The sequence below is a fragment of the Vibrio sp. 10N.247.311.47 genome (genome assembly GCF_041467535.1).
In the GTDB taxonomy this organism is placed as follows: Bacteria; Pseudomonadota; Gammaproteobacteria; order Enterobacterales; family Vibrionaceae; genus Vibrio; species Vibrio crassostreae_C.
This window is the reverse complement of the sequence record NZ_JBFSUR010000013.1, coordinates 1-57671: the sequence shown is the minus strand read 5'-3', so window position 1 is coordinate 57671 and position 57671 is coordinate 1. Positions and strand designations below refer to the sequence as shown.

At 45.6% G+C, this 57671-nt stretch carries 53 protein-coding genes (1 of these 53 running past the window's edge); 37 read left to right on the top strand and 16 right to left on the bottom strand.

Features of this window, described 5'->3' with window-relative positions:
* Together ppc and argE are read right to left on the bottom strand one after the other, a co-directional pair.
* Window positions 1-2111 carry the 5' portion of a phosphoenolpyruvate carboxylase gene (ppc, locus tag AB6E51_RS10815; protein ID WP_170791819.1) on the bottom strand. 526 nt of this gene lie to the left of the window's left edge, so only the first 2111 of its 2637 coding nucleotides appear in the window; its start codon is at window positions 2109-2111; its stop codon lies beyond the left edge, outside the window.
* Window positions 2112-2362: 251 nt separating this feature from the next.
* Complete coding sequence (gene argE / locus AB6E51_RS10810; RefSeq protein WP_004729680.1) at window positions 2363-3499, bottom strand: acetylornithine deacetylase; 1137 nt, start codon at window positions 3497-3499, stop codon at window positions 2363-2365.
* 153 nt (window positions 3500-3652) lie between these two features.
* On the opposite strand from argE, the gene argC reads away from it, so the two are divergent.
* The 4 genes from argC (at window position 3653) to argH (ending at window position 9005) form a co-directional block, all read left to right on the top strand.
* Window positions 3653-4657 (top strand): N-acetyl-gamma-glutamyl-phosphate reductase, encoded by a 1005-nt coding sequence (gene argC, locus AB6E51_RS10805; protein WP_017061139.1) that lies wholly within the window; start codon window positions 3653-3655, stop codon window positions 4655-4657.
* Window positions 4658-4669: 12 nt separating this feature from the next.
* Window positions 4670-5458, top strand: a complete 789-nt coding sequence (argB, locus tag AB6E51_RS10800; protein ID WP_017061138.1) for an acetylglutamate kinase — start codon at window positions 4670-4672, stop codon at window positions 5456-5458.
* Between the two features lie 113 nt (window positions 5459-5571).
* Window positions 5572-6783 (top strand): argininosuccinate synthase, encoded by a 1212-nt coding sequence (locus tag AB6E51_RS10795; RefSeq protein ID WP_017061137.1) that lies wholly within the window; start codon window positions 5572-5574, stop codon window positions 6781-6783.
* A gap of 347 nt (window positions 6784-7130) precedes the next feature.
* Window positions 7131-9005: an argininosuccinate lyase gene (gene argH / locus AB6E51_RS10790; RefSeq protein ID WP_017061136.1), complete on the top strand. Its 1875-nt coding sequence runs from the start codon at window positions 7131-7133 to the stop codon at window positions 9003-9005.
* A 255-nt stretch (window positions 9006-9260) separates the two neighbouring features.
* Here argH and AB6E51_RS10785 read toward each other — a convergent pair whose 3' ends face one another.
* Entirely contained in the window at window positions 9261-9509 is a 249-nt protein-coding gene (locus tag AB6E51_RS10785; protein WP_029235423.1) for a DUF3624 domain-containing protein, read from the bottom strand.
* 87 nt (window positions 9510-9596) lie between these two features.
* Here AB6E51_RS10785 and AB6E51_RS10780 point away from each other — a divergent pair, with 87 nt between their 5' ends.
* Window positions 9597-9956, top strand: a complete 360-nt coding sequence (locus AB6E51_RS10780; protein WP_017071317.1) for a RidA family protein — start codon at window positions 9597-9599, stop codon at window positions 9954-9956.
* Between the two features lie 69 nt (window positions 9957-10025).
* Here the strand turns inward: AB6E51_RS10780 and AB6E51_RS10775 are convergent, their stop codons facing one another.
* The 3 genes from AB6E51_RS10775 to AB6E51_RS10765 all read right to left on the bottom strand — a co-directional run bounded on the left by AB6E51_RS10775 (window position 10026) and on the right by AB6E51_RS10765 (window position 14362).
* Window positions 10026-11714, bottom strand: a complete 1689-nt coding sequence (locus AB6E51_RS10775) for a hypothetical protein (RefSeq protein ID WP_372057599.1) — start codon at window positions 11712-11714, stop codon at window positions 10026-10028.
* A 245-nt stretch (window positions 11715-11959) separates the two neighbouring features.
* Window positions 11960-13426 (bottom strand): dihydrolipoyl dehydrogenase, encoded by a 1467-nt coding sequence (locus AB6E51_RS10770; protein WP_372057600.1) that lies wholly within the window; start codon window positions 13424-13426, stop codon window positions 11960-11962.
* A 207-nt stretch (window positions 13427-13633) separates the two neighbouring features.
* Window positions 13634-14362, bottom strand: coding sequence for a glutathione peroxidase (locus AB6E51_RS10765; protein WP_004737157.1), 729 nt, complete (start codon window positions 14360-14362; stop codon window positions 13634-13636).
* A 219-nt stretch (window positions 14363-14581) separates the two neighbouring features.
* Between AB6E51_RS10765 and oxyR the strand changes: the two genes are divergently transcribed.
* The gene (gene oxyR, locus AB6E51_RS10760) at window positions 14582-15475 is read left to right on the top strand and encodes a DNA-binding transcriptional regulator OxyR (RefSeq protein WP_372057601.1); all 894 of its coding nucleotides are present in this window, start codon (window positions 14582-14584) and stop codon (window positions 15473-15475) included.
* Window positions 15476-15586: 111 nt separating this feature from the next.
* Here the strand turns inward: oxyR and AB6E51_RS10755 are convergent, their stop codons facing one another.
* Window positions 15587-18148 (bottom strand): penicillin-binding protein 1A, encoded by a 2562-nt coding sequence (locus AB6E51_RS10755; protein ID WP_032546261.1) that lies wholly within the window; start codon window positions 18146-18148, stop codon window positions 15587-15589.
* Window positions 18149-18299: 151 nt separating this feature from the next.
* On the opposite strand from AB6E51_RS10755, the gene pilM reads away from it, so the two are divergent.
* The 18 genes from pilM to AB6E51_RS10665 all read left to right on the top strand — a co-directional run bounded on the left by pilM (window position 18300) and on the right by AB6E51_RS10665 (window position 39093).
* A complete protein-coding gene (gene pilM / locus AB6E51_RS10750; RefSeq protein ID WP_372057602.1) occupies window positions 18300-19325 on the top strand; it encodes a type IV pilus assembly protein PilM in 1026 nt (341 codons plus the stop codon).
* Window positions 19309-19908 (top strand): PilN domain-containing protein, encoded by a 600-nt coding sequence (locus AB6E51_RS10745; RefSeq protein ID WP_017061129.1) that lies wholly within the window; start codon window positions 19309-19311, stop codon window positions 19906-19908. Before pilM ends, AB6E51_RS10745 begins: the two co-directional genes overlap by 17 nt.
* Complete coding sequence (locus AB6E51_RS10740) at window positions 19901-20530, top strand: type 4a pilus biogenesis protein PilO (protein WP_017068838.1); 630 nt, start codon at window positions 19901-19903, stop codon at window positions 20528-20530. The genes AB6E51_RS10745 and AB6E51_RS10740 overlap by 8 nt, the downstream gene beginning before the upstream one ends.
* Window positions 20517-21035 carry a pilus assembly protein PilP gene (locus AB6E51_RS10735; RefSeq protein WP_372139889.1) on the top strand — a complete coding sequence of 173 codons (519 nt, stop codon included), beginning with the start codon at window positions 20517-20519 and terminating at the stop codon, window positions 21033-21035. The genes AB6E51_RS10740 and AB6E51_RS10735 overlap by 14 nt, the downstream gene beginning before the upstream one ends.
* Before the next feature lie 59 nt (window positions 21036-21094).
* Window positions 21095-22789, top strand: coding sequence for a type IV pilus secretin PilQ (locus AB6E51_RS10730; protein ID WP_372057611.1), 1695 nt, complete (start codon window positions 21095-21097; stop codon window positions 22787-22789).
* A gap of 176 nt (window positions 22790-22965) precedes the next feature.
* Complete coding sequence (gene aroK, locus AB6E51_RS10725) at window positions 22966-23484, top strand: shikimate kinase AroK (RefSeq protein WP_017061125.1); 519 nt, start codon at window positions 22966-22968, stop codon at window positions 23482-23484.
* 25 nt (window positions 23485-23509) lie between these two features.
* On the top strand, window positions 23510-24598 hold the full coding sequence (aroB, locus tag AB6E51_RS10720; RefSeq protein ID WP_017061124.1) for a 3-dehydroquinate synthase: 1089 nt from the start codon (window positions 23510-23512) through the stop codon (window positions 24596-24598).
* Between the two features lie 79 nt (window positions 24599-24677).
* Window positions 24678-26195 (top strand): AAA family ATPase, encoded by a 1518-nt coding sequence (locus AB6E51_RS10715; RefSeq protein WP_017068836.1) that lies wholly within the window; start codon window positions 24678-24680, stop codon window positions 26193-26195.
* Between the two features lie 69 nt (window positions 26196-26264).
* Entirely contained in the window at window positions 26265-27113 is an 849-nt protein-coding gene (locus AB6E51_RS10710; protein WP_372057603.1) for a Dam family site-specific DNA-(adenine-N6)-methyltransferase, read from the top strand.
* Between the two features lie 200 nt (window positions 27114-27313).
* The gene (rpe, locus tag AB6E51_RS10705; protein ID WP_010435263.1) at window positions 27314-27988 is read left to right on the top strand and encodes a ribulose-phosphate 3-epimerase; all 675 of its coding nucleotides are present in this window, start codon (window positions 27314-27316) and stop codon (window positions 27986-27988) included.
* 102 nt (window positions 27989-28090) lie between these two features.
* A complete protein-coding gene (locus AB6E51_RS10700) occupies window positions 28091-28777 on the top strand; it encodes a phosphoglycolate phosphatase (RefSeq protein ID WP_017061120.1) in 687 nt (228 codons plus the stop codon).
* 150 nt (window positions 28778-28927) lie between these two features.
* Window positions 28928-29944 (top strand): tryptophan--tRNA ligase, encoded by a 1017-nt coding sequence (gene trpS / locus AB6E51_RS10695; RefSeq protein WP_016796005.1) that lies wholly within the window; start codon window positions 28928-28930, stop codon window positions 29942-29944.
* 385 nt (window positions 29945-30329) lie between these two features.
* Entirely contained in the window at window positions 30330-32924 is a 2595-nt protein-coding gene (locus AB6E51_RS10690; protein WP_372057604.1) for an ExeM/NucH family extracellular endonuclease, read from the top strand.
* Window positions 32925-33124: 200 nt separating this feature from the next.
* Window positions 33125-33703 (top strand): aminodeoxychorismate/anthranilate synthase component II, encoded by a 579-nt coding sequence (locus AB6E51_RS10685; RefSeq protein ID WP_372057605.1) that lies wholly within the window; start codon window positions 33125-33127, stop codon window positions 33701-33703.
* A 465-nt stretch (window positions 33704-34168) separates the two neighbouring features.
* Window positions 34169-35380 carry an aspartate aminotransferase family protein gene (locus AB6E51_RS10680; protein ID WP_017066202.1) on the top strand — a complete coding sequence of 404 codons (1212 nt, stop codon included), beginning with the start codon at window positions 34169-34171 and terminating at the stop codon, window positions 35378-35380.
* A gap of 107 nt (window positions 35381-35487) precedes the next feature.
* Window positions 35488-36507, top strand: a complete 1020-nt coding sequence (gene astA / locus AB6E51_RS10675; protein WP_372057606.1) for an arginine N-succinyltransferase — start codon at window positions 35488-35490, stop codon at window positions 36505-36507.
* A gap of 39 nt (window positions 36508-36546) precedes the next feature.
* Window positions 36547-38004 (top strand): succinylglutamate-semialdehyde dehydrogenase, encoded by a 1458-nt coding sequence (astD, locus tag AB6E51_RS10670; protein ID WP_372057607.1) that lies wholly within the window; start codon window positions 36547-36549, stop codon window positions 38002-38004.
* 297 nt (window positions 38005-38301) lie between these two features.
* Window positions 38302-39093: a DUF1338 domain-containing protein gene (locus tag AB6E51_RS10665; RefSeq protein ID WP_010435216.1), complete on the top strand. Its 792-nt coding sequence runs from the start codon at window positions 38302-38304 to the stop codon at window positions 39091-39093.
* Between the two features lie 177 nt (window positions 39094-39270).
* Here AB6E51_RS10665 and crp read toward each other — a convergent pair whose 3' ends face one another.
* The 6 genes from crp to AB6E51_RS10635 form a co-directional block, all read right to left on the bottom strand.
* Window positions 39271-39903: a cAMP-activated global transcriptional regulator CRP gene (gene crp, locus AB6E51_RS10660; RefSeq protein ID WP_004729651.1), complete on the bottom strand. Its 633-nt coding sequence runs from the start codon at window positions 39901-39903 to the stop codon at window positions 39271-39273.
* A gap of 239 nt (window positions 39904-40142) precedes the next feature.
* On the bottom strand, window positions 40143-41012 hold the full coding sequence (locus tag AB6E51_RS10655) for a phosphoribulokinase (protein ID WP_010435210.1): 870 nt from the start codon (window positions 41010-41012) through the stop codon (window positions 40143-40145).
* A gap of 77 nt (window positions 41013-41089) precedes the next feature.
* A complete protein-coding gene (locus AB6E51_RS10650) occupies window positions 41090-41302 on the bottom strand; it encodes a YheU family protein (protein ID WP_010435208.1) in 213 nt (70 codons plus the stop codon).
* Window positions 41303-41397: 95 nt separating this feature from the next.
* On the bottom strand, window positions 41398-42390 hold the full coding sequence (locus AB6E51_RS10645) for a hydrolase (protein ID WP_019825349.1): 993 nt from the start codon (window positions 42388-42390) through the stop codon (window positions 41398-41400).
* Between the two features lie 273 nt (window positions 42391-42663).
* Entirely contained in the window at window positions 42664-43134 is a 471-nt protein-coding gene (locus AB6E51_RS10640) for a TIGR02444 family protein (protein WP_010435202.1), read from the bottom strand.
* Window positions 43131-45053 (bottom strand): ABC transporter ATP-binding protein, encoded by a 1923-nt coding sequence (locus tag AB6E51_RS10635; RefSeq protein ID WP_372057608.1) that lies wholly within the window; start codon window positions 45051-45053, stop codon window positions 43131-43133. Before AB6E51_RS10635 ends, AB6E51_RS10640 begins: the two co-directional genes overlap by 4 nt.
* Window positions 45054-45227: 174 nt before the next feature.
* On the opposite strand from AB6E51_RS10635, the gene kefG reads away from it, so the two are divergent.
* The 5 genes from kefG (at window position 45228) to AB6E51_RS10610 (ending at window position 49820) form a co-directional block, all read left to right on the top strand.
* Window positions 45228-45812, top strand: coding sequence for a glutathione-regulated potassium-efflux system ancillary protein KefG (gene kefG, locus AB6E51_RS10630; RefSeq protein WP_017061111.1), 585 nt, complete (start codon window positions 45228-45230; stop codon window positions 45810-45812).
* The gene (kefB, locus tag AB6E51_RS10625) at window positions 45799-47595 is read left to right on the top strand and encodes a glutathione-regulated potassium-efflux system protein KefB (RefSeq protein ID WP_065584304.1); all 1797 of its coding nucleotides are present in this window, start codon (window positions 45799-45801) and stop codon (window positions 47593-47595) included. The genes kefG and kefB overlap by 14 nt, the downstream gene beginning before the upstream one ends.
* Window positions 47596-47751: 156 nt before the next feature.
* Window positions 47752-47952 (top strand): YheV family putative zinc ribbon protein, encoded by a 201-nt coding sequence (locus AB6E51_RS10620; RefSeq protein WP_019825339.1) that lies wholly within the window; start codon window positions 47752-47754, stop codon window positions 47950-47952.
* A 94-nt stretch (window positions 47953-48046) separates the two neighbouring features.
* Window positions 48047-48637, top strand: a complete 591-nt coding sequence (gene slyD, locus AB6E51_RS10615) for a peptidylprolyl isomerase (protein ID WP_017063705.1) — start codon at window positions 48047-48049, stop codon at window positions 48635-48637.
* A gap of 217 nt (window positions 48638-48854) precedes the next feature.
* Window positions 48855-49820: an isoaspartyl peptidase/L-asparaginase family protein gene (locus tag AB6E51_RS10610; RefSeq protein ID WP_372057609.1), complete on the top strand. Its 966-nt coding sequence runs from the start codon at window positions 48855-48857 to the stop codon at window positions 49818-49820.
* A 180-nt stretch (window positions 49821-50000) separates the two neighbouring features.
* Here AB6E51_RS10610 and AB6E51_RS10605 read toward each other — a convergent pair whose 3' ends face one another.
* Together AB6E51_RS10605 and AB6E51_RS10600 are read right to left on the bottom strand one after the other, a co-directional pair.
* Window positions 50001-50228: a SlyX family protein gene (locus tag AB6E51_RS10605; RefSeq protein WP_009848930.1), complete on the bottom strand. Its 228-nt coding sequence runs from the start codon at window positions 50226-50228 to the stop codon at window positions 50001-50003.
* Between the two features lie 5 nt (window positions 50229-50233).
* Window positions 50234-51211, bottom strand: coding sequence for a WD40 repeat domain-containing protein (locus AB6E51_RS10600; protein ID WP_102320012.1), 978 nt, complete (start codon window positions 51209-51211; stop codon window positions 50234-50236).
* A gap of 131 nt (window positions 51212-51342) precedes the next feature.
* Here AB6E51_RS10600 and fkpA point away from each other — a divergent pair, with 131 nt between their 5' ends.
* The 8 genes from fkpA (at window position 51343) to fusA (ending at window position 57468) form a co-directional block, all read left to right on the top strand.
* Window positions 51343-52119 (top strand): FKBP-type peptidyl-prolyl cis-trans isomerase, encoded by a 777-nt coding sequence (fkpA, locus tag AB6E51_RS10595; RefSeq protein WP_017061105.1) that lies wholly within the window; start codon window positions 51343-51345, stop codon window positions 52117-52119.
* 205 nt (window positions 52120-52324) lie between these two features.
* The gene (locus tag AB6E51_RS10590; protein ID WP_004729851.1) at window positions 52325-53050 is read left to right on the top strand and encodes a transcriptional regulator; all 726 of its coding nucleotides are present in this window, start codon (window positions 52325-52327) and stop codon (window positions 53048-53050) included.
* Entirely contained in the window at window positions 53044-53433 is a 390-nt protein-coding gene (gene tusD, locus AB6E51_RS10585) for a sulfurtransferase complex subunit TusD (protein ID WP_017063709.1), read from the top strand. Before AB6E51_RS10590 ends, tusD begins: the two co-directional genes overlap by 7 nt.
* Window positions 53430-53786, top strand: a complete 357-nt coding sequence (gene tusC / locus AB6E51_RS10580; protein ID WP_017063710.1) for a sulfurtransferase complex subunit TusC — start codon at window positions 53430-53432, stop codon at window positions 53784-53786. Before tusD ends, tusC begins: the two co-directional genes overlap by 4 nt.
* A gap of 8 nt (window positions 53787-53794) precedes the next feature.
* Window positions 53795-54070 (top strand): sulfurtransferase complex subunit TusB, encoded by a 276-nt coding sequence (gene tusB / locus AB6E51_RS10575; RefSeq protein WP_372057610.1) that lies wholly within the window; start codon window positions 53795-53797, stop codon window positions 54068-54070.
* 182 nt (window positions 54071-54252) lie between these two features.
* Window positions 54253-54627, top strand: a complete 375-nt coding sequence (gene rpsL, locus AB6E51_RS10570) for a 30S ribosomal protein S12 (protein ID WP_004737194.1) — start codon at window positions 54253-54255, stop codon at window positions 54625-54627.
* 107 nt (window positions 54628-54734) lie between these two features.
* Window positions 54735-55205, top strand: coding sequence for a 30S ribosomal protein S7 (rpsG, locus tag AB6E51_RS10565; RefSeq protein ID WP_010435163.1), 471 nt, complete (start codon window positions 54735-54737; stop codon window positions 55203-55205).
* A 166-nt stretch (window positions 55206-55371) separates the two neighbouring features.
* Entirely contained in the window at window positions 55372-57468 is a 2097-nt protein-coding gene (gene fusA / locus AB6E51_RS10560; protein ID WP_017061101.1) for an elongation factor G, read from the top strand.
* Here the strand turns inward: fusA and AB6E51_RS10555 are convergent.
* The coding region (locus tag AB6E51_RS10555) for a hypothetical protein (protein WP_210439060.1) at window positions 57465-57671 on the bottom strand (207 nt) is incomplete at its 5' end. The two genes, fusA and AB6E51_RS10555, sit on opposite strands and share 4 nt — an antisense overlap.

The following is a 57671-nucleotide window of genomic DNA, read 5'->3' as shown; positions in this document are numbered from 1 at the left end:
GGGTTACGTTTCGCAGGGCGAGAGCCAAGAGGCAGTTTACCTAGCTCCAGTTCAGGTGTCGCTTGACGGAAGTAAGGTACGAATTTCTCTTCGCCACGAACCACGTTGCGGTAAGCCTCACAAGATACTTGAGATAGCACTTCCATTAGGTCGCGCCACTCTTGTTTTGGCTCAGGTGGCGGCAGAAGGTTCGCCTCTAGAATCGCGCTTGCGTAAAGGTTGAAGCTGTTTACAGCAACGTCTGGTAAGCCAAGTTTAAAGCGGATCATTTCGCCTTGCTCTGTTACACGTAAACCGCCTTTCAAGCTCTTAGGTGGCTGAGAAAGAAGAGCAGCGTGCGCCGGAGCACCACCACGACCAACCGTACCGCCACGACCGTGGAATAGAGTCAGTTCAATGCCTTCTTCATCACAAACCTTAACCAGTTTGTCCATTGCATCATATTGAGCCCAACCTGCAGACATTACGCCCGCATCTTTCGCTGAGTCAGAGTATCCGATCATCACCATTTGGTGATTCTGGATAAAGCCACGGTACAAGTCGATGCTCATTAGCTGTTTCATTACTGCTTCTGAGTTGTTCAAGTCGTCTAGCGTTTCGAACAGCGGACATACGTCCATGCGGTATGGGCAGCCACATTCTTGCAGTAGTAAGTGAACAGCCAGTACATCTGATGCAGTACGAGCCATAGAAATTACGTAAGCACCGAAGGCTTCACGAGGTTGAGCAGCAATAACCTTGCAGGTGTCTAAAACCTCTTTAACCTGTTCAGATGGCTCCCAATCGCGAGGAAGAAGCGGACGCTTAGAGCTTAATTCATTGGTTAAGAAAGCAATCTTGTCTTGCTCGTTCCATTGGTCGTAGTCGCCAATGCCTAGGTAGCGAGTCAGTTCAGACAGTACATCTGAGTGACGAGTACTTTCTTGACGAACATCGAGACGAACTAGGTGTACACCGAACGCTTTTAGGCGGCGCAGAGTATCAAGCAGAGAACCGTCTGCGATTACGCCCATGCCACATTCGTGCAGCGATTGGTAACATGCGTAAAGCGGTGTCCAAAGTTGCTCGATGTTCTGTAGTGTTTCTTTCTTCGGAACCTCTGTGTCATGCAATTTTGCATCCAGCACTTCTAGCGTGTTGTTCAGTAGAGTGCGTAGGTTCTTCAGGATTGCACGGTAAGCTTCGTGTTCATCACCTGCTAGCTCACGAACGGCATCATTACACTTAGTCATCGACAGTTCGGTAATCAGCTCGTTTACGTCGCCTAAGTAAAGATCGGCAGCTTTCCAACGAGATAGGCGCAGAACTTCCTTAGTGATGGTGTGCGTTACGAATGGGTTGCCATCGCGGTCACCGCCCATCCAAGATGAGAAGTGTACTGGGCGTGCATCGATCGGCAGGCCTTCACCAAGATAACCTTTTAGTCGGCCATCCATTTCACGTAGGAAGTCAGGAACGGCTTCCCATAGAGAGTTTTCTACAACCGCAAAGCCCCACTTAGCTTCATCAAGTGGCGTTGGGCGTTGTTGACGAATCACATCTGAGTGCCAACCTTGAGCGATCAGTTGCTCTAGGCGGCGTTCGGTTTTCACGCGCTCTTTGTGTGATAGGTCGCTTAATTCTAATTTAGACAGACACTCGTTGATCTTAACTAGCTTGTTGATCATGGTGCGACGAGTGATTTCTGTTGGGTGTGCAGTCAGAACGAGTTCAATGTTCAGGTCGCGAACGGCTTGAGCCGCGTCTAGCTTGCTGATGTCATTCTGGTTTAATTTGGAAAATAGAGATTGCAGCACGTCTGGTTCACAAACATGCTCCTCACAGTGGCGAGAGATGGTGTGGTACTGCTCTGCCATGTTGGTGAGGTTGAGAAATTGGTTAAATGCACGAGCAACAGGAGTGAGTTGTTCGTTCGGCAGGTTTTTGATTTCTTCAACTAGGCTGTCACGGTCAGCTTTGTTGCCTGCGCGGGCGGATTTGGAAAGTTTACGGATAGTCTCCACTTTCTCTAAGATAACGTCACCATGTGCATCTTGGATTGTGTTACCTAGCAAGCGTCCCAGCATGCTTACGTTACTCTTGAGAGCGGCGTATTTCTCGTTCATTGTCATCCTGCCTCGTAAAAAAATTACATCCATTGTTCCTTGTTAAGTACACAATCTAGCGAAAAGTGCTGTATCTAGTCAAATAAAGCATTCTAAGTTTGCAATTATTAGTTTTCGAAATGCGGGAGAAGTAAATTTCCCAAGACTTCGGAATAAAGTGAAATTTAATTACAAGATCAGGCTTTGGCTGGGATAACAGAATAAAAGCCACCTTTTAGGGCAGCTTTTATAAAAAAGTATCGCAAGGGTAGCAATAACTAGAAACAATATTTACGAATAGATTTACTCAGAACATCAATCGTTGGATCGATAAAATCGAAGCTTAGGAACTCATCTGGTTGGTGAGCTTGGTCGATAGAGCCCGGCCCCAGCACTAAGGTTGGGCAAAGTTCTTGAAGGAAAGGTGCCTCAGTGCAGTAGTTGACGGTTTGCGATTCAATCTCACAAACGGATTCCATGCCACCAATAAATGGATGGTCGTGTTGGCACTCATAACCTGGGATAGGTTCGTGCAGTGGCGTAATCTCGATTCTGCCCGGCCATTTTGCTTCCACTTCTTTAAGTGCGCTGCGCAGCATGTTATCCAAGCCATCTAGGCTGATACCTGGCAAAGGACGCACATCATAGTGCAGCTCACAGCAACCACAGATACGGTTGGCACTGTCGCCACCGTGGATATGGCCAAGGTTTAGAGTGGGGCTTGGAATTGCGAAACCCGGGTGGTGATACTCTTTGACTAGCTTGTCACGCAGTTGCATTAAAGCGAACAACACTTCATGCATGATCTCGATGGCGTTGACACCTAATGCAGGATCAGAAGAGTGACCTGATTTACCCGTTACTCGCACAGCGTTAGCAACATGGCCTTTATGGCCACGAATCGGCACAAGGCTGGTTGGCTCACCAATAATGCAGTAATCCGGTTTAAACGGTGCATTTTCAGTGAAATGACGCGCACCCAGCATGGTGGTCTCTTCGTCACAGGTTGCCAATACATATAGCGGCTTGGTCTGTTTGCTCCAATCCATCTTCTTTGCCGCTTCATAAACGAAAGCGAAAAAGCCTTTCATATCGGCTGTGCCTAATCCATAGAAGCGATTGTTGTGTTCTGTTAGTGCGTGAGGGTCGAAGTTCCAACGTCCTTCATCAAATGGCACTGTGTCGCTGTGTCCTGCGAGTAGCAAGCCACCTTCGCCCGATCCCATCTTAGCGACCATATTATGCTTGCCGGGTTCGACTTCCACGACTTCAACGCTAAAGCCTACGTCTTTAAACCATTGAGCCATTTTTTCGATCACTTTCTCGTTGCCATGATCCCAGCTTGGATCGGTCGAGCTAATAGAGTCTGTGGAAATTAGGCCTTTGTAGACCTCAAGAAAACTCGGTAATTGCATAATAACTTCACTTCTACTATTGACAGGAAAACCATAAGTCGGTAAAACACATATTAAATCATATTTAATGCATAAGAAATCAAATAAAGCTAAAAATTAAGTATGAATAGTCAAATTTGAAATGTAACTTACCTCAAAAATGGATGTGTTGAGATGTTGAAAACCACGATCATTGGCGCAAGCGGCTACACAGGAGCAGAACTGGCTCTAATGATAAACAGACACCCTGAGCTCACGCTATCAGGTTTATATGTCTCAGCCAATAGTGTAGACGCAGGTAAACCTATTGCGGCACTGCACGGTAAGTTAGCTGGCTTGATTGATATGCCAGTACAACCTTTAACAAATCCGGAAGAAGTAGCTAAACAATCTGATGTGATTTTCTTAGCAACGGCACACGAGGTTAGTCACGACCTAGCGCCAATTTTTCTAGAGAACGATTGCCAAGTCTTCGACCTATCGGGTGCATTCAGAGTTAAAGGCGAAAACTTCTATCAAGAGTTTTACGGTTTTGAACATCAACACGAACAATGGCTAGACAAAGCGGCTTACGGTTTAGCTGAGTGGAACGAACAAGAAATTAAAGAAGCTCAGCTTGTCGCTGTCGCGGGTTGTTACCCAACCGCATCACAACTGGCGATTAAGCCTTTGGTTGAAGCCAAGTTACTGGATGAAAACCAATGGCCAGTGATTAACGCAACCAGCGGTGTGACTGGTGCAGGCCGCAAGGCGACGATGGTCAACAGCTTCTGCGAAGTGAGCTTGCAAGCTTATGGTGTATTCAATCACCGTCATCAACCTGAAATGGCTGCACATTTAGGATGTGATGTGATTTTTACCCCGCACCTCGGCAACTTTAAGCGTGGCATTTTGGCAACCATTACCATGAAATTGGCTGAAGGCGTGACAGAACAACAGATACAAGATGCCTTCGAGCAAGCTTACCAAGGTAAACCTGCGGTGAGATTACTCGAAGAGACATTGCCAAGAATTCAAGATGTAGAGCAGACGCCTTTCTGCGACTTAGGTTGGAAGGTTCAAGGTCATCACATCATCGTTGTTTCAGCGATTGATAACTTATTAAAGGGTGCATCTAGCCAAGCGATGCAGTGTTTGAATTTACGTTATGGTTTTGCGCCATTAACTGCGTTAGTGTAAGGAAATCTAGATATGAGCCTTAATAATCAACCATTAATCATAAAGTTAGGTGGCGCTGCGCTATCTTGTGGTGAAACACTTAGCAAGTTATTTGGTGCTATCTCTGCTTACCAACAACAGGCACAACGACCAATCGTGATTGTTCACGGCGGCGGTTACCTTGTTGATGATTTGATGAATAAGTTGAACCTCGAAACCGTTAAGAAAGAAGGGCTACGTGTTACTCCTTATGATCAGATCCCAGTGATCGCTGGTGCATTAGCGGGCACGGCGAATAAATTACTTCAAGGTCAGGCGATTAAAGACGGTATCAATGCCGTTGGTTTAAGCCTAGCAGACGGTGGTTTATGCAAAGTGAGCGAACTGAACCCTGAACTGGGGGCGGTAGGAAAAGCGGAGCCGGGCGACTCAACCGTTCTGCAAGCGATTCTTAATGCGGGCGCACTGCCTATCATTAGCTCGATTGGTCTGACTGAGCAAGGCCAACTGATGAACGTCAATGCCGACCAAGCTGCGGTTGCCGTTGCAGGCGCACTTGATGCTGAACTGGTACTGCTTTCTGATGTAAGTGGTGTGTTGGATGGCAAAGGTCACCTCATTCCAAGCCTTAATCAACAACAAGCTGATGACCTTATTACAGGCAAAGTGATTACCGACGGCATGATCGTTAAGGTTCAAGCCGCACTAGAAGCCGCTAACGACCTTGGACGACCAATCGAAGTTGCCACTTGGCGATACCCAGAAAAGCTAACACAACTGTTTTCAGGTAAAAGCATAGGAACACAGTTTTTACCTCAGTAGGTTTCACAACGAGTCACTACTTAAAGAATTTAGACAAATTAAATAAACATATAATTATGAAGTCATTTCCAACGCTGACCGCCATGTGCAGTATGGAAACTAGGAGAAAGAAAATGAGCAAAGTTAACGTAAAGAAAGTTGTAGTAGCCTACTCTGGCGGTCTAGACACATCAGTAATCATTCCATGGTTGAAAGAGAACTATGACTGTGAAGTGGTTGCGTTTGTTGCGGATGTTGGTCAAGGCGACGAAGAGTTGATTGGTATCGAAGAGAAAGCAAAAGCTTCTGGTGCATCTGAGTGTTACATCGCAGACCTTAAAGAAGAGATGGTTGCTGACTACATCTACCCAACGCTGAAAACGGGCGCTTACTACGAAGGTAAATACCTACTAGGTACGTCGATGGCGCGTCCAATCATCGCGAAAGCACAGGTTGAAGTCGCACGTAAAGTAGGTGCAGACGCACTGTGTCACGGTTGTACAGGTAAAGGTAACGACCAAGTTCGTTTTGAAGGCGCATTTGCTGCACTAGCACCTGATCTACACGTAATTGCACCATGGCGTGAATGGGATCTAGTGAGTCGTGAAGAGTGTCTAGATTACCTGGCTGAGCGTAACATCCCTTGTACGGCTTCTCTTACTAAGATTTACTCGCGTGATGCAAACGCATGGCACATCTCAACAGAAGGCGGCGTTCTAGAAAACACATGGAATGCACCTAACGAAGATTGCTGGGCTTGGACTGTAGACCCTGAGCAAGCGCCAAACGAATCTGAAACAGTGACGCTTAAAGTTGAAAAAGGCGAAGTGGTTGCGGTTGATGGCGAAACAATGACGCCATACAACGCACTGGTTTACCTAAACGAGAAAGGTGCTAAGCACGGTGTTGGTCGTATCGATATCGTAGAGAACCGTCTTGTTGGCATGAAGTCTCGTGGTTGTTACGAAACTCCGGGTGGCACAATCATGATGGAAGCACTGCGTGCAGTAGAGCAACTGGTTCTTGATAAAGCGGCATTCGAATTCCGTGAAGAGCTCGGTGTTAAGGCTTCTCACCTTGTATACGATGGTCGTTGGTTCACTCCACTATGTAAGTCAATCCTTGCCGCGACAGAAGAGCTAGCACAAGACGTGAATGGTGAAGTGGTTATCAAGCTTTACAAAGGCCATGCAACGGTGACTCAGAAGCGTTCTGACAACAGCCTGTACTCAGAAGAGTTTGCAACCTTTGGTGAAGATGAAGTTTACGACCAAAGCCATGCTGAAGGCTTCATCCGCCTTTACTCGCTATCAAGCCGTATCCGTGCTTTGAATAGCCAAAAGTAATCCTAACAATGAGTTAGTGAGCTAGCCTTTGATGAAAGATTGAAGGTTAGTAAACAGACATTATTATGCAAAGCCCATTCACTATTGATTAGTGAGTGGGCTTTTTACTTTCTATTTGCCTAATAAATCAGCTTCGGTTTTTCCTATCGGATGGCATATAATTCGCGCTCCACGCTAAAAATAATCAATGGATTGAACTGTTGGTGAATAAATATGTGAAAATAATGAATTAATACTTTATTTTCATTTTGAATTGCCGTAAGTTTAAACCATCAGAAAAATACTGAATCTTAATCAGAATTATCATTTGCAAAAACAGTGAGCACTGTGCAATTAGGAGATACACAATGGCATTATGGGGCGGTAGATTTACCCAAGCAGCAGACACCCGGTTCAAAGATTTTAACGATTCTCTTCGTTTTGATTACCGATTGGCTGAGCAAGACATTGTGGGCTCAATTGCCTGGTCTAAAGCTCTACTGTCGGTCAACGTATTAACAGAAGAAGAGCAACAGAAGCTTGAGTTAGCGCTGAATGAGCTAAAACTTGAGGTGATGGAAGATCCTGAACAGATTCTACGTTCTGATGCAGAAGATATTCACAGCTGGGTTGAGCAGCAACTTATCGGCAAAGTCGGTGACTTGGGCAAAAAACTTCACACTGGCCGTTCTCGTAACGACCAAGTGGCGACAGACCTGAAACTATGGTGTCGTCAGCAAGGTAACCAACTGCTACTGGCATTGGATCGCCTACAAAGCCAAATGGTGAACGTTGCTTCTCAGCATCAAGAAACCGTGCTTCCTGGCTACACTCACTTACAACGTGCTCAGCCGGTAACTTTTGCTCACTGGTGCTTGGCTTACGTTGAAATGCTTGAGCGTGATTATTCACGTTTGAATGATGCGATTAAGCGTCTAGACACATGTCCGCTGGGTTCTGGTGCCCTTGCTGGAACAGCTTACCCGATGGACCGTGAAGAGTTAGCTCACAACTTAGGTTTCCGTCGTGCAACGCGCAACTCTCTAGATTCAGTTTCTGACCGCGACCATGTGATGGAGCTAATGTCGATTGCTTCTATCTCTATGCTTCACCTTTCGCGTCTTGCAGAAGATATGATTTTCTACAACTCAGGTGAATCAAACTTCATCGAGTTAGCGGATACCGTGACTTCAGGTTCATCTCTGATGCCACAAAAGAAAAACCCAGATGCGCTAGAGCTTATCCGTGGCAAAACTGGCCGTGTTTACGGTTCATTAGCGGCAATGATGATGACAGTAAAAGCTCTGCCTTTGGCGTACAACAAAGACATGCAAGAAGATAAAGAAGGTCTGTTCGACGCTTTAGATACTTGGAATGATTGTATGGAAATGGCAGCACTCTGTTTTGACGGCATTAAAGTGAACGGCGAACGTACACTTGAAGCCGCGAAACAAGGCTACGCGAACTCAACTGAATTGGCTGATTACCTAGTAGCGAAAGGGATTCCTTTCCGTGAAGCTCACCATATTGTTGGTGTGACGGTAGTGGCGGCGATTGCTAAAGGCTGTGCATTAGAAGAATTAACCATCGCAGAGATGAAAGAGTTCTCTGAGGTGATTGAGGAAGATGTGTATGACATCCTGACCATTGAATCGTGTCTTGAAAAACGTAGCGCGCTAGGCGGTGTATCTCCACAGCAAGTGGCTTACGCGGTTGACCAAGCTGAGAAACGTTTATCACAGCGTGATACGTCCATCGTCAAGGTTCGTCCTGCTCGTCTGACCGATATTGAAGCGTTGGAAGGTATGGTCGCTTACTGGGCGAACATGGGTGAAAACCTACCTCGTTCTCGTAATGAACTGGTGCGTGATATTGGCTCGTTTGCGGTCGCAGAGCATCATGGTGAGGTGACAGGTTGTGCATCACTCTATGTGTATGACTCTGGCCTAGCGGAAATCCGTTCACTGGGTGTCGAAGCTGGCTGGCAAGGTCAAGGGCAGGGTACCGCAATTGTGCAGCACTTGGTTGAGAAAGCGCGACAAATGGCCATCAAGAAGGTGTTTGTGCTGACTCGTACTCCAGAGTTCTTTATGAAGCATGATTTCTTACCAACATCGAAATCTCTGCTGCCTGAGAAGGTACTGAAAGATTGTGACCAGTGTCCTCGTCAACATGCGTGTGATGAAGTGGCATTGGAAGTGAACTTGGTAGAGCAGATAATTGCTAAGGTTAATGTTGCATAGGGCATTGATTTTATAGCTCCTAAAAAAAAGATCAAAAATCTGATCTTTTTTGGGAACAAACTAAGAAAAGCCCGGTCTATTAAAGTACCACTGCTTTTTCTTAGAATTTTCTAAGAAAGCCCTAGAATCGATTGGTTCTGGGGCTTTTTTCTATCTGCTGTTCGGGAAATGACAATAGCTCGAAAATTATGATGAATTATCGGATTGTTTAGCCCTGTCTCTAATCACTACTCTTTATCCAATAAAGACTTCCAGCTAACGTTTTTTGCCCTTTAACGGTAACACCACAAACTTCATGACCCAATGCAACGACAGCAAGCCACTGAACGCGAAAGCGGCCATCATCAACGCGATGGCATTGATGGTTTTTGGGTCTTCTCTGAAAAACAGCCACCATACTCCCCAACTCAAAATCGACAACACCATCAGCTGATTCATGCAACGCTGGCAGCGACCGAGTTTGTTACGGATTTTTTCACTTTTATTGCAATGAATGCATGTCATCTTGGGTTTGATTCGCGTTATGCTTGTTGCCCTGATAATAACACGTCACAAGATATTGGATCACGGTGACACAGAGAGAGAAAGTCGATGATTGAGCGCCAAGAAACCAAGCAACGTATGAGCCGTATTGTTAAACACAACGGTACTATCTACCTATGTGGCCAAGTTTGTGCTGATGCAACTAAAGACATCACTGAACAAACTCAAACCATGTTAGATAAAGTAGAAGCGCTACTTGAGCAAGCAGGCAGCGACAAAGAGCACATGCTGTCAGCAACGATTTACTTGAAAGACATGAAAGACTTCCAAGAAATGAATGCAGTGTGGGATGCATGGGTTCCAGAAGGTCACGCTCCAGCTCGCGCATGTGTGACTGGCGACATGGCTCGAGAGGCGCTACTTGTTGAGATCTCTGTGATTGCTGCTGAGAAAAACAGCTGTTGTTAAGTCATTCTTAGTTCAATGAAAAGCCTCGCTGTTATGCGAGGCTTTTTTATATGACTAATTCTGAAACAGTTAGCTAGATACTTTTTGCATTATGCTACGACCAACAACTTGACCCGACTTAGATTTCTTCGTACGGATTAACAAGCCTTGATCCCAGTCTGTCCCAGCAGGTTGGTATTCCCATTTGACGAAATACTCTTTATTGTCAGAGCACACGTCACCCTGAACATAGTCATCTTGATCACAGAAGCGCACGACCGTGTTCAACTCTGTAAGGGTTGCCTGAGATTGTCGACCTGTTTGGTTGAACCACCAATAATCGATGTTAGCTAAATCTTCATAGGTGTATGGTTCGTCATGGGTATTGTCTTGTGCGGTTCCATTTTGACATTCCGAACCGCTGATGGTGACATTGGATTCTGAGAAAGAGTAGCTTTCCTTCGCTACGGAGTTGTCTGCGCAAATCTGAGTGTTAACCCATTCACCTTCAAAGTTTACGTAGCGCTCACCTCCAGCCTCATCTACAGGATAATAGAATGCGACTAACTGAGTGTTTCGGCTATCGGTGCAACTTGATGGCGATAGATCACAGCTATCTCCATTTAACTCTGTTTTGTTAGTAATCTCTGTGTAGATGCCAGTAATCGGGTCGTAAGCTCCTGAGATAACTTCACGCTGCCATGCGGAGTCGATATCTCCATCATCTTTATCGTCTCGAACTCGTTCATTGAAGTGATTTAACTCACTAATAGTGCTTGCTTGGAATGGACCAAAATTGAACTCATCCCAAGGAAATGGTTCGTTGGTTTCTTGAACACCTTCAGGGTCTTGCAGTTGGTAAGCGAATGTCCCATTTTTAATGATCGAATAATTTTCGTCGGGGATTCCATCACAGCTTTTATCAACAAAGTTATGGCCTGCCGCGAGGCAGTTTAAATAATCTTCAGCTCTGCTTTCCGAAAGGGATGTGTCGTTTGAGCCAGCAAGCATAACTACGTTTTCTGAATCTAAAGTGAAGTCCATAGATGTCATGCCACGAGTTTTTTCAAAGAGCTCGATTGGCAGGGTTTTATCTGCATGTGCGTAGGTAAATGTTTGTGGGTCTAAGTCTGTAGCGATTTTATACTGAGTAACATCGATATAGCGTACGTGTTTATGACCACCTTGTGCGAACGGGTTGTTGGTATCAACGTCTCCACGCACCATTTCACCAAAAGAATCAGACATATGTGCGATAGCTTCAGCGTCAGTCACTATGTTCGTGGAAGCAACGCCAATCTCAGTTAAAAAAGTCTCAACACTGCTGATATTGTCGAGTCTAAGGTTGACTAACGCATCAGCAACTTGCTGATCGTCTCTGTCTTGTAGCTTTTCCGGGATAGTTAAAACGCCGCTTCCGGAACTACCAAATTGGTTATTAACAGACTGGAGTAGAACCGCTAAGTTTATCGCTCTGTTGTATTTACCAGCTGCTTCAAACGGTGTTACTACTTCTTGCACTGAAGCTGCTCCTACTTTTACACCATCAGGACCACCAATATAAAAGGTGACTGAATCGTTCGGGAGGGCGTTGAAATTCCCTTCTGAATCCGTTACTCCATTTAACCCTGAGCTTGTTGTGTATGATAACCCTTCAACAGCAGAATCAATAAATTGGTATGAGGTTATAGTTTCCTCGCTTGATCCTGAATTGGAGTCTGAGCCGCACCCAATTAAAGCCAAAGTAATGGTTGCTGCTAGCAAACTTTGTTTGAACATTACATCTTCCTTGTGAACATTTTAGTTGTAGTAAATTGCTGAAAATTCCCTTTATGGAATAAAGGTCACCTTTCGATGAGTTACTATTATAGAGGTATGCAAGGGGATGAATGGAAGTGTCGAAATGTATCTAAAAGTAACCAAGTGACTTTAATCATACTTGGTGTGGAAAACATTATGAAATATGTGGGTAAATAGAAAAATAGCTTACCAAAGGTAAGCTATTTATATTAAATATCAATAATTTAACAACCAGGGCCACAATCTAGGCAGTGTTTCACCATCTCTGGGCCTAGGTGCAGTTTCGCATTCAGGTCACGTAGGGCAGTTCGTACACCCTCTTCGATTACTGGGTGGTAGAACGGCATGTCTAGCATCTCAGAAACCGTCATCTTGTTCTGGTGTGCCCATGCTAACAAGTGAGCCAAGTGTTCTGCGTTTGGTCCCATCATCTCAGCACCAAGGAAGCGGCCTGTACCTTGCTCGCCGTATACGTGCAGAATACCTTTGTTGCGCAGCATCACTCGAGAACGACCTTGGTTTTCGAAAGACACTTCACCCGTTGCGAAACAGCCACATGTGCCCAAGCGTGTGGTGATCTCTTTGTAGGTTTCACCAACCATCGCGATTTGCGGGTCAGAGAATACTGCCGAGATTTTAGAGCGGCGTAGGCCTGCACGAATCTCTGGGAAGCGACCTGCATTGTCACCCGCAATACGAGCTTGGTCTGCTGCTTCATGCAGTAGAGGCAGTTGGTTACTCGCATCACCAGCGATAAATATTGATGGTAGTGATGTTTGTAGCGTGTAGTGGTCTGCGATTGGCACACCACGTTCATCAAGCTCTAGAGAGGTATTCTCTAAGCCAAGCTTGTCAGTGTTAGGGCGACGACCTGTTGCTGCTAGTACGTATTCAACGACGTTAGTTTCTAATTCACCTTGTTTATTGATGAACTGGATTTCGACACGTGGCTCACCCGATTCAGTGGTAATGCGCTTCATGCTTTCGATTTTCACGTCGGCATCGAGATAGAACTCTTCATTGAAAGCTTTATCTGCATAAGCCATGATCTCTGGATCAGTTACTGGGCCAACTTGACCACCCAAACCGAACAGTTTGGTCTTCACACCTAAGCGGTGCAGTGACTGACCAAGCTCAAGACCAATAACACCAGGGCCAAATACCGCAACCGATTCTGGTAAATCATCCCAGCTGAACACGTCGTCGTTAATGATCAGGCGATCGCCAAGCTCATTCCAAACGGCAGGGTATGCAGGGCGAGAGCCGGTTGCGATAACAATACGCTTTGCCGTGATCACCGTGTGGTCATCAACTTGGAGTGTGTTGTCGTCTAAGAATTTTGCGTAGCCAGAGATCTTATCTTGCTCTGGAATTTCATCGACGCCTTCTAAAACAAAACCAACAAAACGGTCACGTTCAAACTTCACTCGGTCCATGACTTCACGACCGTTAATTACGATATCGCCTTGTGGGTGAACGCCAAAAGCCGGAGCTTTCTCGATTTGGTGTACGCTTTCCGCAGCTGCAATAAGCAGTTTAGATGGCATACAACCAACACGAGCACAGGTTGTACCGTAAGGGCCGCCTTCAATCATCACGACACTGTCAGTGTGTGCTTTTGCAGCGCGGTATGATCCTAGACCTGCCGTACCGCCCCCGATAACTGCTACATCTACATTGACTTGTTTCATAATAATTTTCTCGCAATGGCTAAATTTAGTTTGAACGAACCCCTCCAACTCATGTGATGTTTTTAGTGAGTCAGGATAGCGGGTCAGTTTTGTGGTTCTGTTTTATTAGGTTTAGCTTGTGACTGTGGTTAATGCGAGCTACAAGCCTGATTCAACCCGATAGGGTTAGCTAACCCACAAGTGAGTGGGTTAGCCTTTTGGCAGTGATTAGCCTAGGAAAGCTTCTAGCTCTTCGCTACCACCGATGTGTTTACCACCGATGAATACTTGAGGAACCGTTGTGCGACCAGAGATTGCACGTAGGCTTACTGTTGTAGCGTCTTTACCTAGTACTACTTCTTCGTAGTTTAGACCTTTGTCGATTAGGTTCTGTTTCGCTTTCATACAGAAAGGACAGCCTGGCTTAGTGAATACTGTAATTGACTCTTGCTCTTTGTGCTCTGGAGCAATGTAGTTCAGCATAGTGTCTGCATCAGAAACCTTGAACGGGTCGCCTGGTACGTCTTCTTCGATGAACATTTTTTCTACCACGCCGTTCTTAACCAGCATGCTGTAGCGCCATGAGCGTTTGCCGAAGCCGATGTCGTTTTTCTCAACTAGCATACCCATGCCGTCTGTGAAATCACCGTTACCATCTGGGATGAATGTGATGTTTTCTGCTTCTTGGTCTGCTTTCCATGCGTTCATTACGAACGTATCGTTTACAGAAACACAAAGGATGTCATCAACACCGTTCTCTTTGAACACAGAATGTAGTTCGTTGTAACGAGGAAGGTGGCTTGACGAACAAGTTGGAGTAAACGCGCCTGGTAGGCTGAATACGATAACTGTTTTGTCTTTGAATAACTCTTCAGTCGTTACGTTAACCCATGCATCACCTTGGCGAGTCGGGAATGTTACTTGAGGGATTGATTGACCTTCTTTAGATGCAAACATATTGATTTCCTTAAATGATATTTTAATTTTGTTCTATTAGAGCTTAACGTTTTTCGTTGCTCTGTTTCGTTTTGTTGAGCCCATTATTAGATAAATTCTTTGATAGCTCTAATCGTTTGATGTTATGGTTTTGATAGGTAAATTCTATCAAGAGCATTTTCTTTTAAATGTTGCTATGAAAACCCTTGTTCTTATTAAACCTGAGGTAAGAGACTGATCATGAACATTCGTGACTTTGAATACTTGGTGGCGCTCGCAGAGCACAAACACTTCCGTAAAGCGGCAGAAGCGTGCTTTGTCAGTCAGCCAACACTAAGCGGTCAAATACGCAAACTAGAAGATGAAATCGGACTTCAGTTAACCGAGCGTAGTCCAAGGAAGGTGATATTTACAGAATCAGGGTTACAACTTGTTGAACAAGCTAAGCGTATTCTCAACGAAGTGAAGACTTTTAAGGATATGGCGAGTGGACACGGTGAAGCGATGACCGGACCAATGCATATTGGTTTCATTCCAACCGTGGGCCCTTATATCCTGCCTAAGATTGTTCCTCACCTGAAAGAGAGCTTTCCTGAGTTAGAGCTATACCTGCATGAGGCGCAAACTCATCAATTAGTGAGTCAATTGGAAGATGGCAAGCTTGACTGCTTGGTACTGGCTGCGGTTGATGAAACGGCGGTGTTCAAAGAAATTGATGTGTATGACGAGCCATTGAGTGTCGCGGTTCCGTGTGACCATGAGTGGGCTCAGCAGGACACGGTAGATATGCTTCAACTCAATGGACAGACAGTCTTAGCACTTGGTGACGGTCACTGTTTAAGAGACCAAGCCCTAGGGTTCTGTTTTGCTGCGGGAGCAAAAGATGATGAGCGCTTTAAAGCGACCAGCTTAGAGACGCTGCGTAACATGGTCGCGGCGGGGGCGGGCATTACCTTGCTACCTCAATTGTCTGTACCCAAGGAAAAGCAAAAAGATGGTGTGTGCTACGTGCCTGCGGTAAACCCAACACCTTCACGTCGTATTGTGGTTGCGTACCGTCCTGGCTCTCCATTGAAAGGGCGCTTTGAGCAACTGGCTGAGACGATTCGAACTCAACTGGAGAAGACGGCTTAGCGCTTGAATTTAGAGCCTAGTCTGGTCAGATATAGATATATAAAAAGGGTTGATATGAATTCATATCAACCCTTTTTGTTGGTTCATGTTACTAGGTTCTACAAACCCTAGTTAGAACAGTTCTTCTACTGCTTCACCTGATGAGGTTGAGTAGATGTCATCATTGAAACGCTCAGTGATGTACTCGGTTGGCTCTGTGCCTTTCTCGAAGTACTCGAACATTGATGAGCTATCGAACTTGTTGGTCAGTAAGCCAGTTTCACGGTCGATTCGAACACGGACGATGTTCTCCGGAATTTCTTTACGCTCAGCAGGAACACCCGCTAACGCCGTACCCATAAAATCAACCCATGCAGGTTCTGCTGTTTTCGCGCCAGCTTCTGCACCAGTAATCTGATTTTTACCAAGGTTCGAGTTCGCTTTAGTACGGCCTAGGTTGCGGTTGTGGTTATCAAAACCAACCCATACCGTAGCCACCATGCCAGGGCCGTAGCCGCTGTACCAAGTATCTTTAGAATCGTTGGTGGTACCCGTTTTTCCGCCAATGTCACGACGCTTCAACGGTTGTGCACGCCAACCAGTACCGTTCCAACCAGTGCCAGCGCTCCAATCACCGCCACCCCAGATGTTGCTGTACATCATTTCACGAACAAGGAATGCGTTCTGTTCAGAGATAACTTGAGGTGCGTATTGTACTTTGGCATCCACATCTTGCTCTGCAAACTCATCAGCCATTGGGTCTGAGGTCATTTGCTGTTGGCAATCGTCTTTACAAACCACTTTTGGTGTCGCTTCAAATTCAGTCTCACCAAATGGTGTCTCAATGCGACTGATGTAGAAAGGTTCAACGTAGTAGCCGCCATTAGCGAATACTGAGTAACCTTGAGCTACTTTCATTGGCGTTAAGCTACCCGCACCCAGAGCAATGGTCTCTGAACGAGGCACTTCGTCAATATCAAAACCAAATCGAGTTAGGTAGTTACGAGTATCATCTAGGCCTACTTCGCGCAGTACACGTACCGCCATTACGTTTTTAGACTGAGCTAAGCCAATACGTAAACGAGTTGGACCCACGTAAGTCGGTGGCGAGTTCTTTGGTCGCCATGCGGTACCTTGGCTCTTATCCCATTGGTTAATCGGTGCATCGTTGATCAGTGAGGCTAGCGTTAAGCCTTTCTCAATCGCTGCTGAGTAGATAAAGGGTTTGATACCAGAACCCACCTGACGAATAGATTGCGTTGCACGGTTGAACTTGTTGTGGACAAAGTTAAAGCCACCGACCATCGACAATACCGCGCCGTTGTTCGGGTTCATTGCAACAAATGCTGTGTTCGCATTCGGTACTTGGCTTAGTCGCCATACAATCGGTGTTTCTGATTCTGCAGTCGCTGACTCTTCTGTCGGCTCTTCAGAGACTTCATCGCCGGTAACGGCTTCATGGCGAACCCAGATTTGTTCACCAACCGCCAGAATTTCTTTCGCTTGAGAAGGCGCTGGTCCTTGGCGGTTATCCGTTAGGAATTTACGCGCCCAGTTCATGCCTTGCCATTCGATAGTGCCTTCACCTTGGTTCTTAACCCAAATTTGAGCACTTTTCGAATCAACCGCGGTAACAACAGCAGGGACTAGGTCACCATAGGTTGGTTGAGACTTAAGGTGTTTAACGATTTGTTCTTGATCCCACGCTGATTGCGCAGTCTGCCACAATACTTTTTCAGCACCACGGTAGCCGTGACGCTCATCGTAGCCAAGTAGGTTCTTAATTGCGGCTTGGTTCGCTGCTTTTTGCAGTTTCGAATCAACGGTCGTGTAGACCTTCATGCCTGATGTATAAGCTTCTTCACCATAGCGTTCCACCATCCAAGCACGTGCAACTTCAGCAACATATGGCGCGCTCAGTTCGATCTCTGCACCGTGGTATTTCGAGATAAGCTCTTCGCTACGAGCGTCATCGAACTCTGCTTGAGTGATGTATTTCTCGTCTAACATACGACGCAATACAACGTTACGACGGTTAGTCGCGCGCTCAACAGAGTAAATAGGGTTCATTGTCGAAGGTGCTTTTGGCATACCCGCAAGGGTCGCAATTTCACTCAGCGTGAGATCAGGAAGATCTTTACCGAAGTAAACACGTGCTGCCGCGCCAAAACCATACGAACGGTGACCAAGGAAGATCTTGTTGACGTAAAGCTCCATGATCTCTTCTTTACTAAGAAGTTGCTCAATGTGGATCGCAATGAAGATCTCTTTGATCTTACGCATAATCTTTTTCTCATTAGATAAGAAGAAGTTACGCGCAAGCTGCTGAGTAATGGTACTAGCACCTTGTTTGGCTGAACCCGACATTGCAACCACGAGTGCTGCACGTGTGATACCGATTGGGTCAATACCTGGGTGTTCATAGAAACGGCTATCTTCGGTGGCAATCAGAGCCTCAACTAAGTGGCGAGGAATCTCGTCATAAGTGACTGGATTACGACGCTTTTCACCAAATTGAGAGATCAGCTTACCGTCTTGACTGAAGACTTGCATCGGCGTTTGGAGTTCTACGTCGCGCAAAGTGGCAACATCAGGCAACTCTGGTTTTACGTAAAAATAAAACCCGAAAATTGTACTGACTCCAAGAATCATGCAAATCAATGTAAATATGAATAATCGCTTTATGAACTTCACCGGATAATCCCTGATTAGTTAAGGCTGATAAGCAGCAAACCCTTGTACTCTAGGCTAAAAACTTAGCTTTCGTTTATTAACGCTTATTTAACTAATAATCACAACCCCTAGATAATCAACGAAATGCTTGGCACTTCAGGAGCTAGGTCACATGGGTTCATCATTAATTACAGGTATAGATATAAATCATCACAGCATCAAAGCCGTGGTACTAAAACCCTTGGGGGAGTTGTATGCCCTAGTGGGATACAAAGAGCTGCCGATTTCGGACGACATTTTTACAGCTAACCATACTTTGGAGTATCAGAAAACTGTTAAGAAACTTAAAGAACTTAGGAAAGGACTGCCTTTTGGCTGTCGCAACGTCGCCATTTCGGTACCTGATAACACGGTGATCAGCAAAGTACTGCAAATAGAGAGTGAGTTAGAAGACAGAGAAAAAGAGTTTTCTATCTATCAAACCTTCGCCCATCAATCTCCCTTTCCTATCGAGGAGCTGAGTTTAGATTTTGTAAAGCTGGAAGACAAACGATTTGGTAAAGGTTCGACAAGCAGTTATCAGGTATACGCCACTCGTAAAGAAGTTGTGGATAGCCGAGCGGATGCATTAACCAAGGCTGGCTTCAAACCTGTGGTGGTGGATACACAGGCGCATGGGCTACTTAATATCTGGCAATTGGCCTCGCGCCTGTATCCCGATAAGAAAAACTGGTTGCTAGTGGATGTTGGAATCGACCAAACCTCGCTAGGGGTTATCCCGCAGAATTCGGCGCCTTTCTATAAAGACATCGCCTTTGGCACTCAAGATCTTCGCAGCTCAGATGACCCGAGTGATATCGAGAGCGTGTTCGGTACTATGGAAGAGACACATCAATTCATTGTTAACCTGATTGAGAAGCTCAAGCGTCAATTGCAGCTCTATTCATCGGGAAATGCGCAGCAACCTATCTCAGGGATTTGGTTGATGGGCGAGGGCGCCAGCATCCCTATGGTAACCGAAGAGCTAGAACGCCATTTTCAGTTGAGCTGCGAGTCATTGAATCCTTTGTCTCTGTTTGAGAATAAGGTCGCCAAGAGACGCCGACTGCCGATTGACTTGCAACACTTTGGTATCGCGGCGGGTATGGCGATGAGTGGGCTCAAGTGGCAGGGAGAGAAGCATGTTGCATCAAATTAACCTGCTGCCGTGGCGTGATGAGATTCGTGCTCAGCACAAGAAGCGTTTTATCCATCTGGTCATTCTTGGCGTCATCATTGCGCTTATAGGGCAATGGGCGGTTGGTCACTATTTTCACGATCAACAAGCCAAGCAGCAAGCTCGCCTCAATTACCTCAATCAGTACATTGCTGAGCTCGACCGACAAATTCAGTCGTTAAAAGTCGCAGAGCAAGAACACAAAGCCATTCTGACTCGACTTGATGTGGTTGAGTCGCTGCAGCTTGGCCGTAATAAGACCACCGACTTCATGAACTTGATGCCGGAGCTGATTCCAGAGGGGGTCTATGTCGACAAGATAAAGATGAATGGTCAGGAGATTGAAATGTCGGGCATCAGCGACAGCACTGCTCGTCTCGCCACCATGTTGGACAACCTCGAACGTTCAGATTCTTTGAAAGGGGTCGAGATGCACTCTATCGTTCATAACCGCAAGCGCTTCAATAAAGAGTTTCAGACCTTCAAGGTCTCTTTTGTGTTTAGCCCTGTGTCTTTAGAAAACACAACCGCGAGCAGAAAAGATAAGGGGGCGCATCATGGCTAACCTTCAAAATAGGATTAGTAGGCAAAACAGGATGAGCTTGCAAGATCTCGATGTTGATGAGATCACCGAATGGCCATTGCTGCCTCAGCTTCTCGTGATTCTGGTGTTGATAGTGTTAATCCAAGGTGTAGGCACTTGGCTTTATGTGTTGCCACTCGACGATGAACTGCAACAGATGAAGCAACAAGAACAAACCTTAAAGACGACCTTGCGAATAAAGGCCAACAAGGTTGCAGCCTTGCCTAAATTGCAGAGTCAGCTGGATGAACTAACCAGTCGCTACGATTACCTGTTAGAGCAGCTGCCTGTTCAAAAAGAGCTAGCAAGTATGTTGGCGTCTGTGAATGAACTCGGCTTGGATAATTCGCTGACCTTTACTCGAATCGATTGGGGACAAAAACAGAACAAGGAGTTTCTCTATCGATTGCCTCTCAATATAGAGCTGACAGGTGACTATCACGAGATTGGTGACTTCTCTGCTGCCATCGCCAAGCTGCCGCGTATTATTAGCTTTGATGATGTGAATTGGCAGCGAGTCAGTCAAGAAAGTAGCACGCTGCACTTTAGGGTTCGAGCTTATACCTACCAGTTTAAATCGGAGGTCAATGATGAAACCCAATAGCGCGCTTTACTCAATCGTGTTGCTGCTTGCACTGTCAGGCTGCAAAGCAAATCAGGATTCACTCCCAGACTTCGTGGCACAGGTTGAAACTAAGGCGAGAAAAGATGTCGAGCAACTTGTCCCAGCAACTGAATTCACGGCGGCGACTTATCAGCGCCGAGCCTTTCGTCCTCCCTTTGAACTTCCTAAAGAAGCCATTGTGCAAAACCAGCCTTTGGTTAAGAAAGACTGTTGGCAACCTAGCGCTCGCTCTCGTAACGGAAAGTTAGAGAAGTACCCGCTGAGTAAGCTTCGTTTAAGAGGTGTAATGGGCAGTGGTTCAAGTGTGTTTGGGCTAGTGCAAACACCGAAAGGCAACGTGGTAAACGTCAAGAAAGGCCAGTTTATCGGCCTAAACAATGGCCGAGTTACTAAGGTGACTAGCCAGTACGTTCAGATTAATGAAACTCTTCCAGGTGGCTTAGGTTGTTGGCATAAGCGCAACGTTAGGCTGGCTCTGAAGTAAACCAATGTCACATGATGTGGATATGAGATGTAAATATGATTAAAGGAATAAGTGAGTCAATGAACAAAGGGCTGAAAGGCTTGATGGTGTCTGTGATGTTGGTTTTTAGCGTATTTAGTTACGCAGAGAGCCTACCAAATAAATTAGAGAATATTGATTTTAGGGTTAATAAGGATAAAGACGCCGTCATTATCATTGAGCTAGCGACCAGCACCGCTGTGGTGGATGTTCAACGTGCTCAGGAAGGGTTAAGTATCGAGTTGATCAATACTCAGGTTGATGATGACAAGCTTTACCTACTAGATGTAAAAGACTTCGCTACCTTGGTTGAAGGTATTGAAGTCTATAAAGAGACACCAAGCACTCGGCTTCTAGCGACGATTAGCAATGACTATCAGTATGAATACAATCTAAAGGGACGTTTTATTGAGGTGGTGATCAGCAAACCAGTTATCGATGAAGTGACCAAAGAAAAAAGCGTTCTAGAGAAAGAGGGCAAGCTGATATCGATTAACTTCCAAGACATCCCAGTACGAAATGTCCTGCAGCTGATTGCTGACTATAACGATTTTAACTTAGTCGTATCTGATTCGGTCGCCGGAAACCTCACTTTACGTTTAGATGGCGTACCTTGGCAGCAAGTTCTCGACATTATCTTGCAAGTTAAAGGATTGGATAAGCGCGTGGATGGCAATGTCATCTTGGTTGCGCCGAAAGCTGAGTTGGATCTTCGAGAGCAACAAGCGTTAGAAAAATCGCGTTTAGAAGAGGAGCTTGGGGAGCTTAAGTCGGAAATCATCAAGATTAACTTTGCTAAGGCCACCGATATTGCCGACATGATTGGCGGTGAAGGTGCGGTCAGCATGTTGTCTGATCGCGGTTCGATTACCATTGATGAGCGCACTAACTCTTTATTGATTCGTGAGTTGGAGGAGAACATTGCCGTGATACGAGGCATCATTGAATCGTTAGACATTCCCGTGAAACAGGTGCAGATAGAGGCACGTATTGTCACGGTTACTGAGGGTAATCTTGATGAGCTTGGCGTGCGCTGGGGCGTTTCCTCAACCAACGGAAGCTTCACCGTTGGTGGCTCAATCGAAGGTAACCACCCATCAGCGATTACGCCGTATGACGACGATAGCGGCAGCAGCGTGATTGATGACTATCTCAACGTCAATTTAGGGGCAACATCGCCGAACGCCTCGAGTATTGCGTTTCAGGTGGCCAAACTGGGTTCAGATACCTTACTCGATCTTGAACTGTCGGCACTGCAACAAGAGTCAAAAGCTGAAATCATTTCTAGTCCACGCTTAATCACCACCAATAAAAAGCCGGCTTATATTGAGCAAGGTACTGAAATTCCTTACTTAGAGTCATCTTCAAGTGGCGCTACGTCGGTTGCATTTAAGAAAGCCGTGTTGAGTCTTAAGGTGACACCGCAGATCACGCCCGATAATCGTTTGGTATTGGATTTGAGCGTGACTCAAGATAGGCCAGGGCAAGTGGTAAAAACTGGAACCGGTGAAGCGGTCGCCATTGATACGCAAAGAATAGGTACGCAAGTGCTTGTTAATAATGGTGAAACTGTCGTGCTTGGCGGGATATTTCAGCACAGCGTGAGCAGTACAGTGGATAAAGTTCCTCTGTTGGGGGACCTGCCAGTTTTGGGCGCATTGTTCCGTCGCAGCTATGAAAATGTGGGTAAAAGTGAACTACTTATTTTTGTCACACCCAAAGTTGTGATTCAGTAATGAACAATTAGATTAAAAATAAAGTTGCATTAGTGGCACCTAACCTTGATAATTTCGGGTCTTATCACGAATTATCTGTGAGGAATCGGTGCCACGGGCCTTTTAATTTCAGTACTTGTACTGACCTACCTTGTGGCGATGTCATTGAATTAACGTTGTAAATTACTGCTAAAAACATGGCTGAGAAACGCAATATTTTTCTTGTTGGCCCAATGGGCGCCGGCAAAAGTACAATTGGTAGACACCTAGCTTCCCAACTTCATATGGAGTTTCTAGACTCTGACACTGTGATCGAAGAGCGCACTGGCGCAGACATCGCATGGGTTTTTGATGTTGAGGGCGAAGAAGGTTTCCGTAAGCGCGAAGAATCTGTAATCAATGATCTGACAGAAGAACAAGGTATTGTTCTTGCGACAGGTGGTGGTTCAGTGTTGAGCAAAGAAAACCGTAACCGTCTATCTGCACGAGGCATTGTTGTATACCTAGAGACAACAATTGAAAAGCAACTTGCTCGCACTAACCGCGACAAGAAACGCCCTCTACTTCAAACAGACAACCCGCGTGATGTGCTAGAAGATCTAGCTGTATCTCGCAACGCACTATACGAAGAAGTGGCGGACTACACAGTTCGTACTGACGACCAAAGTGCAAAAGTGGTAGCCAACCAGATCGTAAAAATGCTAGAAGAACGTTAAGTTCATTTTTTCGGAGAGCAAACCCATGGAACGGATTACGGTCAATCTAGCTGAGCGTAGCTACCCTATCTCTATTGGCGCCGGGTTATTTGAAGACCCGGCGTACCTTTCTTTTTTATCAGGTAAGCAGAAAGTTGTTGTTATCAGTAATGTGACAGTAGCGCCTCTTTATGCTGATAAAATTTTATCGCTATTGGATCAAGTCGGCTGTCAGACATCTCTTCTCGAGCTGCCAGACGGTGAACAGTACAAAACCCTTGAAACGTTCAATTCAGTGATGAGCTACATGCTTGAAGGAAATTACAGCCGCGATGTGGTGGTGATTGCTTTAGGAGGTGGTGTTATCGGTGACTTGGTCGGTTTTGCTGCCTCTTGTTACCAGCGCGGTATTGATTTCATTCAAATCCCGACGACCCTTCTTTCTCAAGTGGACTCTTCTGTTGGTGGTAAAACCGCAGTAAACCATCCTCTTGGTAAGAATATGATCGGCGCTTTTTACCAACCGAAATCTGTGATCATCGATACCAACTGTTTATCAACGCTTCCAGAGCGTGAGTTTGCAGCGGGCATTGCTGAGGTGATCAAATACGGCATCATTTACGATGAAGCCTTCTTTGATTGGTTGGAGCAGAATCTAGAGAAACTTTATCAACTTGATGAAGAAGCACTGATTACCGCGATTGCTCGTTGTTGTGCAATTAAGGCTGAAGTGGTGGCTCTAGATGAAAAAGAGTCAGGAATCAGAGCGTTATTGAACCTAGGTCATACATTTGGTCATGCGATTGAAGCAGAACTAGGCTATGGTAATTGGCTACATGGTGAAGCTGTGTCGTCAGGCACTGTAATGGCAGCTAAAACAGCTCAATTACAGGGACTGATCTCTCAGCAGCAACTTGAGCGAATTATTTCTATACTCAAGAATGCGAAACTACCAATCCATACGCCAGAAAGCATGTCTTTTGAAGACTTTATGAAGCACATGATGCGCGATAAAAAAGTGCTGTCTGGTCAGTTGCGTTTGGTATTACCAACAAGTATTGGTACTGCTGAAGTGGTTGCTGATGTGCCTCAAGACATCATTAAACAAGCGATCGATTTCTGCCGTACTCTTTAAATTTGGTTGTGAGGTTGCCTAGCTAAACTCTAGGCAACTGAAGCGTTTTACTGATCGATCTTATCAGTAGGGATCCCCAATGAGTTTGGCTCATGAATTAAGAGTATTAGAGTTAGAATCTCAAGTTGAGCTGCTAGAGCGCTTACAGCTTTTGACTAACTTTGGTTCAAACCTTGTGACGGTGGCGGGCAAAGCTGGCTCTGGCCGATCTTGGTTGGCTCAGCGTTATCTTGAAGCATGGTCGACAGAAAAAAATCAGTGTTTACTGCTTTGTCATCCAAGCCAAGACGATCAACAACGCCGTGCGCTCATTCTTAGCCAAATTGTTTCTGATCCCCTGTTTAATCAACATGATTCTTTATCGGATAGCCTAACAAGGTTACTGGATGGAGAACCGTGTAATGTGGTTATCGTCGTTGATGATGCCCAACGACTTTCTGAGCTATTGGTATCCGAATTATGGATGTTGGTACTGGAAGCTCAATCAAACCCTCAATGGACGATCAATATCGTTCTCTTCTCGGAACCTGGCCACTTAGATACGTTATTAACGCGTTTGAGCTACGGTCAACAACACAAACCTATCGATCTTGAGATCGATGACCTTTCGCAACCAGAAGCTGAACATTTCTTTGAATCACTGGTGATTCGATATGTTGATGATGAGTCTGAAACTTGCGTGCGACGTGCGTTTAATAAAGCGCAACCTCTGCCCGGTGAGTTAATGGCTTTAGGAGAATTGAAAGTGGAAAAAAGGATTATTATTCGCTCAATTATTGGCTCGCCCATCAATATCGCGATTGTGGTGGCCTTGCTGTTGATTTTAATTGGTGGTGGTTATTGGTGGATGTTCAGTCAACCAACCCCTGACGATAAAGCGCAATCTCTTATCGCTCCGATTGAACAGACAGCTATCCCAACTTTTGAAGTGGAAAGTGGTACCGAGCAAGCTGGAATCGACGGAATGGACGATTCTGAAGCCGAAGCTGACATGAGTTATCAAGGTGCTGATGACGACAGCTCATCTTTGCCACCGACTGTCGTTGAAGATACCGCGAGTGTTGGAGAAGTCGAACAAGATCAGCAGCGTGTCGTAATCACCTCTGATGTGGTTGATGCCTTGCTTGATGATAAACCTGAAAGTGCCGATACCAGTGCGATTGATGCTGCTGTTGAAGAAAACACAGGTGCCGCGGTGAGTTCGCAATCAGATGCAGACAAAGTGGAGTCACAACCTTCAGCCGATGAAGCAACAGACCTAACACAGTCCACGCCACCGACTAAGAAAATTACATTCTCATTTTCTCGCGAAGAGTTACAAGCTATCTCTCCGCGAGCTTATACTTTGCAGTTGAGTGCGATGACCTCATTGGACGACGTACAGTCTTTCATTGAAGAGTATGACCTTGAGAACAAGGTTCGTATTTACCCAACACTTCGCAACGACACCAAGTGGTTTATTATCACTTATCAAGATTACCCAACGATTCAAGTGGCGAGAGACGCGGTAAGTGCGTTATCAAAACCCCTTCAACAGTTGGAACCTTGGGCAAAATCGATGAATCAAGTGCATCGAGAGATAGAACGTGCGAAATAACCCTGAGCTTAGCCTCAAAATATGTTACATTCCGCAGCCTTATTTTTGAGTTGATAGATAGAGCAGTAAATGAAAAAGCAGCGTGCCTTTCTAAAATGGGCTGGTGGTAAATATGGCCTAGTTGAAGACATCCAACGTCACCTGCCACCTGCTCGTAAATTGGTAGAACCGTTTGTCGGTGCCGGCTCAGTATTTCTGAATACTGACTTTGAACAGTACCTGCTTGCAGATATCAATCCCGATCTTATCAACCTGTACAACCTGCTTAAAACCGATCCTGAAACTTATATCACGGAAGCGAAGCGCTGGTTCTGTCCTGAGAACAACCGTAAAGAAGCCTTCTTAGATATTCGCGCTGAGTTCAATGGTACAGATAACGTCATGTATCGTTCATTGGCTTTCTTGTATATGAACCGATTTGGCTTCAATGGCCTATGTCGTTACAACAAGAAGGGCGGTTTTAACGTTCCATTTGGTTCTTATAAAAAACCTTACTTCCCAGAAGCTGAGCTGGAATTTTTTGCCGAGAAAGCGAAAAAAGCCACCTTCGTCTGTGAGGGATACCATGAAACCTTTAGCCGCGCGCGCAAAGGCTGTGTGGTTTACTGCGATCCTCCATACGCACCACTGTCGAACACGGCAAACTTTACCTCTTACGCAGGTAATGGCTTTAGCTTAGATGACCAAGCTGCACTGGCGGATGTTGCTGAAAAAGCAGCGATGGAACGAGGCATCCCTGTCTTGATCTCAAACCATGACACCACCTTAACGCGCCGTTTATACCATGGTGCAGAACTGAACGTGGTCAAGGTTAAGCGCACCATTAGCCGTAATGGCGCAGGGCGCAATAAAGTCGATGAGTTACTGGCACTTTTTCATAAAGAGAAAAACCAGCAACACGTTTCAGAAGAATTGTAGCGGCCAACATAACCCTCGAACTCATTAAATTGAGTGACCAACGGGTACTTTCATAAACTAATCTTTCGAACTGCTAGGATCTGCTTAGTTGCTTAGGTAGAATTGCACACCAAATAGTCTTGGAATTGAGTCTTGTATTTGTATATGAGATGTCACAAGGCGGTGATATTCGCAATTTACTCACTCTTAAGAGGTTTGGTATGAAAGATTTTCTAATCGCTCCATCGATTTTGTCTGCAGATTTTGCTCGTCTTGGTGAAGACGTAGAAAAAGTACTCGCAGCTGGTGCTGATGTTGTGCACTTCGATGTGATGGACAACCACTACGTACCTAACCTGACTTTTGGCGCGCCTATCTGTAAAGCGCTGCGCGACTACGGTATTACGGCTCCTATCGATGTTCACCTTATGGTTAAGCCAGTAGACAGCATCGTGCCTGAGTTTGCTAAAGCCGGCGCATCAATGATTACCTTCCACGTTGAAGCTTCAGAGCACATCGATCGCACTCTACAGCTAATCAAAGAGCACGGCTGTAAAGCGGGTGTGGTTCTTAACCCTGCAACGCCGCTTTCTTGCTTAGATTACATCCTAGACAAAGTAGACATGATTCTACTGATGTCTGTGAACCCAGGCTTCGGCGGTCAATCTTTCATTCCTCACACGCTAGATAAACTACGTGCTGTTCGTAAGCTGATTGATGAGTCAGGCCGTGACATTCGCCTTGAGATTGATGGCGGCGTGAAGGTTGATAACATCCGTGAAATCGCAGAAGCGGGCGCAGATATGTTCGTTGCGGGTTCAGCTATCTTCAATCAACCAGATTACAAAGAAGTGATTGATGAGATGCGTGCAGAGCTTGCAAAAGTAAACGCATAATCGTAAAACTACAGATAGATTGAATATTAAGGGGCTAATTTGCCCCTTTTTTACGTCTTATAGCTCAACTCATAAGACGAACATAATAAATAGGAAAGTAAGATGTCATTAAGCTCAATAAAACTGATCGCCTTTGATTTGGATGGAACCTTGTTAGACAGCGTGCCTGATTTGGCCGTTGCTGCTGACCAAGCTTGTCAGGAGTTGGGTTTCCCTTCAGTGAGCGAAGAACAAGTTCGCGACTACGTAGGTAATGGTGCTGATGTTCTTATCGGACGTTCACTCAGCCGTAACTTGACGGTTGACCCAAGCCTAGAGCCAGAGCTACTGAAAAAAGCACGCATCCTGTTTGATGATTTCTATGAGCAGGGCGGTCACAAGCTAAGTCACCTTTACCCATCGGTTAAAGAGACGCTGGCTGAGCTGGATAAAGCCGGCTTCACTATGGCGCTGGTTACCAACAAGCCATCGAAGTTTGTACCAGACGTACTGGCGCAACACGGTATTGATAAGTACTTTGTTGATGTGTTGGGTGGCGACTCTTTCCCAGAGAAAAAACCGAACCCAGTCGCTCTGAACTGGTTGCTAGAAAAGCACAATGTAAAAGCGGAAGAGATGTTGATGGTTGGCGATTCAAGCAACGACATTAAAGCGGCTAAGAATGCAGGTTGTCACTCGTTTGGTCTGACTTACGGTTATAACCACGGCGAGCCGATTTCAGCATCAAACCCTGACTATGTCGCGGATAACGTCGCGCAATTACTAGATGTCGTTCTAGTTTCAGCATAAAGCGGACAAAAGTTAGCTAACCTACTAGCAAAATACTTATCAATGAGTACACTGGATGAGCCGTACAGAAGAGCTGTGCGGCTTTTCTATATTTAAGTTAAGAAGCTAAGCGTTCAATAAACTTAGCGAATAAGCAAAGGAATTAAAACCATGAGCAAGCCCATCGTATTGAGTGGTGTTCAACCATCTGGTGAACTAAGTATCGGTAACTACTTGGGTGCTCTACGTCAATGGCAACAGATGCAAGATGATTACGATTGCCAATACTGTGTTGTAGACCTTCACGCAATTACGGTTCGCCAAGATCCGAAAGCACTGCATGAAGCGACTCTAGACGCACTAGCAATCTGTCTTGCTGTCGGTGTTGATCCAAAGAAGAGCACGCTATTTGTTCAGTCACACGTACCAGAGCATGCTCAACTTGGTTGGCTTCTTAACTGTTACACACAAATGGGTGAACTGAGCCGTATGACTCAGTTTAAAGATAAGTCTGCACGTCACTCAAACGACGTAAACGTAGGCCTCTACGACTACCCAGTGTTGATGGCTGCAGACATCCTGCTTTACGGTGCTCATCAAGTGCCTGTAGGTAGCGACCAGAAACAACACTTAGAGTTAGCGCGTGATATCGCAACTCGCTTCAACAACATCTACGGTCCTGAAACGCCAATCTTCCAAGTACCAGAACCTTACATTCCAACAGTGAATGCACGTGTAATGAGCCTGCAAGATGCGACGAAGAAGATGTCTAAGTCAGACGACAACCGTAAGAACGTGATTACTTTGCTAGAAGAACCTAAGTCGATCATCAAGAAGATCAACAAAGCGCAAACCGATGCAGAAACACCACCACGCATTGCTCACGATTGGGAAAACAAAGCGGGTATCTCTAACCTAATGGGTCTGTACTCTGCAGCGACAGGTAAAACGTTCGAAGAGATCGAAGCGCAGTACCAAGGCGTTGAAATGTACGGTCCGTTCAAGAAAGACGTAGGCGCAGCATTGGTTGAGATGCTTGAGCCGATTCAAGCTGAATATCACCGTATCCGTGCTGACCGTGCCTACATGGACGCAGTAATGAAAGCCGGTGCTGAAAAAGCCTCTGAACGTGCTGCAGTGACACTGAAAAAAGCATACGAAGCAGTAGGTTTTGTTACTCGCCCATAGGGTGAACTAACACAACTCGCTTGAGAATTTGAGCCCAAAGTAGCTGTTGTTTACTTTGGGCTTTTTCATGCCCATTCCATTTGCCTTCCTCGAAACCCCCTTGTTTGAATTGATAATTTACCCAGTATTTAGCTAGCATATCCATCGCTGTAATGCTGTGCAGATGATCTTATTTGGTACCCTCAAGCTTTATAAAATTACACTCGTTTCTATATATGTTGGAAATATATAACGTGCCAAACAATTGATGATTCCAAAGTGATAAGTTCCTCATTTTCTTGCCAACTGACTTATTCCTTTCATAAATAAACCTGATAGTTACCACAAAATACATGACTGCCCATAGATGGCAGTGACTATAACTCGATGAACTCAGGTGAAACGGATGGCTCTTTTACACAAACCTTCATTGCTAGCAGTGGCAATTGGTAGCTTGTTAACTACAAGCGCACACGCTGATTTGTTTATTTCACAATATGTGGAAGGCGGCAGCTATAACAAAGCGGTTGAGATTGCCAATAGTGGCGATAGCAGCATTAGTTTAGATGGTTACTCATTGGCGAAATCTGCCAATGGCAACGGATCATGGGGTGCCACTTTACCTTTAGATGGACACGTTTTAGCACCCGGTGAAGTACTCGTGGTCGCACATTCTAGTGCGAGTGATGAGATTAAAGCTCAAGCTGACATCATTAATGCCTCTATCGCCAATCATAATGGTGACGACCCGCTGGCTATCTTGAATTCAGACGGCTCGGTACATGATGTTGTTGGTTTGATGGGCGATGTGGACTGGGGCAAAGATGTTACTTTGGTTCGTGCGACACAAACACCTTCTGCGACGTTTGATGCTTCACAATGGGTATCGCTACCAAAAGACAGTATTGAAGGGCTAGGTTCACTAGACAGCGTTGAGCTGCCAGAAGCCTTTACTTGTACAGAAGATGGCTCAGACCCGGTATTTACCACCATTCAAGAGATCCAAGGCGAAGGTGCAACATCACCGTTCATCGATGGCTACCCGTACATCACCGACGATGAATACTTCGTAAAAGGTGTAGTTAGCGCAGTGACTACTGGCCTAACCAAAGGCTTCTACCTGCAAGCACTTGAGGATGACTTCAATTCAAGTACCTCTGAAGGTCTATTTATTCACACTAACCAGTCAAGCTCAGATTTAGTTGCGGGTGATGTGGTGTGTGTGAAAGGTAAGGTTCAAGAATACTACAGCCACACTCAGCTTAAAGTTGAAAACAACCAATGGCTAAAGCAGGGCGAACAGCAATCCCCTGAAGCGACGGCGATTGAAGTGCTAGACAGTGACGAGAACTTCGCTGCAACGCTTGAACGCTACGAAGGCATGTTGGTGAAAACAACCGAAGCGCTTGATATGCGTGTGACGCGTACCTTTGGTTATGACTACGCAGGTCGTCGTAACAACATGGTACTGGCGCATGAGCGTATTAACATGCAGCCGAACCAGCTTTTCGCCGCGGGATCTGACGAAGCGAAGCAGCAAACTGAAGACAACGCAGACCGCCGTCTTTTCGTTGAAACCGATCAAAAAGCGGCTGATGGACAAGTCCCTTTCTACCCAGATTTTGGCCGCACTGATATCGACCAAGATGGTTCAACAGAAGATTACATCCGCATTGATGACACCATTGTTGGCCTAGAAGGCGTGCTGACTTACAGCTACGGTGAGTACCGTTTAATTGCGACTAACCAGATCTCGGCTGAAAACTATGTGCGTAACGATCCGCGTACCGACAAACCAGACATGGATGAAGGCGACCTACGTATTGCGACCTTCAACGTATTGAACTACTTCAACTCTCCATTTGGTGGCGACGCGAATCAGCACGGCAATAACCGTGGCGCGAACACCATCACTGAGTTTGAGATGCAGCAAGAGAAGATTGTGAACGCGATCCTTCGTCTAGACGCTGACATCATTGGTTTGATGGAAATTGAGAACAACGGCTTTGGTGAAGGTTCTGCCATTCAACAGCTTGTGAATCAGTTGAATGATCGCATTGAGCGTAAGAAAGACCGTTATACGTTTGTCGCAGTTGATTCAAATGAAGATGGTGTAACCGACGAGATGGACTCGATTGGTACTGACGTAATCACAACGGGTGTCATCTATCGCAAGAAGGTAGTGAAGCTTAAAGACAGCCGCGTTATCGCGATGCCAAGCCAGCAAGCACCAGAGGTGTTAGACGATTCAGGTAAGGTGATTGAAGATGGTAAGAACTACCAGCGTGACTCGTTAGCGCCAACCTTCAAGGTTAAAGGCACCAAAGAGAAACTCACCGTAGCGATCAACCACTTTAAATCGAAAGGCTCTAAGTGTTGGGAAGATGCTGCTCCGATTGAGCAGGGCGGCCAAGGCGGCGTTGATGCCGATAAGCAAGGTTCATGTGAGAACTTCCGTGTTGCTGCGGCGGTGGCACTGGGCGAAGCACTCGATGGCATTGAAGGTCATAAAGTGATTCTGGGTGATATGAATTCGTATGGCATGGAAGATCCAATGTTGGTGCTAACGGATTACTCTGAAGAGAAATACGGAAAGCAAATTAAAGCGGCGCGTAACACTTACATTGATGGTGTTGAACAGTTTGGTGATAGCGGTGCGGTGATTACTAAGAACTACGGTTACATTAATGCTGTAGCTCAAAAGCACCCAGACAGCTGGAGCTACTCATACAATGACGAAGTGGGCGCACTGGATCACCTGTTGATCAGCGACAGCCTGAAAGACATGGTGGTGGATGCAACGGACTGGCACATTAATGGTGGTGAATCGACGTTGTTTGACTACAACGAAGAGTACAAAGGCGATCTGCCTAAGTACCAAGATCACTTCCGTTCATCGGATCATGATCCTGCGGTTCTTGAGTTAAGAGTCGGCGGTTCATTCGGCTTGGGTGCATTGATGTCATTGTTTGGCCTGGCAATGTGGCGTCGTCGCAAGTAGCTAAACTGTAAGTAGATTGGCTTGCCATACAAGCAAGCCAATTCAGATAACTTAACGCTATCTGTAAACAATTAAGGTCAACCTAGGTTGGCCTTAATTATTGGCGAAATGCAGTTTCCACTTGCCTTTCGCTATGGGTATTGCACAATACCGCCCCTATATCTCCCAATCCTTTAGTATTTAGCAAACGATTTCGACTCATGTTACTTATCATCGATAACTACGACTCCTTTACTTATAACTTGTATCAGTATTTCTGTGAGTTAGGGGTAACTGTAAAAGTTGTACGCAACGATGAGATTGATATTGCGGGCATCGAAGCACTGAATCCTAGTCACCTTGTTATCTCGCCGGGTCCTTGTACACCGGATGATGCGGGAATCTCTCTGCAAGTTATAGAACACTTCGTTGGCAAGCTGCCGATCTTAGGTGTGTGTCTTGGTCATCAAGCCATTGCTCAAGTCTTTGGTGGTGAAGTGGTGAGAGCCAGACAAGTGATGCACGGTAAAACCTCGCCTATTCATCATAACGGGAAGAGTGTTTTTCAAGGTCTCAATAACCCTCTGACTGTGACTCGTTACCACTCTTTAGTGGTGAAAAACGGCACATTACCAGACTGTTTTGAGCTGACGTCTTGGACGGAATTTGAAGATGGTAGCATGGATGAGATCATGGGTTATCAACACAAAACCTTGCCGATTGATGCGGTGCAATTTCACCCTGAGTCGATTAAAACAGAGCAAGGACACCAGCTTCTCGCTAACTTCTTAGCGCGTTGAGTGTTTAAATTTGACTCTTTCTCCGCCTAAATAAGCCAGTTAAACCTGTTAGTCCATTCGTTAAGCGTTTAAATTCGGGCGCTACGCGTCTCTTACTCCTCTGACGCTGATCACTTTTTATAACATTTCTCCCTCTTAAGGCTAAGTTTTTAGCCTATGCAAAATTATTCGCCTTATTTCGTCTCGAACCCAATATACCGCAATGCCAGTAAGGCTTTGCCGTTGCAGGTTACACGTTTAGGTAAAAAAAGCTTCATAAAACAGATTAATTGATGCATAAATAGTCATAGGTAGTGACGTTTAGCTGGTTGTAAGGGATGGCTAAAGAATAATCTACTATTGAAAAGGTTAATTAAATGTAAATATAATGCTGCAGCGGGATTATGGCGAGACAAAATATCTTTGTCTCACTTATGAACCATTACGCTTATTTGCGAAGCTTGCGGTATCGAGAAGGAATGTACGATGACAGTGGAAAATAAAGTAGAACGTAGTCTGTTTAATGAGGTGATGGTGCCTTGTTATAACCCAATGGAAATGATCCCAGTAAAAGGGGAAGGCGCACGCGTTTGGGACCAACAAGGCCGAGAGTATATCGACTTTGCTGGTGGTATCGCTGTGAGCTGTTTGGGTCACTGTCACCCAGCAATGGTTAATGCTGTTACCGAGCAAGCAAACAAGATTTGGCACCTAAGTAATGTAATGACTAACGAACCTGCACTGCGTCTAGCGAAGAAGCTAACTGACGTATGTTTTGCAGAAAAAGTATTCTTTGCGAACTCTGGTGCAGAAGCGAACGAAGCAGCACTTAAGCTAGCTCGTCGTTGGGCTGCGGATGTTCACGGTCCTGAGAAATCTGAAATCATTGCATTCAAACAAGGTTTCCACGGTCGTACTTTCTTTACTGTAACCGTTGGTGGTCAAGAAGCTTACTCAGATGGCTTCGGTCCAAAACCTGGCGATGTAACTCACCTACCTTACAACGATATTGCCGCTCTAGAAGCGCATATCTCTGATCGCACTTGTGCCATCATGATGGAACCTCTGCAAGGCGAGGGCGGTATCATCTCTCCAACGGCTGAGTTCGTGAATACGGTTCGTGAACTGTGTGACAAGCACAATGCATTGTTGATTTTTGATGAAGTACAAACAGGTAATGGTCGTACTGGTAACTTCTATGCTTACCAAGGTCTGGGCGTGACGCCAGACATTCTAAGCACAGCGAAGTCTCTAGGTGGCGGTTTCCCTATCGGCGCAATGCTGACGACGTCTGAACTGGCTACACACCTTAAGGTTGGTACGCACGGTTCTACATACGGTGGTAACCCACTGGCGTGTGCGGTAGCTGAAGCAGTGGTTGACGTAGTTAGCCAACCTGAGACTCTAGAAGGCGTAAAAGAGCGTGAAGCGCTATTCCGTGATGGTCTAACTAAGATTAACGACAAATACCAAATTTTCAGTGAGATTCGTGGTAAAGGCCTATTGTTAGGTGCTGCACTGAATGACGAATGGCAAGGGCGTGCGCGTGACGTATTAGTAGCAGCAGGCGAGCAAGGCCTAATGGTACTGGTTGCGGGTGCAAACGTGGTTCGTTTTACGCCATCACTGGTTATCACTAAACAAGAAATTGAAGAAGGTTTATCAAAACTAGACAAAGCAATCGCTACGCTAGTTTAGCCTGAGCGGCGTCATAGGAATGATCGCCATTAGAGCGATCCCATGACGTTTTGCTAAAGGCCCAAGCTTCTGGTTTTGGGCCTATTTTGCATCTGGAGGGAATATTGATGCTAGTTGTTCGCCCAATTAAACTATCTGATTACGACGCGTTGCATACCTGCGCTGTTGAGTCAGGACATGGATTCACATCTCTTCCGGTTAACGAAGAACTGTTAACCAATCGTATTACTCACTCTGAATACAGCTTCGCGAAACAAGGCGTGACCGAGCCCGGTGATGAAGGCTACCTGATGGTTGGCTACGATACCGAAACCGGAGAAGTGGCGGGTACGACCGGCATAGAAGCCTCGATTGGCTGGGATGTACCGTTTTATTCTTACCACATCAGTAAAGTGGTTCACTCTTCACAGCGCCTTAAAGTGAATAACGTGGTTAAGCTGTTGACGTTTGGTAATAACTATACAGGCTGCAGCGAAATTTGTACGCTGTTCTTACGTCCTGATTACCGCAAAGGCTTAAACGGTCGACTGATGTCTAAGTGTCGTTTCCTACTGATGGCTGAGCACCCAGAGCGTTTCTCAAAAACGATCTTTGCTGAGATGCGTGGTGTATCAGATGCGGAAGGCAATTCTCCTTTCTGGCAATGGCTGCAAGAACATTTCTTCTCGATTGACTTCACGCTTGCCGATTACCTAACCGGTATTGGTAAGAAAGGCTTCATTGCTGACCTAATGCCTAAGCTACCTATCTACGTGAACCTACTGAGCAAAGAAGCTCAAGCGGTGATCGGAGAGGTACATGACAATACGCGCCCTGCACTTAAGTTGCTGGAACGTGAAGGTTTCACCAACCGTGGTTATGTCGACATCTTTGATGCAGGCCCAACGGTTGAGTGTGATCTAAGAAACATCGAATCTGTGCGTCACTCAATTCGAGCACAGGTTCAAATTGCAGAGCACTCTAGCTCTAAAGACTTCCTAATTGGTAATACCTCGTTTGAGAACTTCCGCGCAGTAGCCGCGAAAGGTGCGTATGACCAAGCAAGCGACACAGTGATTTTATCATCTGAAGTAGCAAGCGCTCTTGAAGTAAAAGAAGGCGAATTCGTTCGCATGTTGGCTCAATAAGAGCGGCGATTATCTGTCGAAGATTTTAAGGATAGAAGTATGACTCAGTGGATAGCAGGACAGTGGGTGGCAGGTCAAGGTGACGCCATGACATCAGTAAGCCCATACAACAATGAAGTAGTGTGGCAGGGTGATAGCGCGACACCAGCACAGGTTGAATCTGCAGTAGCAGCAGCTCGTGAAGCCTTCTTGGTTTGGAAAAAACTGAGCTTTGCAGAGCGTGAAGCGATCGTGTTGAACTTTGCTGAGAAAGTTAAAGAGAACAGCGAAGAAATCGCGCAAATCATCGCGAAAGAGACGGGTAAACCGATTTGGGAAACTCGCACTGAAGCGGGCGCAATGGCGGGCAAGATTGCTATTTCAATTCGTGCTTACCATGAGCGTACCGGTGAAGCTTCTCGTGAAGCGGCAGGCAACCAGATTGTACTGCGTCACCGTCCATTAGGCGTGATGGCAGTATTTGGTCCTTATAACTTCCCTGGTCACCTACCTAACGGTCATATTGTTCCTGCACTGCTATCGGGTAATACCGTGGTATTTAAGCCTTCAGAGCAGACACCTTGGACGGGTGAGTTTGCGATGAAATTATGGCAAGAAGCGGGTCTTCCTGCTGGCGTAATCAACTTAGTACAAGGCGCTAAAGAGACAGGTATCGCACTGGCCGATGCTAAAGGTCTTGATGGCGTGCTGTTCACAGGTAGCGCTAATACTGGGCATATCCTGCATCGTCAATTCGCTGGCCAACCGGGCAAGATGCTGGCACTAGAGATGGGTGGCAATAACCCTATGGTGATCACTGACCAATTTGGTGATGCTGACGCGACGGTTTATACCATTATCCAGTCGGCCTTCATCAGTGCGGGCCAACGTTGTACATGTGCACGTCGCTTGTATGTGCCTGTTGGCGAGAAGGGCGATCTGCTACTCGATAAACTGGTCGCAGCTACGCAAAAGATTCGTGTCGATCAGCCTTTCGCGGAACCAGCTCCTTTCATGGGCCCTCAGATCTCTGAAGCTGCGGCTAAGTTCATTCTGGACGCGCAAGCTAATCTGCAATCGTTAGGCGGTGTCAGCCTAGTAGAAGCAAAAGCGGGTCAAGCGGCGTTTGTTTCTCCGGGCATTATCGATGCAACTAACATTGCCGAACTGCCAGATGAAGAGTACTTCGGTCCATTACTGCAAGTGGTTCGTTACCAGTCACTAGAGCAAGCGGTTGAACTGGCTAATGACACACGTTTTGGTTTGTCTGCAGGCTTAGTTTCAACAGACGATTCAGAGTGGGAATACTTCGTTGACCATATCCGTGCGGGTATTGTTAACCGTAACCGCCAGCTAACAGGCGCAAGTGGTGATGCACCATTTGGTGGCCCGGGGGCTTCGGGCAATCTACGCCCAAGTGCTTACTACGCCGCGGACTACTGTGCTTACCCTATGGCTTCAATGGAAGGTGGTGAAACTCAACTTCCAGCAACGTTTAGCCCGGGTATTGAGCTTTAATTTCTGAACTACAGGTTTATGAACCATAGATTTATGAAGCACAGGTTTATGGACCGTGGTTTTATAAGCTTAATGCTTTTTTGACTTAGGCTTATAAGGTACTAGGCTCATTCGTTAACTTTGAAATAAGGAAGTGGTGTTATCGCTTCCTTTTTCCATCACGTCCGACACCTAGATTGGGCGGTAGATAATAATAGAACAAGTATGTCACAGGCTGATGGCTGCTGACTCTGTGTCCAGCCTCTCCCTCTCTAATCCAAATTACTAGCTTGCTAGAACCTCTGACAAGGAGTCACCATGACGCCCGATCTACTCTTTAAATCACTTTGGGACGATTACATTCACAGGCTTTGTCCATCGGCTGAGAAAGTACATCACTTGCTGAAAGAAGACGAAGCTCTGATTAATGATCACATTGCACTGCGTACTTTCAATGTTGCTCCGCTAGGTATTGAAACATTGGCTAAGCCTTTCCTTGAGCTAGGTTATAAAGCGTGTGGCGATTACTTGTTTGAGAGTAAGAAGCTAGTCGCGAAGCATTACGAGCACCCAGATCCAAATCAACCTAAAGTGTTCATTAGTGAGTTGAAGGTCGAAGAGTGTTCAAGTGACTTACAACAGATCGTTGCTAAATTGGTTGAGCAAGTCGACGTAAGCAAGCTTCAAGGCCATGAATTCTTGTTTGGTGGTCGTCTATGGGACTTGAGCTTCGCAGATTTCCAAGTGCTTGCAAAAGAGAGTGAATACGCGTCTTGGCTCGCAGCTCATGGTTACGGTGCCAACCACTTTACAGTGAGCGTTAATCAACTCGATGCTTTTGATGAAGTGCAGGCAGTGAATGATTATTTGAGCGAATCAGGCTTCACGATCAATGCATCTGGTGGCCAGGTTAAAGGCTCTCCAGAGGTCTTATTAGAGCAATCATCAACAATGGCAGATAAAGTCCCAGTTTCATTTGTTGAGGGCAATGAGATGATTCCTGGAGGCTTCTATGAGTTCGCTAAGCGTTATGCGATGGCTAATGGTGAGCTTTATACCGGTTTTGTGGCAGCATCGGCTGACAAGATCTTCGAAAGCACTAACGGTTAAAGAAAGATACGAGTACGGACTTTACCCTAAAGATGCAGATAGGCTTCGCTTCGAGAGTGTTTGCGCTTCGAAGCTGTAGGTGTTTCATTCGTATTTTCTTTGTAGATCTTTAGAAAACAAAAAAGCCACCAAATTTGCATTTGGTGGCTTTCAAATTTTAGGCTCAGTTAATCGAGATTAACGAGTGCCATATACCACGATAGTTTTACCGTGTGCAGAAATTAGGTTCTGCTCTTCTAGCATCTTCAAGATACGACCAACTGTCTCACGAGAACAACCAACGATCTGGCCAATCTCTTGGCGAGTGATCTTGATTTGCATGCCGTCAGGGTGAGTCATTGCATCTGGTTGTTTTGCTAGGTTTAGTAGCGTTTGTGCGATACGACCAGTTACGTCAAGGAACGCTAAGTCACCAACTTTTTGGCTAGTTACTTGTAGACGGTTTGCCATTTGCGCTGATAGACGCATTAGGATGTCTGGGTTCACTTGGATAAGTTGACGGAATTTCTTGAAAGAAATTTCAGCTACTTCACAAGGAGATTTTGCACGAACCCAAGCTGTACGCTCTTGGTCTTCTTCGAATAAGCCTAGCTCACCGATGAAGTCGCCTTGGTTTAGGTAAGAAAGAATCATTTCCTTACCTTCTTCGTCTTTGATAAGAACTGCCACAGAACCTTTAACAATGTAGTACAAGGTTTCTGCCTTTTCACCAGCATGAATCAAAGTACTTTTTGATGGGTACTTATGAATATGACAGTGTGAAAGGAACCACTCTAATGTTGGATCGGTTTGAGGTTTACCTAGAACCATAATATCTCACTTCCTCTGCAGGGTATGCTTGCCGCTTTCCGTATTTTAGCTAAGCCTGGATTGACTTGTAGGATAAGAGCACTCGTTGAGCGCTGCAAGCTATCTTGTGTTTCGTTTAAGAATAGTATCCTTTTTCAGGTACTATTTCTTGATTTTAATCGTGACCAAGCTACGATTTTTTACGCAAAATTGTGCACATGATCACGGTATGAAAAGTAATCAACCAGAATGGTGCTCTGTTAACCAATTTTTCCGGTTTCGATGAGTTGTTGTAGGATCGGCCTTACAATGAGCTCCATAGCAAAACTCATCTTCCCTCCTGGTACCACAAGCGTGTTGTGGCGAGACATAAATGAGCCATCAATCATAGCTAAAAGGTAAGGGAAATCGACGTTTTTGATGCCGCGCAAACGTATAACAACGAAGCTTTCGTCTAAACTTGGGATCCCTTTAGCGTTGAGAGGGTTTGATGTGTCTACCGTTGGAACACGCTGAAAGTTGATGTGAGTACGCGAAAACTGAGGAGTAATGTAGTTAAGGTAATCATCCATCGAGCGAACAATCGAGTCCATTACTGCTTCACGAGAATGACCACGATCGCGTGTGTCGCGAACGAATTTCTGGATCCATTCTAAGTTGACGATAGGTACCATGCCGATCAGCAAGTCGACGTGTTGAGAAACGTTAATGTCGCCATCAACCACACCGCCGTGCAGGCCTTCGTAAAACATCACATCGGAGTTTTCAGGGATCTCTTGCCATGGCGTGAAGGTGCCCGGCATTTGATTGTAAGGCACGGCTTCATCGAAGGTGTGTAGGTAGCTTCTTACTTTACCTGTACCTTCGTTACCGTATTTACGGAAGAACTCTTCTAGCGCACCAAAGTCGTTGGCTTGAGGACCAAAGTAGCTGATGTGCTTACCTTGCTCGCGCGCTTTACGGATCTCGACATCCATCTCTGGGCGAGTGAAGCGATGGAAACTATCCCCTTCAACCCAAGCGGCCTTCACGTCCATCATATTGAACATTTTACGGAAGGCTTCTGAGGTGGTGGTGGTGCCGGCTCCAGATGAACCCGTCACCGCAATAATTGGATGTTTAGCGGACATGACAACCCTTGTCTTTTGAGTAACTTACTTGTTAGCAATCGTTTACCACTATAACACGGCTCCTTTATGAGCGCAGCTTAGAAGCGTTTTGTGACTTGAATATCAACGGTTTCATGGAGCTCAGAAAACACAATGCTGACTTCTCCTGAAGCTAATTGATGTTTCACTTGATCAATCTTGTTTTGCAGTGAAACCTCTACGTCGCCGTAGTCTGTGCCTTCACGCAGCACGAACTCTTTGATGAGGTTTTCCAGTGTCTCTGGCGCAATGTCTTGCCATGGGATGATCATAAATACTTCTCTCTTTTATGTTCATAAATAGGTTTATTGATGTAGAAATGCGTGTGCTTAGTATTGTTTTACTTCTATTTACTAAGGCTCGGTCATTATGCCGAATCTTGGATACTTTCATAGTAGGCAGGCAAGGCTTCTTCTAACCAAAACCTTGGCTTGAGTGTACTGCCAGTAATAAACCCAACATGGCCGCCTTTTTGAAACAGTCGATAATCGATGTTATCGGGCAGAACAAATTTTGGGATCACATCATCGGTCATGAAAGGGTCGTCTTTGGCATGAATGATCTGAGTCGGTAGTTTGATCTTATTGAGCTTAGGCAGAGCAGAACATTGCGCATAATAATCTTGGGCATTTTTGAAGCCGTGCAGAGGCGCAGTGATTCGTTCATCAAACTCATACAGTTTGGTGATGTTCTTGATGGCTTCAGCGGTGATGCCAAGTTTTTCCTGCAGCAGGTTAACCTTTTTTAGCGCATTCGATTTTAGAGAGTTGAGCAGGTACTTCTTATAGAGCTTGGAGAAACCACGCTCAATACGACTAGAGCAACACGCTAGGTCAAAAGGAGCAGATACGATGGTCGCCGCCGACAGCAATGGGTCGTCTGCGTACTCAGCCAAATAGTTCGCCAGCATGTTTCCACCTAAAGATATGCCAACCGCAACCTTAGGGTTATTCGGAAACTGGGCGTGCAGGTGTCTTAGAAAAAAGCGCGCATCTTCGACTTCACCTGAATGGTAAGCGCGAGCCAGGCGATTGGGTTTTCCGCTGCAGCCTCTGAAGTGCATCATCACGGACAACCAACCATCTTTAGCAAACGCATTCATTAATCCATTGGCATAAGGGCTCTCAAAGCTACCTTCTAAACCGTGGAATAGAACGAATATCGGCTTGCTACTGCGATCATTTTTATTTGAGGTGTCACCGTCTGGTGATTCGCTCCAAGCAAGATCAAGAAAGTCACCATCGGGTGTTTCTAAGGTTTGCCAGTGAGGATGAAACAGCGCCTGCTTCCTAATAAACCGTGGCACTAAGGTTTGTAAGTGCGGATTAGAGAGACCAGCAGCTGCGGTAAATATTGTCATAAAAACGATCCATGCTTCTTTATACGGGTTTTGATAACGTGTTGAGTTTGTAACGAAACGCCCACGTTTTTATTTGAGCTTGGTTGATTCTCGGCATAAGCGCAAGAGTTTCACTCATACAGGTTACAAAACAGGTTGTAGGTAACTGGTTGAATACTATCGAGGTTAAGCTCTATATATTGCTAATAATCCGAGCCACCATCGCGTGAACACGAAGAACGATAGTCCCCAATAAGCTTGGATCTTGATCTAACAAAAGGAAAAGGGAATGCCTTAGGGCTGAGGGGCTGGTTCAGAAAAAGCAACATAGAGGTTTTCTGCCCCTAATAATCGACAGTATTGAAAAGCGAGAGGCGCTTGTTGGTTTGCGAAAAGCTGAAGAGAGTTTATGTAGTCGACGAGATCAGATTGTTGTTGTTTCTCTAGTTGTAATTCGAACTGTAAGGCTTCACGGTAGAGTGAATCAACAACGTGTGCTTTGAGATGCTTACGTAGCTCTCGATAACTATGAAGTAGGGTTTCAGAGCGGCTCAAGCACTGTTGAACTTTGTGCCACTCTTCTTCGGCAAAAGACAATTGCTGCTCATCAAGCCATTTGAGAAGCAGCAGTAGATTGACGTTGCCGTGGAACTGGTTTTGCAAAGCTAAGCACGCATCCTTTACACCGCGCACACTGTAATACTGAAGGCTAAATTGCCATAGTCGTTCCAGTGTTAGTGATATTGGGGCGTGCTCTGGGCTCATAAGCTATCCATATCCTGTTCCATCTGCTCAAGCTCTTCTTGAGTGGACATCCAATCCATTTCAACTTCTTCTAGCTGTGACTTACTGCTCGCTTGGAGAGCGAGTACTTTATTCAGTTTAGCCTTATTTTCAGCTTCATACAGTGATGTGTCGGATAATTCTTGCTCAGCTTCTTCAAGAGCCTGCGTTAATTTATCCATCTGCTTTTCAAATTGAGTGAGCTTTTTACGCAGTGGTGCCGTCAGTTTACGGAACTCGGCTTCTTTACGTTTCTGCTCTTTTTTCGCTGCTGCACTGTTGGCGCCGTCTTTGGCTGGTGCCAATGCTTGTGCTTCTTTGCGCTCAACTTTCGGTTGCTCGGTTAGCCACTTGTAGTAATCGCTTAAGTCACCATCAAACGGTGCGACTTGGCGGTCGTGTACAAGGTATAAATCATCGGTAGTTGCACGCAGTAGGTAACGGTCGTGCGATACGATAACCATTGCGCCTTCAAACGTCTGCAGGGCAAAAGTCAGCGCTTGACGCATGTCGAGATCCAAGTGGTTGGTTGGTTCATCGAGTAGCAACAGGTTCGGTTTTTGCCATACCAGTAGCGCCAGAACTAAACGCGCTTTTTCACCACCAGAGAAGGGTGCCACTTTATCGAGCGCTTTTTCACCTTGGAAACCGAAGCTACCTAGGTAATCACGCAATTGTTGCTCGGTGTGTTTAGGGGCAATCTGCATCATGTGCTGCAGCGGTGTTTCTTCTGGGTGCAACGTTTCTAACTGGTGCTGTGCAAAGTAACCAATCTTAACGCCTTGCGAATAACTCAGTTCACCGCCTTGCTGTTTAAGTTCGCCAGAAAGCAGTTTAATCAGTGTTGATTTACCAGCACCATTTCGACCAAGTAGACCAATACGGCTACCCGGTACTAGGTTCAGGCGAATTTTCTCTAGAATCAGATTGTCATCATAGCCCGCTGATACTTCATCCATCATCATGATTGGATTTGGTAGCGCGTCTGGTTCTCTAAACTCAAAGCTGAATGGATTATCAAACTGAGCAGGCAGCACTTGTTCCATTTTCTCTAGCGCTTTAATACGGCTTTGCGCTTGGCGAGCCTTTGAAGCTTTGTAACGGAAACGGTCAATGTAGCTCTGCATGTGAGACATCTGTTTCTGCTGCTTTTGGTACATCGCTTGTTGCAGAATCAGTTTTTGCGCTCGTTGGGTTTCGAACGATGAGTAGTTACCCGTGTACTCATTGAGCTGTTGGTTTTCAACGTGCACGATGCGGTTGACGATAGGGTCTAAGAAGTCTCTATCGTGCGAGATAAGCACTAGCGTGCCAGGGTAGCTTTGTAACCAACGCTCGAGCCACATTACTGCGTCTAAATCCAAGTGGTTGGTAGGCTCATCGAGTAGCAGTAGGTCACTGCGACACAGTAGGGCTTGCGCTAGGTTCAAACGCATACGCCAACCACCTGAGAATTGAGTCAGGTTCCATGTCATTTGTTCTTGGCTAAAGCCTAGGCCATCCAGTAACTCGGCAGCACGTGCCTTTATGCTGTAACCACCAATGGTTTCAATCTTGCCGTGGATCTCTGCTACCAATGTGCCATTGTCGGCTTGTTCAGCTTTCTCTAGTTGATCTTCAAGGCCGCGGTATTCACGGTCGCCATCAATCACGTATTCAATTGCTGTTCTTTCTAATGCAGGTGTTTCTTGAGCAACCCAAGCCATTTCCCAATGGGCTGGTTTACTGAATGAACCCGCATCAATAGACAGTTCGTCCTTAATTAAGGCGAATAGCGTAGATTTACCACAGCCGTTTTTACCAACCAAACCGATCTTGTCGCCAGGGTGAAAAGTCGCAGATGCTTGGTCGAGGAGTGGCTTACCGCCGCGTAGCAATTGAATATCAGAGAAAGTAATCATAATTGAAATAGCATAGAAATTAGAGGTGAACAGACGCCTGCATAGTAGGCTGAAACCAGATAAAAGTCGATCACAATGCAATTTGCGTTATGATGCCAATAACATATTAATAACTTTTGCTTAAATTCTTGTGGCCTTGCCACCGTTTAGCCCTCAAAGGAATGTTTCAAAGGAATGAGTAATACTCCCTCGACAGACAAAGTCGTGCCAAAGGTGTTGATCATCTACGCGCACCCAGAGCCGCAAACCTCTATTGCTAACCAGATGATGGTTAAGAAGGTAGAGTCGCTCGGTCATGTCAAAGTTCATGATCTCTACGCCATCTACCCTGACTTCTTTATTGATGTGCCTTATGAGCATGAATTGCTCCTTCAGTACGATGTTATCGTGTTTCAGCATCCTCTGTTCATGTATTCCTGTCCTTCATTGTTAAAAGAGTGGTTTGATCGCGTGTTAGGCAAGGGCTTTGCTTTTGGTGAGCAAAGTGCGCTTAAAGGCAAACACTGGCGCAGTGTGATTACTACCGGTGGTAAAGAAGAGGCGTTTGGTGCCGCAGGTTATAATAAATATCCATTACAAGAGATCTTGCAACCATTCGAGCTCACCGCTGCTTTGTGTCAAATGAACTGGATATCCCCTTTGGTTTTACACTGGGCACGAAATGTCACCGATATGACGCGTTACCAACACGCCGAAGCGTATCGAAATTGGTTGCGAGACCCGCTACAAGATATAGGAGCAGATGATGGCTCTGACTAATGATTTTCTACAAAGTAGCGTTATATTTTTAGCGGCTGCTGTGGTTGCGGTTCCTATCGCACAGCGCGCTGGTTTGGGTTCAGTCCTCGGTTACCTATTAGCAGGTGTGGCAATTGGCCCATGGGGGCTGGGCTTAATCAGTGATGTAGAGGCGATTCTGCACTTCTCCGAATTCGGGGTGGTACTGCTGCTCTTCCTGATTGGTTTAGAGCTTAACCCGAAAAAACTGTGGCAGATGCGAGCCCCCATTCTCGGGTTGGGCGGCGCGCAAGTGCTGATCACCACTCTAATTATTACCGCCATCGCCTGTCTATTTGGATTAACCTGGCAAACCAGTCTCGTGATAGGTATGGGTTTGGCGCTGTCTTCGACTGCGATTGCCTTGCGTGTTATTGAAGAGCGAGAGCTCGGCGGCAAAGAAGCAGGGCAGTCGGGCTTTGCAGTACTGCTTTTCCAAGATATCGCTGTTATTCCAATGCTAGCAATGTTGCCTCTACTTGCGGGTAATACCGGCGGTAGCTGGGCTGACATGCTGTGGATGCTGGGTGGCGTGATTGGCCTACTGGTCGGTGGCCACTTCTTGTTGAGACCACTTTTCCGATACGTAGTGATGAGTGGTGTGCGTGAGTTATTCACCGTCGCGGCGCTGTTACTTGTGATTGGTATTGCTGTGATCATGCAACGGATTGGCTTGTCGATGGCATTAGGTACCTTCCTAGCGGGCGTACTTCTGGCTGAAAGTGAATATCGACACGAGCTTGAGATCGCGATTGATCCATTCAAAGGTTTACTGCTTGGTCTGTTCTTTATCTCTGTGGGTATGGCGGTAAACCTAGGTCTACTGGCAGAAAGCCCATTCGCAATACTTATTGCAGTGTCGTCGCTAGTCGTATTGAAAGGTTTGGTGCTGTATGCGCTGGCTCGTATCTTCGGCACTCAAGCTAAAGCACGTAGCCGAATGGCGATGATTCTTAGCCAAGGTGGTGAGTTTGCTTTCGTTATTTTTACCGCGGCGAGTGCGCAGGGCATCTTAAGTGGCGAACAGGTGTCGTTCTTACTGGTAGTAGTGAGCCTGTCTATGGTGACCACGCCACTAATGCTTAAGCTGCAAGATAAGTTCTTTGCTCGTCAACTGAACCAAATCAGCGAAAGTGCGATGTCTTCGGATGTGGTTGATCGCAGCCCTCGAGTGATCATTGCTGGCTTTGGTCGCTTCGGTCAGATCATCGGTCGCTTGATGTACGCCAACAAGATTCGTATCACTGTCCTTGAAAGTGATGCCAGCCAAATACACATCCTTAGAAAGTTCGGCTACAAAGTCTTTTACGGAGACTCGACTCACCTAGAGCTATTACGCGCAGCCGGTGCTGATAAAGCAGAGGCGATTGTGTTGTGTACTGACTCCCCTGATGAAATCATGAAAACCGTCGATTTATGTAAGCAGCACTTCCCACGCTTAAAGATCTTGGCGCGTGCACGAAGCCGTGTTGAAGCGTATCAACTACTTAACCACGGTGTGAGTAACTATTCGCGTGAAACCTTCCTTGGAGCATTGGATTTAGGTCGTCAAACATTGACTGAACTTGGCATGCATCCATATAAAGCGAAGCGAGCAGAAGCACACTTTAGAAAGTTGGATAATGGTATGCTGAAAGAGTTGCTGCCTCAGCATAACGAAGATGCCGAGTTAGCCCAAAGAGCGAAAGAGGCTCGTAAAGAACTTGAAGAGATCTTTGGACACGAGATGGAAAACGATCACCAATCTCGAAACTATTGGCAGTAGCTTGAAGTGATAACTCATGCTTGAGCTTAGAAATAGAGCTTGGGCATAGAAATAACAGACTATAGAACTAACCTAATAATAAACGCGGTCTCTGCTTAACTTATCAATAAAGTGAGTGGGAAGAACCGCGAATCCAGAGTAGTAAAGGATATGAACGTGAAACAGAAAAAACGCTTTATCGCAGGGGCAAGCTGCCCAAGTTGCAGTACTCAAGACACACTCCGTTGGTGGATTGAAAATAATATCGAGCTGGTGGAATGTGTCGATTGTGACTTCACAGAACAGCGTAAACCGAAAACTGTAGAGAAATCTGAACACGCGAATCAAGAAATGATCGGTATTTTTAAGCCAGAATGATTGAGTTTCGTTAATTGATCCCCATAATATCCCGGTACAGATTTTTTCCTAAGCTCAACTGTTCGAGCTTAGTCCAAACCTCCTTGGAGCTCTCATGAAAATTGAAAAGAACGTAGTAGTTAGTGTTGCATATCAAGTGAAACTTGAAGATGGCGTAGTAGTTGACCAATCAACTGCAGAAGCTCCACTAGATTACCTTCACGGTCACAACAACCTAATTACAGGTCTTGAAAAAGAGCTTGAAGGCAAAGTAGCTGGCGACAAGTTCTCAGCAACGGTTACTCCAGAAGACGCTTACGGCGAGCACAACGATGACTTAGTTCAACGTGTTCCTGCAGACGTATTCCAAGGTGTTGAGCAAATCGAAGTTGGCATGCGTTTCCTAGCTGATACTGACCAAGGTCCAATCCCAGTTGAAGTTACTGAAGTAGATGGCGACGAAGTTGTTGTTGATGGTAACCACATGCTAGCTGGCCAAACTCTAACGTTTGACGTTGAAGTTGTAGCGGTTCGTGAAGCGACTGAAGAAGAAGTTCAACACGGTCACGTACACCAAGAAGGCGGCTGTGGCGGTCACGATCACGATCATGACCACGAAGGCGGTTGCTGTGGTGGCGAAGGCCATGACCACGGTGAAGAGAAAAAAGACGGCTGTTGCGGCGGCGGTAGCTGTGGTTCTCACTAATACCGAATTAACGGTTTAGTTTAAGAATCTTGAAAGCCTCCCTTGTGGAGGCTTTTTGCGTTTAGGAGTCTCGCTTTTTGACCTCGCTTTTCTCTACCAAACTAAGTGTCCGCAAATCTAAGCATTCGTAAAAGTTTGGTTTTCGTTATCAGACATCGAACCATGGATGTGGTATTGATAGCACAACATTATAAGACGACGTCAGTGGAGAGTTTGCATGTCACAGCCTTTTTCAATTGCCATTCATGGTGGTGCAGGAACTATCTTGCGAGAGCAAATGAGCGATGCATTAAAAACGGGTATTACCGAGGCTTTGGAGAAGTCGGTTTTGGCTGGCTATCAAGTTTTGCAATCGGGTGGCGATGCGTTGGATGCAGTGGTTGCGTCAGTCAAGGTGATGGAAGACAGCCCGCATTTTAATGCCGGTAGGGGCTCTGTTTTAACTCATGATGAATTTGTTGAGATGGATGCTTCTGTGATGCACGGTCGCGAAATGGATGCGGGTGCTATTGCAGGTGTCCGCCATATTAAAAACCCGATAGAGTTGGCTCGTGACGTGATGCTTAAAAGCGACCACGTACTGCTGATTGGTGAAGGCGCAGAGAGGTTTGCGTTTGAGCATGAGTATACTTTCACCGAGCAAGATTACTTCTTTACTGAGCGTCGTTATGACCAACTTCAGTCGATGAAAGAGAAAGGCATCTTTGCTTTGTCTGAAGCGAAATATGATGAGCAACAAGCTCAAAAATACCCAGACGATAAAAAGTACGGCACGGTTGGCGCAGTAGCATTAGACCAAGCCGGTAACTTAGCTGCAGCAACCAGTACCGGTGGCGTGACCAATAAGAAGTATGGTCGTGTGGGAGATTCTCCGATCATTGGTGCAGGAACCATCGCTGAAAATGGCAATGTTGCCGTCTCAACAACCGGGATGGGTGAGTTCTTCCTACGTAAAATGGTCGCCAGTGATGTCGCAGCACGAATGCGTTATCTGAAAGAAGATGTGCACACCGCTTGTGAAACGATCATTCAAGGTGAATTGAAAACCATGGGTGGAGAAGGTGGCTTGATCGCTATCGATGGCCAAGGCGATATACATTTTGGTATGAACAGCTCAGGAATGTATCGTGCAAGCGTTGATACTCAAGGTCGTGTTGAAGTGAAGATTTATGCCGACGACTAAGTTGGTATCGGCTTAATTGGCTTTAGCTTATTCACTGAGATGAAATAAACAAGAGGGCGACAGATGAGTATCTGTCGCCCTCTTAGTTTTCTATGTCCCGTCCTGAAATGTGTTTACACATTGAGGACGAGAAACTAACGATATGCGTCGTTAGATTTAATTGGTTATTTTGAACCGCACTTAATAGTGTGGAGGTGGCGTCTCTTCTGATGCGTCAGCTAGATTAGAGCCATCCATATTTTTTACTTTGCCAACCACGAACTTCATCTGATCTTGCATTCTCGTGATTAACATTTGTTGTTGGCTAAGCGCTTCATTGAGTTCTTCAATGGTCTGTTCTTGGAAAGCTAGCTGACACTCTAGGTCATTTACGCGGCTTTCTAGTTGTTCAACTCGCTTTTCTGTCATCGTTCTTAATCCACATTCCAAGCTTGGGCAATGCCCGCAGAGGTGCCCGATATCACACGGTTCTTATCATCAAAGGCTGCATCATACACTACCGCACGAGGAGGGCGAGCATCTTTTAATGGCTCAGCATCGTGGCGAGAAATTCGCTTGCCATCCTGAGTATTCCACACACTCACTTGGCTGGATGGTGTGCCCGTCACCAACATACTGCCGTCATCAGAAAAACGCGCACTCGAGAAAATCAACTGTCGAGACCAGCTTTGCAATTGCGCTTGAGGTTCGCCCGTTTCAAGATCCCAAATCATCGCTTGATTGCCGCCATCAGAGGTAAAAGCCAGCTCGCCATCGCGTTGTAGCGCGACTCGTACTACTCTTTGTTCATGCTCAAAGGTGCGTAATACCAAGCCTGACTCGGTATCCCACAGGTAGGCTTTATAGTCGTTGCCACCTGATAATGCGTAGCGACCATTGGAAGAAAGGGAAACAGAATTAACTTTTTCTCGGTGAGCAAGGAACTCAAGACGGCGTCCGGTGACTAAGTCCACATAGATCGCTTTGCCATTAGACAGGCCAAGCAATACTTTTTCACCATTGCTAGAGATATCGACATCGCGAATTAAGCCATCGGAGATAGACCAAAGCCCTTGTGCTTGAGTCCAAGAGAGGTCCCAAACGGCGAAGTTCATCTGGCTTGCGGTAATGGCAAAGCGGCCATTGTCCGAGATACGGATACGCGATACTTGGTTTTCTAATTGATCTTGTGGGCCGAGTTGAGCTAACTCTTTGTTTTCGGCAAGGTCCCAAAGCAATAGTTGTTTTTTCTGAGAGTAGAGCAGGGCGAAGCGTCCATCTCTGCTAAGGGCAAAGCTGGTGGCACCATTGGGTTCAATTTCCCAACGTTGCTCATCATCTTGGAAGAAAAAACATCCATTTAACAAGGCGATGACAATTGTACATAGCAATGAGTGGAAAAATATTCGCATCACATCTAATAATCCGGTTTGTGTCGAAAGACATATAACTAGTATATTGTTATAACTAACGTATTCACACCAATCTAATCATTAGATTTGTGCACAATAACCAATGGCTTGGCCATTAATTGGAGAATTCAATGAAATCAGTTTTAAAAGTATCACTGCTTGCCGCAACGGTTATGCTAGCAGTTGGTTGTCAGAAAGAAGAACCAAAGGCAGAAGCTCCACAGGTTGAAGAAGTTAAAGTTGAAGCAGTAAACTTTAAAACAGAAGACGACAAAGCGGCATACGCAATCGGCGTATCTTTCGCTAACTACCTAAGCACAAGCATTGATAAGCCAAGCGAGCTAGGTATTAACCTAGACAAAGATATGGTTCTTCAAGGTATCGAAGACGTATTCGCAGAGAAAACTGCACTGAACGAAGAAGAAACTCGCGCAGCTCTTGAAGCTCTAGACAAGCGTGTTGCTGAAACGATGCAAGCACAAGCGGCAGAAAAATCTGCAGAAGTGAAGAAAGCCGGTGATGACTTCCGCGCTGAGTTCGCTAAAACTGAAGGCGTTAAGCAAACTGAATCTGGTCTACTTTACCAAGTAATGACTGCTGGTGAAGGCGCTTCTCCAAAAGACACTGATACTGTTCAAGTTCACTACAAAGGTACGCTAACAGACGGTACTCAGTTCGACAGCTCTTACGACCGTGGTGAACCAGCAACATTCCCACTTAACCGCGTAATCCCAGGCTGGACTGAAGGCGTACAACTGATGCAAGTTGGTTCTAAGTACAAGTTCGTTATCCCGCCAGAGCTAGCATACGGTGAGCAAGACACACCGACTATCCCTGCTAACTCAACGCTAGTATTCGAAGTAGAACTACTAAACATCGATAACGCTGAAGCAGCTCCTGCACAGTAATATCGGTTAAAAGCCTCGTACTAAAATACGTTGATTGAATAAAAAGCCTAACTTTGAGTTAGGCTTTTTTTATGATTTGAAGATGAGTATTTGATTTTTAAACTTGTTCTAAATCACTAGTTGCAATGTTAGCTAGGTGTGCAATTAAAATTTTCTGATAAACTTACATAAATTTGTTGATTTTTCACACGAAGGTAAGGAATAAGTGACTACTACAGAAACAGTCAATGCAGATGTGTTACTTGAAATGGAATCAGTCCACGTTATGCCATTCAGTGAACACGATAAAATCATTCTAAGATCTTATGAGGCCGTTGTTGACGGTATTGCGAGCCTTATTGGTCCGTTTTGTGAAATCGTTTTGCACTCTTTAGAAGACCTCAATACTTCTGCGATTAAAATTGCCAACGGCGAAAATACAGGTCGTCAGGTTGGCTCGCCGATTACCGATCTTGCATTGAAGATGCTAAAAGATATTGAAGGTTCTAAGCGTAACTTCTCACGTTCATACTTCACTCGCGCTAAAGGCGGAGTGTTGATGAAGTCGATCACGGTTGCTATCCGCAACGGTGAAGACCGAGTGATTGGCCTACTGTGTATTAACGTGAATCTAGACGCGCCATTCTCACAGGTGCTGCAATCGTTCATGCCTACACAAGACGCAGACGAAGCCGCATCATCGGTTAACTTCGCTAGTGACGTTGAAGAACTTGTCGACCAAACGGTTGAACGCACCATTGAAGAAATTAACGCTGACAAATCGGTATCGAACAATACTAAGAACCGTCAGATCGTGATGGAGCTGTACGACAAAGGTATTTTCGATATTAAAGACGCGATCAACCGCGTTGCTGAGCGACTGAACATCTCTAAGCACACCGTGTACCTATACATCCGCCAACGTAAAACAGAGGATGAAGAGGGTTGCTAAGCTATACACTCCTAGTGAATGGGCCAGTCTATGGCTCACAGTCAGCAAGAAGTGCCTACCAGTTTGCCGTGGCTCTGATTAAACAGGGCCACAAACTTCACAGTGTGTTCTTCTATCAAGATGGCGTGAGTAACGGCTCAGACCTTACCGTACCGGCTAACGATGAATTTGATTTAGCTTCTGCTTGGCAAAAGCTGGCTGATGAACACGATGTTAGCCTTGAAACCTGTGTGGCAGCTGCGCTAAGACGCGGAGTGATTAGCTCTGAAGAAGCAGAGCAACATCAACTAAGTGCCTCTAACCTAGCCACTGGATTTACTCAAGCCGGATTAGGGAGCTTATCGGAAGCGCTACTAACGCAAGATAGGGTTGTGCAGTTTTGAGAAAGTTAGCCTTTATATTTAACAGTTTCCCTCATACGACCGCTGCGGGTAGAGAAGGGTTAGACGCCCTGCTTGCTGCGTCCGCATATAGTGAAGACATTGCCGTGTTCTTTGTTGGCGATGGCGTGACACAGCTTCTCAAAGCGCAGCAGCCCGACGAAACACTATCGCGTGACTACATCTCTGCATTCAAACTTATGGACCTGTACGACATCGAACAGGTGTATGTGTGTCAGCGTAGTCTGAGTCAGTTTGGTCTTTCAGCAGACAACCTGCTGATCGATGTGACCACCGTTGAAGCCGACGAGTTAACGCAGAAGTTAGCTCAGTGCCAACAGATACTGACTTTCTAGGGGACGCTATGCTTCATATTGTAAAATCAGTCGACAAACTTAAACTCGCATTGACCTATTCTCAGCCACAAGATCAGTATCTTTTGGTGGAAGATGCGGTGTATGTTTGCCTTCCCAATCATGAGTTATTCACTCAAATCTGCGCAGTAGAGCAGGTGTCGGTGTTAAAACCAGATCTCGATAGCCGAGGTTTACAACTACTTGTCTCAAGTACCATTGATCAAGTTGACTTCGATGGCTTCGTTAAACTGACGGTTTTGAGCGACAAATCAGTGACTTGGTAAGCGTCTTTTATCAGTTTGGTTAAAATTAGACCATCCTGAGCTCTAGACGGCTAAAAAAGATCTGTATATTTCTTGACACACCTCCCACTGCTGAATAGAATTTTGCGTCCCTAATTACGACTTGTGATTAGGGATAGATTTTTCACAAAGCTTACTTTCAAGTAAATTTCAGGAGCTAGTTAATGGCAACTATTAACCAGTTGGTTCGCAAACCTCGTGTAAAGCAAGTTGTTAAAAGCAACGTGCCTGCACTAGAAGCGTGCCCACAAAAACGTGGTGTATGTACTCGTGTTTACACTACTACACCTAAAAAACCTAACTCGGCACTACGTAAAGTATGTCGTGTACGTCTAACTAACGGTTTCGAAGTAACTTCGTACATCGGCGGTGAAGGCCACAACCTACAAGAGCACAGTGTTGTACTAATCCGTGGCGGTCGTGTAAAAGACCTTCCGGGTGTTCGTTACCACACTGTTCGCGGCGCACTTGACTGTGCTGGCGTTAACGACCGTAAACAAGGTCGTTCTAAGTACGGTGTGAAACGTCCTAAGTCTTAATTGATTCTCTTTTTTAAAAAGAAATCGTTAAGTAAGGCCAAACACTATTTTATTTATTATTCTGAAAAGTTTTGGAAAAAACCTGAAGAAGACAACGGAGAATATCCATGCCACGTCGTCGCGTAATAGGTCAGCGTAAGATCCTTCCAGATCCTAAGTTCAAATCTGAATTGCTGGCAAAATTCGTTAACATCCTTATGGTTGACGGAAAGAAATCTACTGCAGAAAAAATCGTTTACACTGCACTAGATTCAATGGCTGAGAAGTCTGGTAAAGACCACTTAGCTGTATTTGAAGAAGCTCTTGAAAATGTTCGCCCAGCGGTAGAAGTTAAATCTCGCCGTGTAGGTGGTTCAACTTACCAAGTACCTGTAGAAGTTCGTCCGGTTCGCCGTAACGCTCTTGCTATGCGTTGGGTAGTTGAAGCTGCGCGTAAGCGTGGTGAAAAATCTATGGCTCAACGCCTAGCTGCTGAAATGCTAGACGCGTCTGAGAACAAAGGTACTGCGGTTAAGAAACGTGAAGACGTTCACCGCATGGCTGACGCAAACAAAGCGTTCGCACATTACCGTTGGTAATACCTTTTTAGTGCTGCAAGGTTCCTTGCAGCACTTCTTTAGTTCCTATGCTTATGCTAGGAACTATTGCTATTTCTAGGGCAAGCAATTTTTAGCGAAGCATCGCTTTTAAGGCATAATCTAGACATAGCAATAGTCCCTAAGTCTCTAATAAGAGGATTCAACCGTGGCTCGTAAAACTCCTATAGAGCAATACCGTAATATCGGTATCGTTGCTCACGTAGATGCAGGTAAAACAACCACAAGTGAACGTATTCTGTTCTATACCGGTCTTTCTCACAAAATCGGCGAAGTTCACGATGGTGCAGCAACCATGGACTGGATGGAGCAAGAGCAAGAGCGCGGTATTACGATCACTTCAGCAGCAACCACTACGTTTTGGCGTGGTATGGAAGCTCAGTTCTCGGACCACCGTATTAACATCATCGACACTCCTGGACACGTTGACTTCACAATCGAAGTAGAACGTTCTTTGCGTGTACTTGATGGTGCAGTTGTTGTGTTCTGTGGCTCATCTGGTGTTGAACCTCAGTCAGAGACAGTATGGCGTCAAGCTGATAAGTACCAAGTTCCACGTATGGTTTTCGTTAATAAAATGGACCGTACCGGCGCAGACTTCTTGCGCGTAGTTGAACAGATCAAGGACCGCTTAGGCGCAACTCCTGTTCCAATTCAACTGAACATTGGTGCTGAAGAAAACTTCCAAGGCGTTGTCGATCTTATCAAGATGAAGGCAATTAACTGGAACGAAGCTGACCAAGGCATGACTTTCACGTACGAAGATATTCCTGCAGACATGCAAGAAATGGCTGAAGAATATCGTACAGAACTTGTTGAAGCTGCTGCAGAAGCAAATGAAGAGCTGATGGATAAGTACCTTGAAGAAGGTGAACTAACAGAAGCTGAAATCAAACAAGGTCTTCGTACTCGTACCCTTAATAATGAAATTGTACTTGCTACTTGTGGTAGTGCATTCAAAAACAAAGGTGTACAAGCTGTTCTAGATGCAGTTGTTGATTTCCTTCCTTCTCCAGTCGATGTGCCTGCAATTAAAGGTATCGATGAAGACGAGAATGAAGCAGAGCGTCACGCGGACGACAAAGAACCGTTCTCAGCGCTAGCATTTAAGATCGCAACAGACCCATTTGTTGGTACTCTTACCTTCATCCGTGTTTACTCTGGTGTTGTAGAAAGCGGTAAAACTGCTTACAACTCTGTGAAGAAACAACGTGAACGCTTAGGTCGCATTGTTCAAATGCACTCAAACAAGCGTGAAGAAGTAAAAGAAGTACGAGCAGGTGACATCGCAGCCATCATTGGTCTGAAAGATGTAACTACTGGTGAAACCCTTTGTGACCAGAACCATAAGATTGTTCTTGAGCGCATGGAGTTCCCAGACCCAGTTATTCAGATCGTTGTAGAGCCAAGCTCTCAAGCTGATCAAGATAAAATGACTATCGCTCTAGGTAAACTAGCAGCGGAAGACCCATCGTTCCGCGTTGATATGGATGCGGAAACTGGCCAGACTCTGATTTCTGGTATGGGTGAACTACACTTAGATATCATCGTTGACCGTATGAAGCGCGAATTTAGCGTGAACTGCAACGTTGGTAACCCGCAAGTGGCTTACCGTGAGACTATTCGTGGTACAGCGAAAGCGGAAGGTAAATTTATCCGTGAACATGGTGGTAAAGGTCAGTACGGTCACGTATGGCTGAAACTGGAACCATCAGAAGCTGGCGAAGGCTTTGTCTTTGTGGATGAAATTGCCAATGGTATCGTACCGAAAGAGTTTATCGCTTCAGTTGCTAAAGGCGTTGAAGAGCAGATGAACAATGGTGTGCTTGCTGGCTATCCAGTTTTGGATATCAAAGCTACACTATATGATGGTTCTTACCATGAAACAGATTCAAGTGAGATGGCGTTTACAATCGCTGCCTCTATGGCTTTCAGAACGGGTGCACTTGAAGCGCAACCGGTTCTGCTTGAGCCTATGATGAAAGTTGAAGTAACTACTCCAGAAGACTGGATGGGTGACGTTGTTGGCGATATTAACCGTCGTCGCGGCATCATCGAAGGTATGGACGAGGGGACAGCTGGCCTGAAGATAATTCGTGCACAAGTTCCGTTGTCTGTCATGTTCGGTTACGCAACTGATTTACGTTCTGCGACACAAGGTCGTGCTTCTTACTCTATGGAGTTTAGTGAGTACGCTGAAGTGCCTAACAATGTTGCAAAAGCAATCATTGCAGAGCGTGGTTAAACAAAAGGAAGGCATTTTTTTTCATTTTTTGAAAGAACAATGCGTCCAAATATTGCGCTAACGAGAGTTGGCGCATAAAATAGCAATTTCTGGCGCGTCTCGCTCAATAATGAACGTGGCGAATCATAACTAGGAAGGAACACGATTGTGTCTAAAGAAAAATTTGAACGTACGAAACCGCACGTAAACGTTGGTACTATCGG

Bases quoted from the DNA above. Each gene is read 5' to 3' on its own strand.
- argE (WP_004729680.1), bottom strand. From the start codon at position 3,499: ATGCAATTACCGAGTTTTCTTGAGGTCTACAAAGGCCTAATTTCCACA.
- argC (WP_017061139.1), top strand. From the start codon at position 3,653: ATGTTGAAAACCACGATCATTGGCGCAAGCGGCTACACAGGAGCAGAA.
- argB (WP_017061138.1), top strand. From the start codon at position 4,670: ATGAGCCTTAATAATCAACCATTAATCATAAAGTTAGGTGGCGCTGCG.
- AB6E51_RS10795 (WP_017061137.1), top strand. From the start codon at position 5,572: ATGAGCAAAGTTAACGTAAAGAAAGTTGTAGTAGCCTACTCTGGCGGT.
- argH (WP_017061136.1), top strand. From the start codon at position 7,131: ATGGCATTATGGGGCGGTAGATTTACCCAAGCAGCAGACACCCGGTTC.
- AB6E51_RS10785 (WP_029235423.1), bottom strand. From the start codon at position 9,509: ATGACATGCATTCATTGCAATAAAAGTGAAAAAATCCGTAACAAACTC.
- AB6E51_RS10780 (WP_017071317.1), top strand. From the start codon at position 9,597: ATGATTGAGCGCCAAGAAACCAAGCAACGTATGAGCCGTATTGTTAAA.
- AB6E51_RS10775 (WP_372057599.1), bottom strand. From the start codon at position 11,714: ATGTTCAAACAAAGTTTGCTAGCAGCAACCATTACTTTGGCTTTAATT.
- AB6E51_RS10770 (WP_372057600.1), bottom strand. From the start codon at position 13,426: ATGAAACAAGTCAATGTAGATGTAGCAGTTATCGGGGGCGGTACGGCA.
- AB6E51_RS10765 (WP_004737157.1), bottom strand. From the start codon at position 14,362: ATGTTTGCATCTAAAGAAGGTCAATCAATCCCTCAAGTAACATTCCCG.
- oxyR (WP_372057601.1), top strand. From the start codon at position 14,582: ATGAACATTCGTGACTTTGAATACTTGGTGGCGCTCGCAGAGCACAAA.
- pilM (WP_372057602.1), top strand. From the start codon at position 18,300: ATGGGTTCATCATTAATTACAGGTATAGATATAAATCATCACAGCATC.
- AB6E51_RS10745 (WP_017061129.1), top strand. From the start codon at position 19,309: ATGTTGCATCAAATTAACCTGCTGCCGTGGCGTGATGAGATTCGTGCT.
- AB6E51_RS10740 (WP_017068838.1), top strand. From the start codon at position 19,901: ATGGCTAACCTTCAAAATAGGATTAGTAGGCAAAACAGGATGAGCTTG.
- AB6E51_RS10735 (WP_372139889.1), top strand. From the start codon at position 20,517: ATGAAACCCAATAGCGCGCTTTACTCAATCGTGTTGCTGCTTGCACTG.
- AB6E51_RS10730 (WP_372057611.1), top strand. From the start codon at position 21,095: ATGAACAAAGGGCTGAAAGGCTTGATGGTGTCTGTGATGTTGGTTTTT.
- aroK (WP_017061125.1), top strand. From the start codon at position 22,966: ATGGCTGAGAAACGCAATATTTTTCTTGTTGGCCCAATGGGCGCCGGC.
- aroB (WP_017061124.1), top strand. From the start codon at position 23,510: ATGGAACGGATTACGGTCAATCTAGCTGAGCGTAGCTACCCTATCTCT.
- AB6E51_RS10715 (WP_017068836.1), top strand. From the start codon at position 24,678: ATGAGTTTGGCTCATGAATTAAGAGTATTAGAGTTAGAATCTCAAGTT.
- AB6E51_RS10710 (WP_372057603.1), top strand. From the start codon at position 26,265: ATGAAAAAGCAGCGTGCCTTTCTAAAATGGGCTGGTGGTAAATATGGC.
- rpe (WP_010435263.1), top strand. From the start codon at position 27,314: ATGAAAGATTTTCTAATCGCTCCATCGATTTTGTCTGCAGATTTTGCT.
- AB6E51_RS10700 (WP_017061120.1), top strand. From the start codon at position 28,091: ATGTCATTAAGCTCAATAAAACTGATCGCCTTTGATTTGGATGGAACC.
- trpS (WP_016796005.1), top strand. From the start codon at position 28,928: ATGAGCAAGCCCATCGTATTGAGTGGTGTTCAACCATCTGGTGAACTA.
- AB6E51_RS10690 (WP_372057604.1), top strand. From the start codon at position 30,330: ATGGCTCTTTTACACAAACCTTCATTGCTAGCAGTGGCAATTGGTAGC.
- AB6E51_RS10685 (WP_372057605.1), top strand. From the start codon at position 33,125: ATGTTACTTATCATCGATAACTACGACTCCTTTACTTATAACTTGTAT.
- AB6E51_RS10680 (WP_017066202.1), top strand. From the start codon at position 34,169: ATGACAGTGGAAAATAAAGTAGAACGTAGTCTGTTTAATGAGGTGATG.
- astA (WP_372057606.1), top strand. From the start codon at position 35,488: ATGCTAGTTGTTCGCCCAATTAAACTATCTGATTACGACGCGTTGCAT.
- astD (WP_372057607.1), top strand. From the start codon at position 36,547: ATGACTCAGTGGATAGCAGGACAGTGGGTGGCAGGTCAAGGTGACGCC.
- AB6E51_RS10665 (WP_010435216.1), top strand. From the start codon at position 38,302: ATGACGCCCGATCTACTCTTTAAATCACTTTGGGACGATTACATTCAC.
- crp (WP_004729651.1), bottom strand. From the start codon at position 39,903: ATGGTTCTAGGTAAACCTCAAACCGATCCAACATTAGAGTGGTTCCTT.
- AB6E51_RS10655 (WP_010435210.1), bottom strand. From the start codon at position 41,012: ATGTCCGCTAAACATCCAATTATTGCGGTGACGGGTTCATCTGGAGCC.
- AB6E51_RS10650 (WP_010435208.1), bottom strand. From the start codon at position 41,302: ATGATCATCCCATGGCAAGACATTGCGCCAGAGACACTGGAAAACCTC.
- AB6E51_RS10645 (WP_019825349.1), bottom strand. From the start codon at position 42,390: ATGACAATATTTACCGCAGCTGCTGGTCTCTCTAATCCGCACTTACAA.
- AB6E51_RS10640 (WP_010435202.1), bottom strand. From the start codon at position 43,134: ATGAGCCCAGAGCACGCCCCAATATCACTAACACTGGAACGACTATGG.
- AB6E51_RS10635 (WP_372057608.1), bottom strand. From the start codon at position 45,053: ATGATTACTTTCTCTGATATTCAATTGCTACGCGGCGGTAAGCCACTC.
- kefG (WP_017061111.1), top strand. From the start codon at position 45,228: ATGAGTAATACTCCCTCGACAGACAAAGTCGTGCCAAAGGTGTTGATC.
- kefB (WP_065584304.1), top strand. From the start codon at position 45,799: ATGGCTCTGACTAATGATTTTCTACAAAGTAGCGTTATATTTTTAGCG.
- slyD (WP_017063705.1), top strand. From the start codon at position 48,047: ATGAAAATTGAAAAGAACGTAGTAGTTAGTGTTGCATATCAAGTGAAA.
- AB6E51_RS10610 (WP_372057609.1), top strand. From the start codon at position 48,855: ATGTCACAGCCTTTTTCAATTGCCATTCATGGTGGTGCAGGAACTATC.
- AB6E51_RS10605 (WP_009848930.1), bottom strand. From the start codon at position 50,228: ATGACAGAAAAGCGAGTTGAACAACTAGAAAGCCGCGTAAATGACCTA.
- AB6E51_RS10600 (WP_102320012.1), bottom strand. From the start codon at position 51,211: ATGCGAATATTTTTCCACTCATTGCTATGTACAATTGTCATCGCCTTG.
- fkpA (WP_017061105.1), top strand. From the start codon at position 51,343: ATGAAATCAGTTTTAAAAGTATCACTGCTTGCCGCAACGGTTATGCTA.
- tusB (WP_372057610.1), top strand. From the start codon at position 53,795: ATGCTTCATATTGTAAAATCAGTCGACAAACTTAAACTCGCATTGACC.
- rpsL (WP_004737194.1), top strand. From the start codon at position 54,253: ATGGCAACTATTAACCAGTTGGTTCGCAAACCTCGTGTAAAGCAAGTT.
- rpsG (WP_010435163.1), top strand. From the start codon at position 54,735: ATGCCACGTCGTCGCGTAATAGGTCAGCGTAAGATCCTTCCAGATCCT.